Source organism: Pseudomonas sp. OA65 (genome assembly GCF_017498305.1).
Lineage (GTDB): Bacteria > Pseudomonadota > Gammaproteobacteria > Pseudomonadales > Pseudomonadaceae > Aquipseudomonas > Aquipseudomonas zanjanensis.
This window is the reverse complement of sequence record NZ_JAGDEZ010000002.1, coordinates 145,952-199,810: the sequence shown is the minus strand read 5'-3', so window position 1 is coordinate 199,810 and position 53,859 is coordinate 145,952. Positions and strand designations below refer to the sequence as shown.

At 59.3% G+C, this 53,859-nt stretch carries 38 protein-coding genes and 1 pseudogene; 18 read left to right on the top strand and 21 right to left on the bottom strand.

Features of this window, described 5'->3' with window-relative positions; all coding sequences use genetic code 11:
• The 5 genes from J3361_RS02535 to J3361_RS02515 all read right to left on the bottom strand — a co-directional run.
• The coding region (locus J3361_RS02535; protein ID WP_279382038.1) for a calcium-binding protein at positions 1-5,194 on the bottom strand (5,194 nt) is incomplete at its 3' end.
• An 8-nt stretch (positions 5,195-5,202) separates the two neighbouring features.
• Positions 5,203-5,628: a DUF5625 family protein gene (locus tag J3361_RS02530; protein ID WP_207962158.1), complete on the bottom strand. Its 426-nt coding sequence runs from the start codon at positions 5,626-5,628 to the stop codon at positions 5,203-5,205.
• 279 nt (positions 5,629-5,907) lie between these two features.
• Entirely contained in the window at positions 5,908-7,329 is a 1,422-nt protein-coding gene (locus J3361_RS02525) for an HlyD family type I secretion periplasmic adaptor subunit (protein WP_207962156.1), read from the bottom strand.
• Positions 7,322-9,484 (bottom strand): type I secretion system permease/ATPase, encoded by a 2,163-nt coding sequence (locus J3361_RS02520; RefSeq protein WP_207962154.1) that lies wholly within the window; start codon positions 9,482-9,484, stop codon positions 7,322-7,324. Before J3361_RS02520 ends, J3361_RS02525 begins: the two co-directional genes overlap by 8 nt.
• A 132-nt stretch (positions 9,485-9,616) precedes the next feature.
• Entirely contained in the window at positions 9,617-11,026 is a 1,410-nt protein-coding gene (locus J3361_RS02515; protein ID WP_207962152.1) for a TolC family outer membrane protein, read from the bottom strand.
• Between the two features lie 1,049 nt (positions 11,027-12,075).
• On the opposite strand from J3361_RS02515, the gene J3361_RS02510 reads away from it, so the two are divergent.
• Complete coding sequence (locus J3361_RS02510) at positions 12,076-12,294, top strand: 4-oxalocrotonate tautomerase family protein (RefSeq protein WP_207962150.1); 219 nt, start codon at positions 12,076-12,078, stop codon at positions 12,292-12,294.
• A 197-nt stretch (positions 12,295-12,491) separates the two neighbouring features.
• Here J3361_RS02510 and J3361_RS02505 read toward each other — a convergent pair whose 3' ends face one another.
• The gene (locus J3361_RS02505; protein WP_207962148.1) at positions 12,492-14,696 is read right to left on the bottom strand and encodes a TonB-dependent siderophore receptor; all 2,205 of its coding nucleotides are present in this window, start codon (positions 14,694-14,696) and stop codon (positions 12,492-12,494) included.
• A 244-nt stretch (positions 14,697-14,940) separates the two neighbouring features.
• Between J3361_RS02505 and J3361_RS02500 the strand changes: the two genes are divergently transcribed.
• The 7 genes from J3361_RS02500 to J3361_RS02470 all read left to right on the top strand — a co-directional run bounded on the left by J3361_RS02500 (position 14,941) and on the right by J3361_RS02470 (position 23,308).
• Positions 14,941-16,167 (top strand): MFS transporter, encoded by a 1,227-nt coding sequence (locus tag J3361_RS02500; RefSeq protein ID WP_207962146.1) that lies wholly within the window; start codon positions 14,941-14,943, stop codon positions 16,165-16,167.
• Between the two features lie 86 nt (positions 16,168-16,253).
• Complete coding sequence (locus tag J3361_RS02495; protein ID WP_186705849.1) at positions 16,254-16,769, top strand: sigma-70 family RNA polymerase sigma factor; 516 nt, start codon at positions 16,254-16,256, stop codon at positions 16,767-16,769.
• Positions 16,770-17,747: a FecR domain-containing protein gene (locus tag J3361_RS02490; protein ID WP_207962144.1), complete on the top strand. Its 978-nt coding sequence runs from the start codon at positions 16,770-16,772 to the stop codon at positions 17,745-17,747.
• 99 nt (positions 17,748-17,846) lie between these two features.
• On the top strand, positions 17,847-20,252 hold the full coding sequence (locus J3361_RS02485; RefSeq protein WP_207962142.1) for a TonB-dependent receptor: 2,406 nt from the start codon (positions 17,847-17,849) through the stop codon (positions 20,250-20,252).
• 64 nt (positions 20,253-20,316) lie between these two features.
• On the top strand, positions 20,317-21,501 hold the full coding sequence (locus tag J3361_RS02480; RefSeq protein ID WP_207962140.1) for an ABC transporter substrate-binding protein: 1,185 nt from the start codon (positions 20,317-20,319) through the stop codon (positions 21,499-21,501).
• Positions 21,498-22,559, top strand: coding sequence for an iron ABC transporter permease (locus J3361_RS02475; RefSeq protein ID WP_186705845.1), 1,062 nt, complete (start codon positions 21,498-21,500; stop codon positions 22,557-22,559). The genes J3361_RS02480 and J3361_RS02475 overlap by 4 nt, the downstream gene beginning before the upstream one ends.
• Positions 22,553-23,308 carry an ABC transporter ATP-binding protein gene (locus tag J3361_RS02470; RefSeq protein ID WP_207962138.1) on the top strand — a complete coding sequence of 252 codons (756 nt, stop codon included), beginning with the start codon at positions 22,553-22,555 and terminating at the stop codon, positions 23,306-23,308. The genes J3361_RS02475 and J3361_RS02470 overlap by 7 nt, the downstream gene beginning before the upstream one ends.
• A gap of 43 nt (positions 23,309-23,351) precedes the next feature.
• Here the strand turns inward: J3361_RS02470 and J3361_RS02465 are convergent, their stop codons facing one another.
• The 4 genes from J3361_RS02465 to J3361_RS02450 form a co-directional block, all read right to left on the bottom strand.
• Positions 23,352-25,313, bottom strand: a complete 1,962-nt coding sequence (locus J3361_RS02465) for a methyl-accepting chemotaxis protein (RefSeq protein ID WP_207962136.1) — start codon at positions 25,311-25,313, stop codon at positions 23,352-23,354.
• A gap of 275 nt (positions 25,314-25,588) precedes the next feature.
• On the bottom strand, positions 25,589-26,074 hold the full coding sequence (locus J3361_RS02460; RefSeq protein WP_243458710.1) for an ester cyclase: 486 nt from the start codon (positions 26,072-26,074) through the stop codon (positions 25,589-25,591).
• Positions 26,075-26,137: 63 nt separating this feature from the next.
• Positions 26,138-27,616 (bottom strand): amino acid permease, encoded by a 1,479-nt coding sequence (locus J3361_RS02455; protein WP_207962134.1) that lies wholly within the window; start codon positions 27,614-27,616, stop codon positions 26,138-26,140.
• Between the two features lie 87 nt (positions 27,617-27,703).
• Complete coding sequence (locus J3361_RS02450; protein ID WP_207962132.1) at positions 27,704-29,197, bottom strand: aldehyde dehydrogenase; 1,494 nt, start codon at positions 29,195-29,197, stop codon at positions 27,704-27,706.
• Positions 29,198-29,432: 235 nt separating this feature from the next.
• Here J3361_RS02450 and J3361_RS02445 point away from each other — a divergent pair, with 235 nt between their 5' ends.
• Both J3361_RS02445 and J3361_RS02440 read left to right on the top strand, forming a co-directional pair.
• Positions 29,433-30,164: an FCD domain-containing protein gene (locus J3361_RS02445; protein ID WP_207962130.1), complete on the top strand. Its 732-nt coding sequence runs from the start codon at positions 29,433-29,435 to the stop codon at positions 30,162-30,164.
• Positions 30,165-30,271: 107 nt separating this feature from the next.
• Positions 30,272-31,015 (top strand): cache domain-containing protein, encoded by a 744-nt coding sequence (locus J3361_RS02440; RefSeq protein ID WP_207962129.1) that lies wholly within the window; start codon positions 30,272-30,274, stop codon positions 31,013-31,015.
• 133 nt (positions 31,016-31,148) lie between these two features.
• Here the strand turns inward: J3361_RS02440 and J3361_RS02435 are convergent, their stop codons facing one another.
• The 4 genes from J3361_RS02435 to J3361_RS02420 all read right to left on the bottom strand — a co-directional run bounded on the left by J3361_RS02435 (position 31,149) and on the right by J3361_RS02420 (position 36,523).
• Complete coding sequence (locus J3361_RS02435) at positions 31,149-32,405, bottom strand: MFS transporter (protein ID WP_207962127.1); 1,257 nt, start codon at positions 32,403-32,405, stop codon at positions 31,149-31,151.
• A 325-nt stretch (positions 32,406-32,730) separates the two neighbouring features.
• A complete protein-coding gene (locus tag J3361_RS02430; protein WP_207962125.1) occupies positions 32,731-33,984 on the bottom strand; it encodes an OprD family porin in 1,254 nt (417 codons plus the stop codon).
• A gap of 96 nt (positions 33,985-34,080) precedes the next feature.
• Entirely contained in the window at positions 34,081-35,385 is a 1,305-nt protein-coding gene (locus J3361_RS02425; protein ID WP_018600453.1) for a citrate:proton symporter, read from the bottom strand.
• 55 nt (positions 35,386-35,440) lie between these two features.
• Complete coding sequence (locus J3361_RS02420; RefSeq protein ID WP_207962123.1) at positions 35,441-36,523, bottom strand: 4-oxalomesaconate tautomerase; 1,083 nt, start codon at positions 36,521-36,523, stop codon at positions 35,441-35,443.
• Positions 36,524-36,690: 167 nt separating this feature from the next.
• On the opposite strand from J3361_RS02420, the gene J3361_RS02415 reads away from it, so the two are divergent.
• On the top strand, positions 36,691-37,581 hold the full coding sequence (locus J3361_RS02415) for a LysR family transcriptional regulator (protein ID WP_003200706.1): 891 nt from the start codon (positions 36,691-36,693) through the stop codon (positions 37,579-37,581).
• Here J3361_RS02415 and J3361_RS02410 read toward each other — a convergent pair.
• Positions 37,506-38,745: pseudogene (locus J3361_RS02410) on the bottom strand (MFS transporter). The gene J3361_RS02415 and the pseudogene J3361_RS02410 overlap by 76 nt on opposite strands.
• A 310-nt stretch (positions 38,746-39,055) precedes the next feature.
• Between J3361_RS02410 and J3361_RS02405 the strand changes: the two are divergent.
• Positions 39,056-39,514 (top strand): helix-turn-helix domain-containing protein, encoded by a 459-nt coding sequence (locus J3361_RS02405; RefSeq protein ID WP_207962121.1) that lies wholly within the window; start codon positions 39,056-39,058, stop codon positions 39,512-39,514.
• 564 nt (positions 39,515-40,078) lie between these two features.
• Here J3361_RS02405 and J3361_RS02400 read toward each other — a convergent pair.
• Positions 40,079-40,423 carry a carboxymuconolactone decarboxylase family protein gene (locus J3361_RS02400; protein ID WP_207962119.1) on the bottom strand — a complete coding sequence of 115 codons (345 nt, stop codon included), beginning with the start codon at positions 40,421-40,423 and terminating at the stop codon, positions 40,079-40,081.
• Between the two features lie 109 nt (positions 40,424-40,532).
• Here J3361_RS02400 and J3361_RS02395 point away from each other — a divergent pair, with 109 nt between their 5' ends.
• Positions 40,533-41,438, top strand: a complete 906-nt coding sequence (locus tag J3361_RS02395) for an AraC family transcriptional regulator (protein WP_207962117.1) — start codon at positions 40,533-40,535, stop codon at positions 41,436-41,438.
• Here the strand turns inward: J3361_RS02395 and J3361_RS02390 are convergent.
• Together J3361_RS02390 and J3361_RS02385 are read right to left on the bottom strand one after the other, a co-directional pair.
• Positions 41,435-43,489: a pyridoxamine 5'-phosphate oxidase family protein gene (locus tag J3361_RS02390; RefSeq protein WP_207962115.1), complete on the bottom strand. Its 2,055-nt coding sequence runs from the start codon at positions 43,487-43,489 to the stop codon at positions 41,435-41,437. The two genes, J3361_RS02395 and J3361_RS02390, sit on opposite strands and share 4 nt — an antisense overlap.
• A 174-nt stretch (positions 43,490-43,663) precedes the next feature.
• Entirely contained in the window at positions 43,664-45,271 is a 1,608-nt protein-coding gene (locus J3361_RS02385) for a hybrid sensor histidine kinase/response regulator (protein WP_207962391.1), read from the bottom strand.
• Between the two features lie 101 nt (positions 45,272-45,372).
• Here J3361_RS02385 and J3361_RS02380 point away from each other — a divergent pair, with 101 nt between their 5' ends.
• The 3 genes from J3361_RS02380 (at position 45,373) to J3361_RS02370 (ending at position 48,571) form a co-directional block, all read left to right on the top strand.
• Complete coding sequence (locus tag J3361_RS02380; protein WP_207962109.1) at positions 45,373-46,011, top strand: response regulator transcription factor; 639 nt, start codon at positions 45,373-45,375, stop codon at positions 46,009-46,011.
• Positions 46,012-46,330: 319 nt separating this feature from the next.
• Positions 46,331-46,828 (top strand): hypothetical protein, encoded by a 498-nt coding sequence (locus tag J3361_RS02375; RefSeq protein WP_207962100.1) that lies wholly within the window; start codon positions 46,331-46,333, stop codon positions 46,826-46,828.
• A 93-nt stretch (positions 46,829-46,921) separates the two neighbouring features.
• On the top strand, positions 46,922-48,571 hold the full coding sequence (locus J3361_RS02370; protein ID WP_207962098.1) for a hybrid sensor histidine kinase/response regulator: 1,650 nt from the start codon (positions 46,922-46,924) through the stop codon (positions 48,569-48,571).
• Here J3361_RS02370 and J3361_RS02365 read toward each other — a convergent pair.
• Both J3361_RS02365 and J3361_RS02360 read right to left on the bottom strand, forming a co-directional pair.
• A complete protein-coding gene (locus J3361_RS02365; protein ID WP_207962096.1) occupies positions 48,552-49,907 on the bottom strand; it encodes a PAS domain-containing methyl-accepting chemotaxis protein in 1,356 nt (451 codons plus the stop codon). The genes J3361_RS02370 and J3361_RS02365 overlap by 20 nt on opposite strands.
• A gap of 84 nt (positions 49,908-49,991) precedes the next feature.
• Positions 49,992-50,897: a transcriptional regulator GcvA gene (locus J3361_RS02360; RefSeq protein ID WP_207962389.1), complete on the bottom strand. Its 906-nt coding sequence runs from the start codon at positions 50,895-50,897 to the stop codon at positions 49,992-49,994.
• Between the two features lie 113 nt (positions 50,898-51,010).
• Here J3361_RS02360 and gstA point away from each other — a divergent pair, with 113 nt between their 5' ends.
• Positions 51,011-51,610 (top strand): glutathione transferase GstA, encoded by a 600-nt coding sequence (gstA, locus tag J3361_RS02355; protein WP_207962094.1) that lies wholly within the window; start codon positions 51,011-51,013, stop codon positions 51,608-51,610.
• A gap of 231 nt (positions 51,611-51,841) precedes the next feature.
• Here gstA and J3361_RS02350 read toward each other — a convergent pair whose 3' ends face one another.
• Positions 51,842-52,798, bottom strand: a complete 957-nt coding sequence (locus tag J3361_RS02350; RefSeq protein WP_207962092.1) for a threonine dehydratase — start codon at positions 52,796-52,798, stop codon at positions 51,842-51,844.
• Between the two features lie 93 nt (positions 52,799-52,891).
• Between J3361_RS02350 and J3361_RS02345 the strand changes: the two genes are divergently transcribed.
• The gene (locus J3361_RS02345; protein WP_207962090.1) at positions 52,892-53,695 is read left to right on the top strand and encodes an AraC family transcriptional regulator; all 804 of its coding nucleotides are present in this window, start codon (positions 52,892-52,894) and stop codon (positions 53,693-53,695) included.
• The last annotated feature ends 164 nt before the right edge of the window (positions 53,696-53,859 follow it).

Below are 53,859 nucleotides of genomic sequence, written 5' to 3'. Positions count from 1 at the left end.
CCATGCCATTGCTATGCAGGAACACCAGGTCAGAGCTGACCCTGCGGGTCGTGATGTCGCTGGCGAGGATGCCCGCACCGAAACGCAAGGTATCGGTCGCCACGAAGCCACCGTCGTAGTCTGTGATGACGTCTTTACCGTCCCCCAGGTTGAACACATAGGTGTCGGCGTAGTTACCACCGGTCAAGGTGTCATTACCGGTACCGCCAACCAAGGTGTTTCCCTTCGAGCCGGTAGCGACCACGATCGTGTCATCTCCAGCATCACCGTAGAGTTGGTTGGCACCTGCGCCGCCTGACAGGGTGTCGTTACCAACCCCACCCCGAATAACATCGTCACCATCTTCACCGTAGAGAAGATCATTACCCTCTTGTCCATGGATTACGTCATTACCGGCACCGCCATTTAGTGTGTCAGCCCCCGCCCCCCCCATGATGACATCCACTCCCGTCGAACCGGTGAGTTGGTCATCGCCCGTTGTACCTAGAAGAGGGACGCTGGACCTGATCCGATCAAGATCCCAAATCGAGCCGTCAGCAAACTTGATTTCTTTGACGGTACTGGCCGTAGCCGAGTCCGCAAAAAAATAGTCGATGGTCAATTTATCGGTGCCGTTATCCGTGCTAAGGACAAGACTGTCCCCTACACGGAGGAATGTAACGTCTGCTGATTGGATGTCGAACATTTCGACGGCGTCCAGCCGGTTGACTAGAGCACCGGAGCTACCGATAAGATCAAGACCGTAGCCCTTTCCAAACCGGAAGGTGTCAGCACCGGCACCGCCAAAAAGTCTGTCATTGCCAGCGCCGCCGTCGATGACATCGTCGCCCTCATCGCCGTAGAGCAGGTCGTCACCCTCCTGCCCGAGGACTTGGTCATTACCAGCACCGCCATTTAGAGTGTCAGCCCCCGCGCCGCCCATGATGACATCCGCCCCCGTCGAACCAGTAAGCTGATCATTACCGGCGGTGCCTTGGAAGATTACGCTCGATTTGATCCGATCGATGTTCCAGATCGAACCATCAGCAAATCTGATCTCCTTGACGGTACTGGCAGCAGACGAGTCGGCAAAGAAATAATCGATGGTCAACTTGTCGGTACCGTTACCCACGCTAAGGACCAGGCTGTCCCCTACACGGAGGAATGTTACGTCTGCTGATTGGATGTCGAACATTTCGACGGCGTCCAGCTGGTAGACCAGAGCACCGGAGCTACCGATAAGATCAATACCGTAGCCCTTGCCAAACCGGAAGGTGTCAGCACCGGCACCGCCAAAAAGTCTGTCATTGCCAGCGCCGCCGTCGATGACATCGTCGCCCTCATCGCCGTAGAGCAGGTCGTCACCCTCCTGCCCGAGGACTTGGTCATTACCAGCACCGCCATTTAGAGTGTCAGCCCCCGCGCCGCCCATGATGACATCCGCCCCCGTCGAACCAGTAAGCTGATCATTACCGGCGGTGCCTTGGAAGATTACGCTCGATTTGATCCGATCGATGTTCCAGATCGAACCATCAGCAAATCTGATCTCCTTGACGGTACTGGCAGCAGACGAGTCGGCAAAGAAATAATCGATGGTCAACTTGTCGGTACCGTTACCCACGCTAAGGACCAGGCTGTCCCCTACACGGAGGAATGTTACGTCTGCTGATTGGATGTCGAACATTTCGACGGCGTCCAGCTGGTAGACCAGAGCACCGGAGCTACCGATAAGATCAATACCGTAGCCCTTGCCAAACCGGAAGGTGTCAGCACCGGCACCGCCAAAAAGTCTGTCATTGCCAGCGCCGCCGTCGATGACATCGTCACCCTCATCGCCGTAGAGCAGGTCGTCACCCTCCTGCCCGAGGACTTGGTCATTACCGGCGCCGCCATACAGAGCGTCAGCCCCCGCGCCGCCCATGATGACATCCGCCCCCGTCGAGCCAGTAAGCTGATCATTACCGGCGGTGCCTTGGAAGATTACGCTCGATTTGATCCGATCAATGTTCCAGATCGAGCCATCAGCAAATCTGATCTCCTTCACGGTACTGGCTGCAGACGAGTCGGCAAAGAAATAGTCGATGGTCAACTTGTCGGTACCGTTACCCACGCTAAGGACCAGGCTGTCCCCTACACGGAGGAATGTTACGTCTGCTGATTGGATGTCGAACATTTCGACAATATCCAGTCGACTGACCAAAGCATCGGAGCTACTGATAATGTCGATCCCGTAGCCCTTGCCAAACCGGAAGGTGTCAGCACCTGCACCGCCAAAGAGTGTGTCGTTGCCAGCGCCGCCATCAATAATGTCATTGCCGGTATCTCCGTAGAGGGTATCGTTACCTGTGTTGCCATCTAAGCGGTCATCGCCACCATTGCCATACAAAACATCGTTACCGGAGCCACCCGCTAAATTATCATTAACGAGAGTACCTAAAAGTTGATCATCACCATTTAGCCCATTGAGAGCCATCGTTCGAATTTCATCGATGGACCAAATGGTACCGTCAGCGAAAATAATTTGTTCAAGCTTATAAGAAGAAGTTATCTCGGCGTTAAAATAACTCGTTATCGTTACGCGATCCGTGCTGCCTCGCAATGCAAGCACCAGATCAAAGCCTATTCGGCTTAGCAATATATCGTCATGAGCGATGCCATCAGTGAACACTACTGAGTCGCCTTTGAAGATGACAGCGTCATCATTATTAATTATATCTTGGCCCCAGCCTCGACCAAAACTATAAATATCATTGCCATCACGACCACTAAGATAATCATTACCAGACCCACCGACGAGAGTATCGTTGCCGTCCTCGCCAAAAAGCGAATCATTTCCATCACCACCAAATATAGTATCGGAGCCTTCTTCACCGAACAGAGTATCATTGCCTCCGGCACCCTCTAAAGTATCATCGCCGGTTTGCCCCCAAAGATAGTCGTCGCCTAAACCACCCGATATTACATCATTAACTGAACTACCCCAAAGCTTGTCGTTCCCGGTGGTAGGCGTAGAAATAATTCTCAATACGTCTGGCCATTTCCATTCAGTTCCGTCTGCAAAAACAATACGATCAATAGAGTAACCGTGATTAGCCAGTGTATATTCATCAAAATAACTTTGAATTGTAACCGACCCAACAACCCCCGCCACCCTAATAACCAAATCATAATTACTTCGCACTAAATAAACATCACTCACACTGACATGTTCACCAAAACGCAAAGTATCTAAAGATGTATTTGCCGCATCCAAATCGGCATTTAAAATAACATCAAAACCCTCCCCCCTATCATATCTATAAGTGTCCGCGCCATTGCCTCCTACTAGATAATCATTGCCTTGCCCGCCTACCAACTCGTCGTTGCCGCCGCCCCCATACAATCGATCATCACCACCAACGCCATAGAGGAAGTCGTCAGTGATAGCCCCGGTCAAAACATCGGAACCGACCGTTCCTATTGAGTTGGCGAGGCCCAGTTTCGACAGTAACAAATAAAAGCCATCGCCATTAACATCACCAGCAGCTCTAAGACTCGAGAGCAATTCCACTCCAAACTCGCCGCTGTCGCGAAGAGCTGTCGCAAACTCCATCATCAGCGCAGTACCTGACTGCGCATCCAAAGCATACGAGGCCTGAAGTTCCTCTACAATTTTTTCTGCATTGAGCGAAACTCCACTTTCACTAATACTAAGATCGGCTCGACTCCACAAGCTATAAAAGTGGGTTTGCATCATTAGCTGACCATAAACCACTCCTGCCAAATTATCGAAGGCTTGCAATAATATCGCGGCTGCTGGGCCATGAGGGTTAGGATCTCGCTGTCCCCAACACCAAATTCCCGAATAATTTTCCCCGAGAAACGTTTCAAGTGTCGCCAGTTTGCGAGCATCTCCGATCACGTTGCCATATATTTGCGTCGCTGCACGGCTAGCAGGGTCAATATCTTCAACCCCTGCCCAATGATATATGATATCAATAATCAGATTCTGGCGTGTCGCTCGGTCTGTGGTGGCAATAAATTGTTCAAGTAGTACTTTCAGCTCTCCCGATGAGTCAAGGGCCATCGCGATGTGCAAGCTATGTACGTTACCAAACCCTTCCAAGTCAGGAAGTGATTTTATAGAGTCAGAAATAGCGACTTTTGAAAGATCTACAGTATCGGCCCCATCCGCTAAAAACCAAACATCCTCTGCAATACCGATACTTCCATCCGCTCGTATAAAAGATCCTACTTGCCGATGCTCATTGCCGTTATTGTCCACAACCGAGGACGGCACATCGCCATTCGCGTCGACAGTTCCGGGCTCAGAGTAGCCTGTGTTAATCGAGACAATACCAACGCTATTGAGAGAGCGGAGCTCATCGGATTGAGTTAATCCGTCTGAATTACTATCCACCCACACTTGGAGCTCTGAGAAGGCTGAGTCTCTGAAATCAAGCACGCCATCATTATTTTCATCTAGCGCGCCTAATGAGAGGAATCCGTTTTCCGCCTTGCTTCCATCTTTCGTGACAGAGTTATTGCCGAACAACTCGCTACCACTATCAATTGTCCCGTTTCCATTTCTATCTAAAACCAGTAAACCATCGTCTGATGAAACCCATCCTGAGGCCTCTGCAAAACCATTACCATCGTGATCGAAATGGACACCTGCCGAAAGCCCAACTGTCTCGACACCGTCCCCATCCAAATCTAAGATAATCGGGCTTGTTGTCGTTTCTGCTGTGCCAAACGCATCTTTAAGGTCGCCAACTAGTTTATCATTGAGCTTTCGAATCCACGGCATGGTGAGTTCAGCCCTTAATGCATCGATGTTATGAGTTGGCCATATCGCGCCCTCATACCCCTCTTCATTAAGACCTGCCACGTCCAGTGCCTTCCAGACGAAATCAATACAACTATTATCCCATCCCGCGTACCATAGACTAAAACCATATGCCTCCGGATTCTGAGCATAATCCAGCAACGTTTGGTACTGATAGTCGGTTATGTCAATTTGCTGACTGTACTCAGTTTCTAAATAATGTTCATTGTCGTGACGTTTTACCTCGCCCTGTCCATAAGGACTACCGTCCTCTATAGGAGCGAAGCCGAAACTAAGGACGCTTCCATCATCGGATATTAATTCATACCATAGGTGACCAGTCGCCGAAGCGCCCCCCTCCGACAATGGTGTTCCGCGATCAGAGACGCTGACCCTTAATTTAGGCATATATTCCTCTACTTACCGTAAAAAGCTTTGATAAAAGTGATTGTCGTGCGAGATGACTTGATATTTGCTACGGCCCCCTCCCGCCGTACAAGCAAACGATAGCGACCTGACTTTAAAAACAAATCCGCGATTTCGGCATGCAAGACCCCCTCCCCCCATGAAGATAGCTTGGGAGTTTTTGAGATACTTTCATGCACCACTTTGCCTGATGAAGTTTCCTTAATAAGTATGGATACATCAAATGGCGCGCCTATCTCTACAGCTTTCCCAGAAGAAACCAGCTGCAAACCGCCCACTTCCCTCCACAACGTCTGACGAGCACTTTTATCTGCAGCATTGTAATGATAGTCCAGACGAATTGAGTATCGATCATCATTCGACACATCGACAACCATCTCCGAAAGGCCATTTTGGCCATCTAAGCTAAAGTCCATGCTTTGTTCCCTTGAATCACTACATCCTGAACCCAGCAAAGATGAAACTAAAAACAAAAATGTTAAAGCAGTTCTAATCAATCTCTCGCCTCCCACTTTACCACCCCCTCGCACCTTACCGATATCGCCACCAAACTACCCGAACAGCTTTGTAACTCATACAAAAGCAATACAAAGCATTTTCATTTCAACAAACCCGCAATACTTTAGTATCTTGTTCAGAGGTTTACACCAGAACCAATCCCTCTTCCGTGATCTCCATAAAGAAACCATATCTAGTTACCGCTCCCTAATACTTTCCTTGAAATGCGCTTGCAATGGGCTCAGGAAATATTCGATCACTCGGCGTTTGTCGGTCTTCACTTCAGCAGTGACCCCCATTCCCGGCTCTAAATTAAGGCGTGTTCCGCCGACTGAAAGGGAGTTGCTCGCGAGCCGAATTTTCACGTTATAGATCAATCCTCGCTTCTCATCCTCGATTGCATCCGATGAAATGCTCACTACTTCTCCATCAATTACCCCGTACTTAGTAAAGGTATACGTCTCCACCTTCACCGTAACTGCCTGCCCTTTGTGAACAAACCCGACATCCTTGTTTTCCAGAGTAGCCTCAACCTCGACCGGCTGCCCCGACGGCACAATCGTCAGTAACGGCTGCGCCGGTGTAATTACCCCGCCCACCGTATGCACATTCAATTGCTGCACCGTTCCATCTACCGGCGCTTCCAGTGTAGTCAGGCCGTCTTGGTACTCAGCCTTGGCATAATCCTGCTTCAACGACGCCACCTTCTGATCCGCCTGCTGCAACAGATCCAGCATTGCCCTCCGTGTCTGCGCTACCACGCCTGCCCGTCGCCGCTCTGCCTCCTGACGGGCCGCAGAAGACTGAAGCATGCTGGCTTGCTGCACGCTCAACTGTCGCTCGACGTCCAACCGCGCCTGTTCCTTTTCCAGGTAGGCATGGCGAGCGATGTACTGCTTATCCAGCAGATGTTGATAGTCATCCGCCAGCTTCGCGACGATGGGCAGCGTTTTCTGCAGACTCGCGACCTGGCCTCGTGCCGACTGAATGTCGGCTTGTCGCTGAGCAATCTCAGCGTCAACAGTGTCCAGACTGCTGCGATACTCTTGGTATTGGCCTTGCACCCAACGCTCAGCAGCGAGCACGTGCTCAGGGTCGGCACCCTGAATAGCTCCAGCTAACGTTCTTGGTGCTCGTTGATGGTCTATTGCATCGATCATCGCCGCGGCCCGCGCGCTATCGATCCGCGCGGCCAATAGATCGCTTTGCACGCGACCCACATCAGCCTGGGCCGAAGTGGAATCCAACTCCAACAGCAACTCACCAGCTTTGACGGTCTGGCCGTCATGCACATGGATGGCCTTTACAACTGCCGTTTCGCTGGACTGAATGACCTTGCTCTTACCACTGGGGATGATCTTGCCCGTAGCTGTCGCCACGACATCGATCTTGCCGACACAGGCCCAAACCAGTGCAATAGCGGCAAAAGCCATAATCGCCCACATGAAGACGCGAGGAGCCGGGTGAGTCGGCCGCTCCTGCAATTCAAGGGAAGCTGGCAGAAACTGAATTTCGTGGGCCAGACGCCTCGGAGCATCCATCTCCCGACGAGCTTTCCAGGATTGGCGCCAGGCGTGTCGATAACGTTGCAGTAAGCCTGCCGACTCTGCGTTAGACATCGCTGACTCCTTGCTGCAAACGATGCAGGCGCGAGTAATGCCCGGCCTGGTGAGTCAATAGTTCAGCGTGAGTACCCTGCTCGACAATCTGGCCACGCTCCACCACCACGATGCGGTTGGCGTCACGTACAGCGGAAAGTCTGTGGGCGATGATGATGACCGTACGGCCTTTGCAGATGTCCTTCATGTTCTGCTGCACTACGCGCTCCGACTCGTAATCGAGCGCACTGGTGGCTTCATCGAAAATCAAGATCCGGGGATTGCCCATCAAGGCACGGGCAATGGCGACACGCTGGCGCTGCCCGCCGGAGAGCGACGCACCGTGTTCCCCCACTACGGTGTCATAGCCTTCGGGAAGCTCCAGAATGAACTCGTGGGCGCCAGCAAGCTTGGCTACCTGGATGACCTTCTCCAGTGGCACGCCGGGATCGGTCAAGGCAATGTTTTCGCGGATGCTGCGGGCGAACAGCATGTTGTCCTGCAGTACAACACCTATCTGCCGGCGCAGCGAGGATACGTCCGCCAGCGCCAGGTCCATTCCATCTACCAGCACACGTCCGCGTTCCGGTACGTAGAGCCGCTGGAGCAGACGAGTCAGGGTACTCTTGCCGGACCCCGAGCGCCCGACCACACCAATCACTTCCCCCGCTTTAATACTGAGGCTGACGCCACGCAAGATCTCCGCCCCATCGGGACGGTAGCGAAAATGTACTTGGTCAAACTCGATGCGGCCGCGGATTGGCGGTAACGAACTTCGCGTTGCCTGAGCGATCTCGGTGCGTGTGTTGAGGATGTCACCCAGACGCTGCACCGAGACGCCGGTCTGTTGAAAGTTAGTCCATAGCTGCGCCAGACGCATGATCGGCTGCGCGACGCGGCCGGCGAGCATGTTAAATGCTATCAATTGCCCCACTGACAACTGCCCTTCGATCACCAGGCGAGCCCCGACCCACAAAGTCGCCACGGTGACCAGCTTCCCAATCAGCGATACGCTCTCGTTGGCGATGGTGGACAGGGTCTGAGTTTTAAAGCCGGCCGCTACATATCCGGCCAACTGGTTGTCCCACTTGCGAATGGCCTGAGGCTCAACAGCCATCGACTTGAGGGTATCGATACCATTGACGGTCTCAACCAAGAAGGCCTGGTTTTCTGCGCCCCGGGCGAAGCTATCATTCAACCGTGCGCGCAGGACCGGCGTGATCAATACCGACACCAATATGTACAGGGGTAGCGATATCACGACGATCAACGTCAGCCAGCCGCTGTAATAAAACATCACAGCAATGAACACGACGGAAAAAAGCACGTCGAGTATCAAGGTAATCGCATTACCTGTCAGGAAGCTGCGGATATTCTCCAGCTCGCGAACCCGAGCCACTGAGTCCCCCACTCGCCGCGCTTGGAAATAAGCCAGCGGCAGAGTGATCAAGTGCCGAAATAACTTGGAACCCAGCTCTACATCGATACGGCTTGCCGTATGCGCGAATACGTAACTGCGCAACCCCGTCAGCGCGGACTCAAAAAGCATCACCACGACCAAGCCTACCGCAATGACGTCCAAGGTCGTCAGCCCTCGGTGCACCAGCACCTTGTCCATAACCACTTGGAAGAACAATGGGGTGACCAGAGAGAAGATCTGCAGAACAAACGACACCAACATGATCTCGCCGAGCAGTTTTCGGTATTTGACAATCGCTGGGATGAACCACGTAAAGTCAAACCGAGAGGATTCTCCTGGCGTGTTTGCTTCGGAACGGATCAGCAAAAGCTGCCCTGTCCAACGTGATTGGAGCGCTTCGAAAGTGATGACCTCCGGTCGCTGCACTGCCGGGTCATGGATCAATACATTGCCTTGGTCCAAGCGGGCGATAATAAAAAACTTTCCATTCACGTCGCTGGCAATGGCAGGCAGCGGTGTGCGGTGCAAGCGGTCAACGGAGGTGGAGGCAGCTTTGGCTTTGAGGCCGAGCTTACGCGCAGCCAACAGCATGTCCGCCTGACCAAATGGACCATCAACGCTTCCGAACTCATGAGCGAGTTGATCTGCGGAGGCAGCAACCTGATGAAACCGAGCAAGCATGACAAGAGAAGCCAGGCCGGTGTCAAATAGGGGGGCGCTTTCAGGCGTAGTAGCGCCCGCTTCGGTTTCAGTCATTTCCAATGCTCATCCCTGCAGACAATATTCCGCAGCCAAAATATATCCAAAGGCCATGTTTTCATAAGACCACACTCTGGAGAGTTAAAGGCGCAACCCTGACGACGGTTTCGCGATTAAGCAAACGCCAAATTAAACTCCCGGAGGAAGAAAATCTCGAGAAGGGACATAGTCCTGTTTCAAGTAAAAAGAAAGCAACTTCAGATCATCTATACTTAAGGTACCCGCCGCCTGCTTCAACTTGAGGTTATCGATGATATAGTCGTAGCGTGCATTGTTATAATCGCGCACGACTGTATACAGTTGTTTTTGCGCATTGAGCACGTCAGCAATATTGCGTGACCCTATATCTACCCCCACTTGGTTAGCCTCTACCGATTTCCGAGCAGAAGTGATGCCTTGGCGCCGAGCCTTAATTTGCGCAATATCAGCATTTATCCCCCGAAATGCGTTGCGAGTGTTCAACACCACCTCGCGACGTCGATCTTCCTTTTCATCTTGACTTTGTAAGAGTCGCTCGACAGATTCTTTTACTTTGGAATTCGTCATACCGCCGGAATAAATCGGAATATTTAACTCAATCCCAATGCTGCTCTGGGCAACGTTGTCGCGATAGCCGTCTCGTCCAAAATCCGTCGGGTTGCTATAACCGAAGCTGTCGTTGTCACCCTTGCGATACGAGGCCACCGCGTCGATCGTTGGTAAGTGACCGGCCTTTTGCTGCTTGAGCGTTTGCTCTGCGGCTTGCTCAGCTTGTTCATCGGCTTGGAGTTGCAGGTTTTGACGTACAGCCGTGTCTACCCACGACTGAGCCTCGTTGGGCACTGGTGGCTCAACCGGTAGCTGATGTCCCATACCGGCGATAGACCTGTAGGACTGGTTGGTCAACCGACTCAATGCTTCATACGCATCGTCGACTTTTCGCTGCACCAACTGCCGGTTCGCCTGCACATTGTCATAAGCTGCCTGGGCGTCATACACGTCAGTAATACTAGAGGCACCGTCTTCCAGCCGACCTTGAGCCTGATCACGCTGATACAACAGAGCAGCTTCTTCAGCCTCGACCGCTGCTAATGCATCAAGCTGGCGCAACGTCTCAAAGTAAGCCTCAGCCGCTGTTAGCGCCAACGTCTGAACCTTCGCTGAAAGCTCCAGCTCCGCCTGAGCGACACTGGACTGAGCCGCCTTCAATTGGAACCAGCGGTCTATACGAAAAAGCGGTTGGCTGAGATTTGCACGAAAGGTCGTCCCGCTACGGATGCGACTGAGGGAAGGTTCATCGCGCTCTAGCCGCGTGGCTTCCGAAGTTGCACCTGCCGTGAGATTGGGTAACAGTCCGGATCGAGCTTGAGGAACCGCTTCGCGTTGGGCCAAAAAGGCGTGGCGAGCAGCAGACAGTTGCGCATCGTGTTTAAAAGCAGACTGGTACACACCAAGGAGGTCGGCATGCTCCGAGGAAGTGTCTTCAAAAGAAAAAGCAAACTGGCTGAATACACCGATAGCAAAAAATATACACCGGCGAGAAAAGGAATAATGATTCATCGTTTTTTTCCAGAAACTGCTCAGCCTGAGTCGCAGCTCGACAAATGCCGCATTTGATAAAACCATTATTTTTCTTCTGAGCAGGCAAACGAACCCGTTCTATATCCAGAACACGCCCGTTTCTAACATTTAAATGACGCAGTACCGTGCCTGTCGAATGGCGACAGTAAAAAATTTTGCTACACGTGATTCTCTTTCAGCTCACTGGACAACGTTGAGCTGCCCAGCAGCGCTGATGTATCGGGTAAGTCACCGAACCGGCCGTACTATCACCCAGTCATTACAGTAAGGGCCTGGTAGGGGCATGCCATTGCCACCGTTCTCACACACTCAATGGAGTGCTGCTCTCATGCAACTTAATGTGATCAAAACATCGATATGCACACTCTGGGTAATATCACCACATGGATAAGTTCATTCACGAGATGGCATTCGAATTAACCCGTAACCTGTAAAAATGCTATCAAAACGACATCACTCAGTCCATGACCCTTTATCGGTGGCCCTTTGCCCCAAAGCGACGAGAAATTCCACATCCGGAACCATCATCCGATCAAAATCAACTTATAACAAATTGATTATTAAGGATTTTTATCCTTAGTGTTTCCCCGTTCTCTCTCACGCGGTGGCCCTCCATCGCCTCTGCATAAGGAGTGTTTTTCGACCAACGGCTATTTTGCCTCGAATGTCGCTGCTCGCTGAAAAAGCCCAACAAACGCGTCTGTACGGGAACTGCGCCACAGTCAGCGCCAGGCCCGTCGGCGAAATTATCAGCAGACTGACCAACATCACCGATGTGCTCCAGCCATTGATACTCCGCGTAAGCCAAAGCTCCGCGAACGTTGGCTCCCCTTCCATGCGTTGCCCCAGCTCCGCGTCTTTCATTTCTATGCGGGCAGGAAAGCCTGACTGGCCGCCAACGACGATTGTTCACGCACGTTGAATGCAGATGCCAACCCAGAGGGATTTATTCCACGGACCTAAAGGAGAAAGATGCGCGCCAGAGGCCCTCGCCCCTGCCGAATCGTTCACACCCACGGAGTCGATCCATGCCATTTGCCAACTACAAATTTCCCGAAGGAATCCTGGACCACGCGCGCAAGGAAGAGATCATCCACCGCACCACGGAGATGTTCGTCGAATACTTCGGCGAGGGGGTGCGTCCGTTCACCATGGTCTTGGTGGAAGAGGTGGCAGACGGTGGCTGGGGGCGCGCCGATGAAACGCTGACGCTGGAAAAGATGGGGCTGCCGGCCAAAGGGCGATAGCGCTGTTCATTCAAGACTTGCCTAAATCCTTGTGGCGAGGGAGCTTGCTCCCGCTGGGCTGCGTAGCACCCCCTTTTTGCGAGCGCTTCGCACTCGAGCGGGAGCAAGCTCCCTCGCCACAGGTTCATCGTTTTTCTTGAGTGAATAGCACCCTCCTAATAAAGGATTGGTCCTGTGCTTGAGCCCCTCGCCCTGCCTCAGAAATCCACCGTGGCCGACAACTGCAAGGTACGCGGAGAGCCTGGCGAGAAAGCACCATACGAGGCGACGCCCGACCAGTATTCACGGTCAAAGACGTTCTGGACCGTGGCCCTGAACGTCGTCGGTCGACCCTCGATCCTGGTGGCGTAGCGAGCACCCGCGTCAAAGCGGGTCCAGGCATCCAGTTCCTGGGTGTTGGCCTGGTTCACGTATTGGCTGCTGGTGTAGATCGCACCGCTGGTGAGGGTAAAGCCTTCCACCCACGGGGTGTCCCATTCCGCCCACAGGTTGGCTTGGACGTCTGGCACGCCGACCGGTTTATTGCCACGGTTTGCCACCGTGGCGGAATCCGTCAGTTCGCCGTCGAGCAGTGTCACGCCACCCATCAAGCGGGTTCCGGGGGCCACTTCGCCGAACACGCTCAACTCCACACCGCGGTTGCGTTGTTCGGCCTGCACCGAGAAGACATCGTTCGCATCGAGCTCGCCACTGGGTTTCTCGATCTGGAACAGTGCCAGGGTGGTCATGAACGTGCCGTGCTCATACTTGACGCCCATCTCGTGTTGCCTGGATTCATAAGGTGCGAACATTTGGTTGGAATTGATCGCGTTGGCGGGCGCGGTGTCACCTTTACTCAGGCCCTCGACATAGTTGTAGTAGAGCGACACGTCTTCCCAGGGCTTGACGACGACACCGAACATTGGCGTGGTTTTGCTTTTGTCGTAGGACGGAGTGATCACGGTGGTGTTGTAGTTTTCCGACTTGACGTTTTGCCGGCGCAACCCCAGGGTCAGTTGGACACGGTCATCCAATGCCGACAAGGTGTCGGTCAAGGCGAAGCCGGACAGCTGCGTCTCGGAAACACGCAACACCTTGGGCGCGTTGATGGCGGGCTTGGGCCTGTCCACTGGGTGATAGATGTTCGAGGGGACATCCGACCCGTTGGTGATGCCCCGGGACAGCTCATCCTGATAAGTGCTCGCCATCAGCGTCGTCGTGTGAGTGACGGGGCCGGTGTCGAATACACCACGTACCCCCACGTCGGCTGTCGAACGATCCACGTTGAATTTGTAGTACCCCGGCCTGTTGCTGATATCACCGGCACTGTTAAGAATTCTCGGCACCTGGTCCGACATCCGCTTGACGTCCGACCGGCCGCCACCGGCATGGGCGAACACCGTGACCGCGTCCGTCAGGTCATATTCGCCACCCAGCAATGCCGACTGCTCCTTGGTGTCCGACCAGCCCCATGTCTGCGACGCGTTGGTGCGGCCGTTGGGGGCCGATGGAATCTCCACGCCAGGCGCGACGGTGAAGGGCCGAGAAGCGCCTTCGAAGCTTTCTTTCTGGCTGATGAAGTCGAGGTTCAAGCGCAGGCGCTCGCCGCGATAATCGAAGGCGATGGCGCCGATGTCGAGCTCGCGCTCCTGATCATCGACGGCCGTGTCGCCCCCCTGGAGGCTGCCGTTGAAGCGCACGCCGAACTGGTTTTCCGAGCCGAATCGGCGGCTGACGTCCAGGTGCCCGCCCACGTAGGAATCAGACGCATAGCTGCCGGTAAAGCGCGTCAGGTCTTCGTCCAGCGGCCGCTTGGGGACGATATTGATCACCCCGCCCACCCCGCTGTTGGGCGACATGCCGTACATCAGCGCACCCGGTCCCTTGAGCACTTCGATCCGTTCGGCATAGTCGGTGAACACTCGGTAGTTGGGCGCCACGCCGTAGACACCGTCGTAGGCCAGTTCGCCAAGGTTGCCCTCGCCGATGGGAAAACCACGGATGAAAAACGAATCGACGATGCCGCCCACCTGGCCCGTCGAGCGCACCGAAGGGTCGCGTTGCAAGGCATCGGCCGCGGTCACGGTTTGCAGGTCGGCCAAGGTCTTGGCGGTGTAGCTGGTCACGCTGAATGGCGTGTCCATCACGTCCTTGTTGCCCATCATCCCCAGGCGCGCGCCACGCGCCACTTGACCACCGGCCAGCTCGGCCGGCAAGGCGCTCGGGTTGTCGTGGGTGCCGGTGATGTTGGTGGCGTCAAGGGTCAAGCCTGGGCCGTTGTCGACCGCAGGGACGTCCGAGGTTTGCCCGGGGGTTGCCGCCCAGGCGGTGGCGCTTCCTGCGACCAGCATGAAACTCAGGGTGGCGGTACGAATCGCGAGGGATAACGCAGACTCACCACAAGGTCGACGTGCAACAGACATGGCTTAAGGATCCTTTCCGACGAGAGAAAATGGTAATCACTCCTATTGCCAGTCGACCTGCGGAAAAGTATCACCCCCCGGCGGTTATTTTTTCAGGCGGCCCCCCAACGCTCGGGCACACAGCCGCTGCTGCGCTATCGACCTTGCAACCTTTCGTGCAGCCGGGCATCTTGCCGACCGAGTCATCGCCCGCAGCACACGCACACCCACCCGCTTGCCAGCGATCAACCACCGAGGTCGAGTCATGTCCCACGCAGGTGCCCTCCAGGGTTCGAACGTCAGAATCCTGGTTTCCCTTCTGTTCGCGATCCAGCTCGTCTCCATGGGCGCGATGGAAATGAGCGGGCCGTTCTGGCCGGTGCACCTGCGCGGGCTGACGTCGTCGGAGTCGGTTTTCAGCTTCGCCAGCATCGCCGTGTATGTCGGGCCAATGCTGGGCATCATTTTGACCAGTGCGTTCTGGGGCCGTATCGGCGATCGCTACGGTCATAAGCTGATGATGATCCGCGCCCTGGCGGGCTTGTCGCTGACCCAGCTCGGGCTGGCGCTGAGCAGTGACATCTGGGTCATCCTGATCCTGCGTTTCCTGCAAGGCGCCTTTGCTGGTTACATCGCCCCGGCGCAGGCCTACGGCGTCAGCATCGAAGCCCCGTCACGTCGAGCGCGGCTGTTTGCGATCCTGCAGATATCCACCAATGTCGGCTCATTGCTCGGTGCGGTGGTCGGGGGGTTGATCCTCGACTACGCCACGTTCTTCTGGATCAACATCATCGCCTCGGCCTTGTGCGCGGTGTGCACGGTGGTCGCCGCCATGACCTTGCCGGACGTGCCACCGGTGACGAAATCCGCGACCGGCCAAGCCCCGGCAGCGACCCGTCGTACCGACAGCGTCTGGCAAGGCACACCGTTGCTGTCGTTGCTGTGCGTCATGGGCATTCTGCTGTTGGCGCGGATGCTGCCGCAGACGTCATTCTCCTTGTACGTAAGCTCGGTATTCGACGTCAGCCACTCGGTGGTCGGCCTCTGCTACGGCTTGCTGGCGCTGGGTTTCATTCTCTCGGCCACGGCCTGGTCGCGCTATTTCGAGCACCGTACCCAGCAGGACACCTTGCATCGCCTCCTCTACGTCGTGCTCGGGTGCATCGCCCTGACCGCCCTGGCAGGGACTACGCGCAACGCCATCGTTTTTATCGTCGCCTACTTCATCTGGGGGGTGCTGCTGGGCGCCACCACGCCGGTGCTGATGGCGCTAATCTCGAAATCCGCCGACAGCTCGCGACAAGGCCACGTGCTGGGCATTGCCCAGGGCACCGCCCAATTTGCGTCGATCGCGGGCATTTCCGCCGGTGGGTTGCTCAGCCAGGTCTACGGCTTGCAGTACACCTACCTGTTCGTTTGCCTGGCTTATGGGTTGGCACTGATTCCCGTCGTCGCGTTGCGATACTGGCCGATAAACCCGTCGCCTACCTGAAGCAGGGTTGTCGAATGCCGCTTGCGTCCCGGACAAGTTGTCCTTTAGCATTGGGAATACTTCTCAATTGCAAAAAAAACGCAGCCATGAGCGAAACCCTGCCCGCGAACAACGACCATCATCTGCGCGTGATCGAAGCGCTGTACGCCGGCCATCATGGCTGGCTGTACGCCACGTTGAAGAAGAAATTGGGCAACGCCATGGATGCAGCAGACCTGGCCCAAGACACCTTCACGCGCATTCTCGCCTCCCAAGTCACCGTCATTGACCAGCCCCGGGCCTACCTGAGCTGCGTCGCCAAGGGCATTCTCATCAACTGGTATCAGCGCAAGGCCCTGGAACGCGCCTACCTGGAAGCGCTCGCGCATTTGCCGGCCCAGGAAGTACCGTCTCCTGAATTGCGCTTCCTGGTGCTGGAAACCCTGCACGAAATCGACGCCATGCTCGACACGCTGCCGGCGCCGGTCAAACGGGCCTTCCTGCTGTCGCAGATCGGCGGCCTGAAATACGACGACATCGCCCAACAGCTGGACGTCTCGCTGATCACGGTCAAGCGCTACATGAAGCAGGCGTTCGTGCAGTGCCTGATGCTGGTGGAATGAATGCTCACCCGACGTCATGAGCCGCCGCTCGATCCCAAGGTCCTCGAAGAAGCCGCTGAGTGGCTGATGCGCTTGAGTGAGCGCGACCTCAGCGACAGCGAGCGCGCCGAGTGGGAATGCTGGAGAGCCAGCAGCCCCGAGCGCGGCCGGGCCTGGTCCCGTGCGCAAGTGCTGCAAGGCAAGCTCGGCGGTTTGCCACGCTCGCTGGCGATGTCGGCACTGGATCGCCCGAGCAGCCCCGAACGGCGCACGGCCCTTGGCAAACTGGCGTTGCTGCTGGCCGTGGTGCCTGCCGGTTGGGGCAGTTGGAAACTGGCGCAATCGCAGCAATGGTCCGCCGACTATCGCACCGCCGTGGGCGAGCGTCGCGAGCTGACCCTGGCCGACGGTTCCCACATCACCCTCAATACCGACACGGCCATCGACGTGCTGTTCGACACCCGGCAGCGGCTCATCCAGGTGCGCGAAGGGGAAATCCTGGTGCAGACCGCACCGGATGCTTCACCCCAGGCGCGACCGTTCCTGGTCAATACCCGTGAGGGGCGGATGCAGGCCCTGGGCACGCGGTTCACCGTGCGCCAACTGCCATCGACCACCCATCTGGCGGTACTCGAAGGCGCTGTGCGGATTGAATTGGCCGATGCTCGCCAGGCCGCGCCGCTCGTTGTCAACGCCGGGCAGCGCACTGACTTCTCGGCACAGGCCTTCGGCCCGTTGAGCCCGGCAGACCGCAACGTCGGCGCCTGGACCCAAGGCATGCTGATGGCCGACAAGATGCGCCTGGCGGACTTCGTCGCCGAGCTGACCCGCTATCGCCGGGGCTTCGTGCGTTGCGACCCGGCCATTGCCGAACTGCGGGTTTCCGGCGCCTTTCCCATCAGCGATACCCAGCGCACGCTCAATATGCTGGCGCAAACCTACCCGATCCTGGTCAGCGGCCATTTGAGCGGTTATTGGGTGACGCTCTCCCCTGCCTGACCCCGCCAAAAAATTTGCTGCCCTTGGTGATACTTTTTTTGATCTCAACTGGCAAAGAAAGGAATAACCATTTCATCTCGTCCATAGGGTCATCCATCCATGCTCGTTGCACGGCCCCTGCATTCGGATCGTCCGTCCAAGCTCGTCATGCGCAGTGTGCTGTTGAGCCTTGCCTTGGGCACGGTCACCGGGTCGTTCGCCTTGGCCGCCGTGCCCGCGCAACTGGAAGCCATTGCCCCCCGGGCCTATGACATCGCCCCCGGGCCGCTCGGCGCTGCCCTGTCGAGCTTTGCGATCACCGCTGGCATTGCCTTGTCGTTCCAGCCGTCGATCACCGAGGGGCTGCTCAGCCCGGGACTGTCCGGGACTTATCCGGCAGCGCAAGCGATCGCGCGCCTGCTGGGTGACAGCGGTGTGGAGATGATTGCCCGCGACGATGGCAGCTATACCCTGGTGCTGCGCCAAGTGTCCCTGCCGGAGATCAACGTCGGTGCCGCCGGCAGACCCAGCACCGACTTGCCACTCACCGACGCCAGCGGCCAGGTCGCCCGCGGCGCACGCCTCGGTCTGCTGGGCAACGCCGATGTGATGGATGCGCCGTTCAGCGTCAGCAGCTACACCTCGACGATGATCAACGATCAACAGGCGGTCACCGTGGGCGATTTGCTGGAGCGCGATGCTTCGGTGCGCGCCACTGGCCAGGCGGGCGGCATCGTCGACTCATTCTTCATCCGCGGTTTTCCGCTGGGGGAAGGCAATCTCGGGGAGTTGGCGTTCGACGGTGTGTATGGCGTGGCGTCCAACTACCGGGTGTTCACCGATTACGCCGAGCGTATCGAACTGGTCAAGGGGCCTGCCGCCCTGCTGTATGGCATGTCACCCAACAGCGCAGTGGGCGGCGTGATCAACGTGGTCCCCAAGCGCGCCCTCGACGAGGACCTGACCCGATTCACCAGCCGCTACGCCACGGATTCGCAACTGGGCGGCCACCTCGACGTCAGCCGGCGTTTTGGTGAAGAGCGCCGGTTCGGGATCAGGTTCAACGGCAGCCTGCAGCAGGGCGACACGGCCATCGACAAGCAGTCCCGAGAGGTCGGTACCGGCGCCATCTCCCTGGATTACCAAGGGGATCGCCTGCGCACGAGCCTGGACCTGATCAATCAAAAGGAAGCCTTCGACGCCGCATCACGGCCCTTCAGGATCGCCCCCGGCGTGCAGATTCCCTCGGCCGCCAACGGCCGGACCAGTGTCAGCCAGGATTGGGGCCGCTCCCAAGCCCGGGACAAGTCGGCGTTGCTGAGTGGCGAATATGACCTCAGCGACCAACTGACGCTGTTTGCCCACGCCGGTGGCGGAAAGTCCGAGGTCGAGCGCATGTCCGACCAGACCCCGACCATCATCAACGCGGCCGGCGACACGTCATCAGATCCCGGCTATTACCAATTCAAGGTCCGGCGCTACACCGTCGACGCCGGCGCGCGCCTGGGCTTCGACACCGGGCCGGTCAGCCACCGTGCGGTGCTGCAAGTCAGCCGTTATCGCGACGAGTTGTCCCGGGGCATTATTTCCGGCCCCGCCATCCTCTCGAACATCTATCACCCGATCGACCGGCCCCGGCCCAACCTCGCCGAACCCAACACCCCGAAAGTCTCCGAGAGCCAATTGTCCGGCGTCGCCCTGGCCGACACCCTGTCGGTGCTCGATGAACGCCTGCAGGTCACCCTCGGGCTGCGCAGGCAGAACGTCCAATCGGAAAACTTCAGCACCACCGTTGCGCCCTACGACAAAAGCAAAACCACGCCGCTGCTCGGTATCGTTGCCAAGCCCTGGGACCATGTCGCGCTGTACTACAACTACATCGAAGGCCTGAGCAAGGGCGACATTGCGCCGTCCGCTGCAACCAATGCGGATGAGGTTTTCTCACCCTACATCTCCCGCCAGCAGGAGATCGGCATCAAGCTCGACTACGACCGTTTCATGGCCACGCTGGCGCTGTTCCAGATCCAGAAACCCAGCGGTGAATTGTCGAACGGGGTGTTTTCGGTCCAGGCCCAGCAACGCAACCGTGGCATGGAACTGAACCTGTCCGGCGAGGTGGCCCGAGGCACCCGCCTGCTCGGTGGCGTGACGCTGCTCGATGGGGAGTTGACCCGCACTGCCGTGGCCGCCAATCGCGGCAACACACCGGTGGGCGTGCCCAAGGTCCAGGCCAATCTCTGGGCCGAATGGGACACCCCGGGCGTCGAAGGGCTGACATTGACCAGCGGCGCGATCTACACCGCCAGCCAGTACGTCGACCAGGCCAACACCCAGGCACTGGATGCCTGGACCCGCTTCGATGTCGGCGCCCGCTATGCCACGCGCATCGCCGAGCGGCCCACGATTTTTCGCGCCACGGTGCAGAACGTGTTTGATCGCGCCTACTGGTCGGGGGTCGCCTCCTATGGTGCGTTTTCCCAAGGCGCACCGCGCACGCTGCTGTTGTCCGCCACCGTTGATTTCTGAAACCCGCGGGCCGGGCTGGCGGTTTGCGCCGTTGTCCCGGTCGGCTTCTGTAAAGGCCTGAACCATGGTTACCGTTTTGCGTCATCACACGCTCGCCACCCTGCTGTTCGCCGGGTGGCTCGGCTTGTCGTTGTTTTCCCTGGCGCCACGCAACGCTGTCGCCGCCGAGACGGATCCGGCCCTGGGCAGCGTGACCGATCTGCTCGGGCGCCAGGTCAAGGTGCACCTCCCGGTCCGGCGGGTGATCCTCGGCGAAGGTCGCCAGTTGTACCTGGTGGCGGCGCTGGACACGCAAAACCCCATCGAACGCATCGTCGGTTGGCGCAAGGACCTGATCCAGTCCGATCCGGACACCTACGGCGCCTACCTGCGCAAATATCCCGACATCGCCAAGATCCCGACCTTCGGCGGATTCGAGGACGGCACCTTCGACATCGAGCAGGCGATTTCCCAGCGTCCGGATGTGATCATCCTCAATATCGAAGCCCAGCACGCCACCGAGGACGCGCGCTATATCGAAAAGCTCGACGCCTTGGGCATCCCGGTGGTCTATGTCGACTTTCGCAACAACCCGATGCAGAACACCGAGCCGACCATGCGCCTGTTCGGCCAATTGTTCGGCAAGCAAGCCCGGGCCGAGGCGTTCATCGGCTTTCGCAACCAGCAGATTCGACGCGTCACCGACGTCATCAAGGCGCGCCACCCTGCCCGGCCAAAGGTCTTCATCGAACGCATCGGCGGCTACACCGATGATTGCTGCCTGAGCTTCGGCAACGAGAACTTCGGCCTGTTCGTCGAAATGGCCGGTGGCGACAACATTGCCAAAGGCATCATCCCCACCACGTTCGGCCAGTTGAACGCCGAGCAAGTGGTGGTCGCCAACCCGGCGCAGGTGGTGGTCACCAGTGCCAACTGGGAAGCCTTTGCCCCTGGCGGCCATTGGGTCGGCGTCGGCCCGGGGGCGGACATGGCCCAAGCCAGGCAAAAACTGGCGTGGTACACCCAGCGGCCGGCCTATGCCGGCATCAAGGCTCAGGACGACCAGGCGTTCCACGCCATCTGGCACCAGTTCTATAACAGCCCCTATCAGTTCGTCGCCATCCAGCAATTGGCCAAATGGTTTCACCCGACGTTGTTTGCCGACCTGGACCCGGACGCCTCGTTCCGCCAATTGCACGAGCAGTTCCTGCCGGTCCCGTATGAACCGGGCTACGCCGTCAGCCTGCGCCAGGCCGAGGACAAGCCATGACCACGCTGAACGAAACCCTGGTGATGCAACGTGACACCTACCGACGCCTGGTGCTGCGCAAGCGGCTTATCCTCGCCGGGCTCGCGCTGTTGCTGATCTGCAGCGTGCTGCTCGACCTGGCCCTCGGGCCGGCGCGCTACAGCCTCGACGAAGTGCTCGGCGCGCTGTTTTCACCGGACAGCGCATCGCCCCAAGTCCGCGTGGTGATGTGGGATATCCGCCTGCCCGTGGCGCTGATGGCCGTTGCGGTCGGCGCGGCGTTGTCCCTGGCCGGCGCGCAGATGCAGACGATCCTCAACAACCCGCTGGCCAGTCCGTTCACCCTGGGCATTTCCGCCGCCGCCAGTTTCGGTGCGGCCATGGGCCTGGCGTTTGGCGTGGCCTTGTTCCCGTTGGCGGCGCAGTACATGGTGCCGCTGAACGCTTTCATCATGGCCATGCTGTCGGCCTTGCTGATCCACTTCCTGAGCCTGCGCCGCGGTGTCACCGCCGAGACCATCGTGCTGCTCGGCATCGCCCTGGTGTTCACCTTCAACGCGCTGCTGGCGCTGGTGCAATTTTTTGCCACCGAGCAAGCCGTGGCCGCCGTGGTGTTCTGGACAATGGGCAGCCTGACCAAAGCCACCTGGCCCAAGCTCGGGGTGATCTGCCTGGTGATCCTGGTCACCCTGCCGATTTTCGCCCGGCGTGCCTGGGCCTTGACCGCCCTGCGCCTGGGGGACGACAAGGCCGCGAGTTTTGGCATCAACGTGCGCAGCCTGCGTTTTCAGACACTGATCATGGTCAGCCTGCTTGCCTCGTTCCCGGTGGCCTTTGTCGGCACCATCGGCTTCATCGGCCTGGTCGGACCGCACATCGCACGAATGCTGATCGGTGAAGACCAGCGGTTCTTCCTGCCGGCGTCCCTGCTGACCGGCGCACTGATTCTGTCCGCCAGTTCGGTGATCAGCAAAACCCTGATCCCCGGGGCCATTTTCCCCATCGGCGTGGTGACGTCGCTGATCGGCGTGCCCTTCTTCATATCCTTGATTCTCGGTGGGAAGAAAAACTCATGGTAACGATCCGGCTGGAGAATCTCGGCGCACGCTACGGCCAGCGCACAGTCATTCACGGCGTGACCACGGCAGCCTTTGTCGGCGGCCAGGTGGTAGCGGTGGTCGGCCCCAACGCGGCGGGCAAATCCACTTTATTCAAGCGCATGGCCGGCTTGATCGACGGCCCCGGGCAAGTGGTTCTGGAAGACTCGAAAAAGGGGCCGCAGGGCATCAGCTACATGCCCCAGGGCTTGAACGCCAGCGCCCGGTTGACGGTGTACGAGTCGGTGCTGCTGGCGCGCAAGCAGCTCACGCCGGGCTGGGTCGTCCACGATGATGAGCTGAAGTTGGTGGATGACATTCTCGCCGCGCTGGGCATCACCGAACTGTCGTTCCGTAACCTCGGCGCGCTCAGCGGCGGACAGCAGCAACTGGTGTCGATCGCCCAGACCCTGGTGCGCGAACCGGAAATCCTGTTGATGGATGAACCCACCAGCGCCCTGGACATGCACCGGCAAGTCCAGGTGCTGAACTTCATGCGGGCCCTGGCGCGCAAACGCCAGGTCATTGTGTTCATCGCCATCCATGACCTGAACCAGGCCCTGCGCTTTGCCGACCAGGTGCTGGTCATCGCCGACGGCACCGCCCAGGGCAGCGGCCCAAGCGCCGAGGTGATCAGCGAATCGATGCTGCGCAAGGTCTACAAGATCGAGGCGCGGATCGAGCAATGCAGCCGCGGCGAGCGTCATATCCTGATCGACGATATCGTCTGAGCGCACACCCGGGCCTTGCGTCGAAGGCCCGAGGTTGCAAGACCTAGGCGACCTTGAAGCGATTGACCAACTGTTGCTGGTGCTCGGCCAGGCGCGCCAGTTCCTGGCTGGTGATGGCCGTCTGCTCGGCGCCGGCACTCACCTGGATCACCAGGTCGTTGATCTCGTTCACGTTGCGATTGATGTCTTCGGACACCGCGCTCTGCTCTTCGGCCGCGGAGGCGATCTGGATGTTACGGTCGCTGATCGTCGCCACCCCCTCGGCGATCTCCACCAGCAACTCCCCCGCGCGCTCGACTTTGCTCGCCCCGTCCTGGGCCTTGTCCAGGGTCTGCTGCATGGACAGCGCCGCGCGATCCGAACCGGCCTGCAGGTTGCTGATCATCTGTTGAATGTTGCCCGTGGACTCCTGGGTCTTTTGCGCCAGGGTGCGCACTTCGGAGGCGACCACCGCAAAACCGCGGCCATGGTCACCGGCCCGCGCCGCTTCAATCGCCGCATTGAGCGCCAACAGATTGGTCTGTTCGGCAATGCCGCGAATCACATCGAGCACCGAGGAAATGGCATCGCTTTCCAGCTTGAGATCACCAATGATTTGCGCGGTCTCCTCGGCCTGCCCGGACAATTGGCGGATCAGCCCGATGGTGCTTTCGATTTCCACGCGCCCTTGGGCCGTGCTGAGGTTGACCTGTTGCGACATGTGCGCCGCATCGTTGGTACTTTGCGCCACCTCGCGCACCGTGGCGCTCATCTGATTGATCGCCGTGGCCACCAGCTCGGTGCCTTGGCGCTGTTGCTCGACACTCATGCTGGTCTGGACCGTCACCGTGGAAGACTCTTGCGCGGCGGTGGCCACTTGCGCCGTGGCGTTGCCGATTTCCTGCACGATCTCGCTGATCTCCTGCGCCATGCGATTGAGGTTGCGCGAGATCTGGCCGAACTCATCGCGGCCTTCATAGGTGGCCCTGGCGGTGAGGTCACGCTGTGCCAGGCCGTTCAGGGCCTGGTTCACATCGCGCACCGCCAGATCGATCAGGCGGATGATCACATACGACAACACCGTCACCGCCAGCAGCGCCACGACGACCGCAGCGACGGTCAGCCACAACGCCCGACTTGCTTCATCGCGGCCGTGAATCGCCAGGCGGCTGATGCTTTGGCCGAGGGCGTCTTCCACCTGGCTCATCATGTCGATGCGCTGAGTGGAGAGTTCAAACCAGGCCTCTGGCTTGATGCCCAGGGACTGGCCCAATGGCACTTCGAAAGCCAGGCGCTGCAACTTACCGACTTCGACCGCAGCGGGCTTGAGCATCTGCTCGGTGAACTGTTGAAGCAAGACGGGTTGGGCCTGGCGACGGAACGCGTCGGAATACGCAGAGAACTCACCAAGATTGCGGCTAAAGCGCGACAACAAGGTCTCATCGAAACGATCCTGGCTGAATACCAGGCCCAGCACGACCCGTTCGCGTCCGGCCCGCTCTTTCATCTCGATAAACTGATTGAGGGCATTGAGCGCATGAACAATGGTGGCGTTGTTGATCGTCGCTTCCAAAGAGTGGGTATAGCCCATGAGCGCTTGAATGATCTCGGTATAACGAACACCGGATTCGGTGCTGCTGATACCCAACTTATCCACTTGCCCACGAATGACGGGCAACTGGTCCAGTGCCTGGAGAACATTGTCCAATTGCGTACTGTCCGACGCAGACAACCCACGCACCACCTTGGCCGAGGCATTGGAATCCTGGCGTGCCTGGGCCATCCGTTCGCCCATGGACTTGCCGCCGCTGCCCAGGAAAACCCCGCTGGCGCCGCGCTCGCGCTGCAATACCGTGATCAGTTGACTCAACTTCTGTGCCGTGGCGCTGGCCGCGACCGTGGCGTCCATATCGCGCAGGGTCTTGTAGTTGTCCACGACGAAGACGCCGGCCAAGGTCAAGAATCCCAACAGGGGAAGTAGCAGGATCAATAAAAGTTTCAGACGCAGCGGTGCATTCCTGAGCATTTCCGTTCAAGCCTCATTTCATATGAATTAGTGACGCGTGAACTTGTTGTAGGAAGGCTGTTATACACGCTGACTTGGCGCGATCTTAGCGCAATACCAAATAGCCATCACCCTGATATTGCACCGCTGGGCACTTATAACGGCCGTGACGCAGGCATCTCGATTTGCCTTGATCAGGGTCAAACTTTCGATAAATAACGGTAAGCATTCCGTAAGGGAAAGTGCTCGACGATAGGTGCGCATTTCGCTTCAATTGTCTCGACGGGAGCCTTGATCTACCAGCCGAGCTGCTTGTTGAAACCCAGGGCGTCATAGTAGTCATGCTGCGTGAAAATCTTGCCCTCCTTGAGCCGGATGAAACTCACCCCCTTGAAGCTGAGCGGGCGCTGGGTGGCCGGCGTCTCGGTGCTCCAAGGCCCGGTATTGTGCCCCTTGAACTCCCATTCGAAGGCAATGCTTTCACCGTTGATGATCGGCTCGCCCAGCATCGTCCATTGCAGATCCGGTACTGCGTGCATGAACACTTCGATCACCTGGGTCTTGGCATTTTCCCGGCCGACCTGCGGTGTTCCCACCGAGGCGTCGAGAAACTCGCCGTCCTCGGCGAAGTACTTCGCCGCAGCCTCCGCATCACGAGCGTTCCAAGCCTTCATGTAGTCATTGATCACGCCCAGGGTATCGTTTTGACTGGCCGCCAGAACACCATGGCTGGCCAGCATCAGGAGCAACCCAAACAGCATCGAATGGATTCGAGTCGTCATAGCATTCACCTTTTCTCATCAGAGGAATTTGCCTGCCGCGCCCGGCGGCAGGCCGTCATGTTCCTAGGCTTTTTTCCAGGCATCGGACGCCGGCGCGGTACCCTTCTCGTAAGGACGAAATAGGACCATGTAGACGAGGCCGACGAGAATCACGATGGCACCGACCAACACGATGCCGTAGTTCACGTACCAAGGCGCATCTGGCGTACGCGGCCAGGACATATTGACGATGGCGAACAAGCCATAGCAGAGCGCAGCGATGTTCACCGGCCAGCCCCAACGTCCCAAGGTGAACTGGCCCTTGGGTGTCCAGCCCCGGAGACGGGCATACATCACTCCCCCGACGATCATCTGGAACGCCAGGTAGATACCGATGGCGGCAAAACTCACCACCAACGCGATGGCGTTCTGAAGATAAAAGCCGACACACACGATGATCGCCGGCAGCACCCCGCAGACCATCAGGGCGGCAGTCGGCACATGGGTCGTCGGGGAGAGTTTCTTCAGCACACCACTGCCCATGAGCATCTCGTCTCGGGCGTAGGCATACAACAAGCGGCTGGCGGATGCCTGCAAGCTCAGCACACAGGAAACGAATGAGACCGTGATCACCGCCATGACCACACGGGACATGACCGGACCGAACGCCGCGCCGAATATCGTGGCCATGGGATCCTTGTCCTGCCCGGAAACAACGGCGGCAATATCAGGCACGGCCAGGATCAAGGCCAGGGCGGCGAAGATCGAAGCAGCACCGCCGATCCAGATCGTCATTCGCATGGCCTTGGGGACCTGGCGGCTAGGATTGGGCGTTTCCTCGGCGACATCGCCGCAGGCTTCAAAACCATAGTAGAGGAACATCCCCGCCAGTGATGCGGCCAGGAAGGCCGGCCAGTACTCCCCATCGATGGAAATATCGAACGTGTCGAACAACACGCTCAAGGGCTGGTGGCGCTCGAAAATCAGCAAATAGCCGCCGATCAGCAAAGCCCCGACCAGCTCACACAGAAAACCGAACATCGCCACCCGCGCCAGCAGCTTGGTGCCGCTCAGGTTCAGGACCGTCGCGGCGGCGGTCAGGACCAGCGCAACCAAGGTATTAGTGACCGGCGACGACTCGAAACCCAGCAGGTTGGCAATGTAGGGACCAGCGCCCAGGGCTACGGCAGCAATGGTCACGCACAAAGAGATGGCGTAGATCCAGCCGACCATCCAGGCCCACTTTTTTCCCACCAGGCGACGAGCCCACGGATAGACACCGCCGGAAATGGGGTACTGGGACACCACTTCGCAAAAAATCAGGCACACCAGCATTTGCCCGAACCCCACCAGCAGGTAAGACCAGAACATCGGCGGCCCGCCCGCCGCCAGGCACAGGCCGAACAACGTGTAGACGCCGACCACCGGCGATAGGTAGGTGAACCCGAGGGCAAAGTTCTGCCACAGGCTCATGCTACGTTCGAAATTCGAGGTGTACCCCAGGGCACGGAGCTGCTCCGCGTCCTGGTCCACGGCTACCGTGGAGCTTATCGAGCTGTTCATTGCGCCATCCTTCAAAAAGGAATTCGTTTGAGTAAGCGTCAAGCAGGCAGAGCCATCCCGCCCGTAACGTGGTTCACCGGAAATGCCTCAGAGCTGAATCCAGGTGGCCTTGATCTCGGTGTATTTATCAAAAGCATGCAGGGATTTGTCGCGGCCATTGCCGGACTGTTTGTAGCCACCGAACGGCGCCATCATGTCGCCGCCGTCATACAGGTTGACCCAGACACTTCCGGCGCGAAGAGCCCGGGCCATGGTGTGGGCGCGCGACAGGTTGGCCGTCCAGACGGCTGCCGCCAGCCCGTAAGGCGTGTCGTTGGCGATGCGCACCGCATCCTCGGCTTCGTCGAACTCGATCACCGACAGCACCGGGCCAAAAATCTCTTCCCGGGCAATGTTCATCGAATTGCTGACGTTATCGAATAGCGTCGGCTCCACGTAGCTGCCACCGCTGTCCGCCAGCGCCACCTGTCCTCCCAGCAACAACTGGGCGCCTTGATCCTGTCCTTGCCGAATGTGGTGCAACACCCCTTCCAGGTGGCGCGCGTCCACCAGCGCACCGACATTGGTGTCGGGATCCAACGGATGGCCTGGCTTCCAGCCTTTCATGGCCTCGACCACCATCGGCACGAAACGCGCCTTGATGGAAGCCTGGACGAGCAAACGTGAACCGGCGGTGCACACCTCGCCCTGGTTGAAAGCAATGGCGGCCGCTGCCGCTTCCGCGGCTACCTGTAGATCAGGGGCATCGGCGAAAACAATGTTCGGACTCTTACCCCCCGCCTCCAGCCAGACCCGCTTCATGTTCGACTCGCCCGCATACACGAGAAGTTGCTTGGCCACTCGGGTGGAACCGGTAAACGCCAGCACATCAACGTCACCGTGCAAGGCCAGGGCCTTGCCCACCGTGTGCCCATAGCCTGGCAGCACATTGAGCACACCGGCCGGCAACCCTGCCTCCAGGGCAAGCTGTGCGATACGAATGGCCGTCAGCGGCGAACGCTCCGAAGGTTTGAGAATCACCGAATTACCGCTCGCCAATGCCGGCCCCAATTTCCAAGACGCCATCATCAATGGGAAATTCCACGGCACGATGGCAACGACCACCCCGACCGGCTCTCGCGTCACCAACCCGAGCTGATCCATAGCCGTCGCGGCCACTTCATCGTAGATCTTGTCGATGGCCTCACCGCACCAGCGAATGCTGTCGATGGCGCCGGGCAGGTCGACCGCCAGCGAGTCGGCGATCGGTTTGCCCATGTCCAGCGTTTCCAGCAGTGCCAGCTCTTCGACATGGGACTGCAAGAGGTCGGAAAAACGCAACATGACCGCCTTGCGCGCTGCCGGTGCCTGACGCGACCAAACGCCAGACTCGAATGCCGCCCGGGCGCTGGTCACGGCCAACTCGGCGTCCGCGGCATCGCAACTTGCAACCAGGCCCAACAATCGCCCATCCACAGGACTCACGCATTCGAAGGTAGCGCCTGAACTGGCAGGCCTGTACTGCCCGTCGATAAAGGCACGGCCCTCGATGTCCAGCGCCTTGGCTCTGGCTTCCCACTCTGCTCGGGTCAAGTGACTCATGATTGAAGTGCTCCTGGGTTCGGATGAATGCGATCTCGGCTCGCTTAAACATATGGAACCATATCTTTTAATCCATGAGAACCCCAGCAAAACCAAATTCAGCCAGGTTTTTTTGACTTCAACGCCTTTTCATCCCTAGAATTCCGCGCCAATGGCCCCTAAAAATGCCTTTGAACTATGAAATAGAATTTTTTGAGTCCAGGCGTCGACGGCGCCGCCAATGAATGAAACGACCATGAGTCCTACATCGAGCCTCATACGCCTCAATCAGGAAGGGAAAACGGAATCGGTCACCCGCCGCCTGGTTGAAATGATTGACCTGGGGTTGCTGGTCGAAGGTGAACAGCTCCCCAGCGAAAGTACCCTGGCCACCCAACTCGGCGTCGCCACGGTCACCCTGCGCGATGCGTTGGCTGCCTTGCGAGAACGCGGGGTCATCGAAACCCGCCGTGGGCGCAACGGCGGCAGCTTTATCTGCGCCGCCCCACAAACCACCGATCAAGCCTTGTTCGATCAATTGCGCGAAATGAGCACGCTTGAATTGCGTGACCTGGCCGACGAGCACGCAGCCATTTCCGGCGCTGCCGCCCGCTTGGCAGCCCAACGTGCCGGCCCTGAGCAACATGCGCGGCTGGGTGGCTACGTCGATGCGCTGGCCAAGGCACAAGAACGGCTGGAGCGCCGACGTGCCGACGCCAGGTTCCACATCGAAATTGCCGTGGCGTCGCAGTCGGTGCGGCTGACCCACAGCGAGGCCCGCTTGCAGGCGGAACTGGGGGAGTTGTTATGGTTGCCATTTGATGAGCAACCGGATCCCCAAGTGATCGAGCGGGAACACCGGGCGATTCTGGAGGCCATTATTGCGAACGATGCCAATCTGGCCGGGGCCCTGGCCGAAGCCCATGTCGCTCGCGGCGTCCGGCGCTTGACCGCCATACGCTTGCAGCAGATGGCGCAGGATGCCTGATGACTGGAACAGAACTTGCTGAACAACTGACTCCAAACACCGTCCGACAGCCTGTCCGTGTCGCCAGCAAACACCGCACTGTCCCTTCCGAGGCATGAGTTAGAGCCATGGATAACGAAATGTCAGCAAATGGGTTATCCCAATGCGCAACGTTGATCAACGCTTCCATTGGTAACGTCTTCAAGGGTCTCAACGACCTGGGCGCACAGGTATCGGGCATTTGGGAACGGCAACGGTGCAAGACCAGGCGACCCAATCAACGCGATCTCAAGCCATTGCTGGCTGGCGTCCGGCAGATTCTCGATTCCGAAAGCCTCAAGTTTCATGGCGCCGGCGTGGTCTTCGCCCCCGGTGAACTGGAAGATTGCGAGATGCACCTGCAGTGGTGGTGCCGGACCCAGAACGAACACATCCAGCCTTTGCAGCTGAACCTCGATAGCCGTAGCGATCGTTTCTACGATTACTTGCACATGCCGTGGTACACCCGTCCGCAGCAGACTCGCCAGCCTTCCATAGATGGTCCTTTTGTCGACTTGTACGGCACCGAGCAGTACATCGTCGCCTTTTCCGTGCCGATTTTTTTCGATGATCGCTTCATTGGTGTCGCCGCCGCCGACATCTCCCTGCACTCGTTGGAACCTTTGCTTGTTCGCAGTCTGATGAGAGTCAGCAATGAAGCACTGTTGCTCAATGCCGAGGGCCGAGTGCTGGCCGCCAATACGGCGAGTTGGTTGGCCGGCGATCTGACCAGGGGCGTGCTGAACCAGGACATGGAACAAGGGCGCGTTTTGAGCCTCATCGACACGTCGTCCTATTGGAGCGTGGTGGAGCGGCCGGTACCCAGGCTCTGATTGCCGGGCGTTTCGATTTCCCCTGTTGTAAGCAAGTCCTCCTGTGGGAGGGGGCTTGCTCGCGAAAGCGGTGGGTCAGCTTGCATGCACTTTGACTGGGCCAAGCTCACTCCCACAGCGGTGATACGCGGCCTCAGGCAATCCCGCCGTCAGGTACTGCAAGCGTGCCGGGCTGTGGAGCGCGGCTTGGCCGGAACGTCTCGGGCATCATCAGCAACAGGCCGAACGCCAATGCGGCAATCGCTGCCAGGGTCAAAAATGCAGCGCTGTAGCCAGCCCCTTGCACCACGAAGCCGGCCAGACTATTGCTCAACGCAGCGCCGAGCCCGAACACCGTCGATAACACCCCGAGGCTGACATTGAAACGCCCGGTGCCCTGGGTCAGGTCCTTGACCACCAGGGGAAACAACGCGCCGAATAACCCAGCACCGATACCGTCCAGCAGTTGCACCGCCACCAACCAGTAGGGATCGTCCGAGAGCACGTACAGCACGCCGCGAATGGGAAGGATCAGGAAGCCGGCCAGCAACAACGGCTTGCGGCCCCAGGCATCGGCCTTGACCCCCACCAGCCACGCCATGGGGACCATGACCAGTTGCGCCGCAACGATACAGGCTGACGTCAGCGGCGTGGCCAGGTGCACGTTGGCCTGGGCGAGCTTCTGGCTGACCAGCGGGAGCATCGCCGCGTTCGCCAGGTGGAACAGCCCGCAGCACATGGCGAACAACAGCAGCGTGCGGTTATCCACCAATACCCGCAGCGCCGAGGGTGCCGGGCCGTGGACCACCTGCCCCGCCTCCAGGCCCCGGGCCACGTCGTGATCGATGGCCGCGGCGGACACGCAACTGACCGCCACGATGCTGGCCAAGGCCATGGCGGCCATCAGGTAGAACACCGCGATGGGACCGAACAGCCAGGCGAACCCACCCGCCAGCAGCGCTGCGCAGGCATTGCCGGCGTGGTTGAATGTTTCGTTGCGCCCGGTGCGCCGGGTAAAGGCCTTGGCGCCGGTAATGCCCAGGGAAATCGCCGCGATCGCCGGCGCGAAGGCCGACGCTGCCACCGCGCCGAGTGCCTGGGTCAGCGCCACCAGGCCAAAGGACGACGTGAACGGCAGCACCAGACACCCCAGCGTCACCATCAAGGCCGCCACGGCCACCACGGCACGTTTGCTGCGCACCCGGTCGATCAGCGCGCCGGCGGGCGCCTGGGCGACAAGCCCGGCCATCGCCGCCACCGTCATCACCACGCCGATGCTGGCCGGGTCCCAGCGATGCACCGCTAACAGGTAGATCGCCAGGTACGGGCCCAAACCATCGCGCACATCGGCGAGGAAAAAATTCAAGCCATCCAGGGAGAGGTTGTTGCGTCGGTCTTGGTTTCGATCCACAGCGGCCTCGACGAGAGCTTTGCCCAAAGATGATTGGCGCCAAGGTGTACGGTCACACGAGACGACGGTTTGCGCCCTGCGTCACCAACGCTGCGTGACGGGGCGCGCGAAGCATCCTACCAAAAGGTTGTACTGTTCACTTAAGAGCGCTGATAAATCCGTGGCGAGGGAGCTTGCTCCCGCTGGGTCGCGAAGCGGCCCCAAAACCTGCCGAACGCGTAACACGGACACACCTCAGCCGCCGGCTCACGACTGCTTCGCAGCCGAGCGGGAGCAAGCTCCCTCGCCACAGGTCCGTCGTTGTTTCTTAAATGAACTGCACGCCCTACCAAAGCGCGATGTCGTAGGTGAAGTAGATCCGATTGCTGTCACGCCCCCGTGAAAAGTCCGAGCGATAGACGTAATTTCGCACCTTCACCCCCAGCCCCTTGAACGTGCCCTGCTGCATCACATAGGCGATCTCTGCGTCACGTTCCCACTCTTTGACCGTGGTGTTGGACTTGCCGTCGTTACCGCTCAGGTAGCGGGTGGAGAACGTCAGGCCCGGCACACCGAGGCGCGCGAAGTCGTAGCCGTAACCGAGCATCCAGGTCTTTTCGTCTTCCTCGATGAACTTGCCGATTCCGACGTTGCTGAAGGAATACACCGTGGCGCCACTGATGTAAGGCAGGCCCGCCTCGCCGCTGAGGGTCTGGTAACCGGCACTCAACGTGTGGCCGACAACGGCGTAGGACAGCGATCCGCTGAGCATATCGTTGTCGATCTTGCCGCCGTAGGCCGAACCCGAATCGACGCTGTTGAAATAGCGCAGGTCGCTGGTCAGTACCCCGGCACCCAAGGGCAGATCATGCTGGATGCCAGCAAAATTCTGCCGATAGAAATTCTCCAGCTCGCCATAGAAGTAGCTCAGGCGGACGTTCTTGCCCAGCTTGTAGTCGGCGCCGGCATAGCTGAAGTCACCGGACTCATCGCCGCCGTAGCCATCAGGCACGATGGGCATGCTGTCGCTCGAATCCCGCAGTTTGAAACGCTCCAGACGCCCACCGGTCAGGGTGAGGTTATCGATGTCACTGCTGCTGACCTGGGTGCCTTGGTAGGTCTGGGGCAACAGCCGCGCATCGTTGTAGATCAACACTGGAGTCTTGGGCAGCAACGTGCCGTACCTGAGCGTGGTCTTGGCGAACCGGGCCTTGGCGGTCATGCCCGCGCTGGCGAACTCGTCGGCGGCGCGACCGTCGTCATGCACTGGCAGCAGGCCGGTGCCGCTGCGGCCACGCCCGGAGTCGAGCTTGACTCCGAGCAGGCCCAGGGCATCGACGCCGAAACCGATCGTGCCCGGCATAAAGCCTGACTGGTAATCCAGCAGAAAACCCTGGGCCCATTCGGTGCGCTCACTCTTGGCCGTCCTCGCCGCCCGTGCGCTCATGCCGTGCTCATCGCGGAAATTTTCGTTGAAATAGACGTTGCGCAATTGCAGCTTGAGCTTGCTGTCGCCGATGAAGCCTTCGGCGCTGGCCGTGGCCAGGGGCAACAGGCCAAGGATTGGAAACAAAGCCCCGCGGGTAAGCAAAGTGGTCATGTCGAGCTACTCGTTGTTGTTATTGAGCGTGCAGGCCGGCGCACACCCCCTTGCGGGGCGTGTCAGGCAGGCAGCTAAAAAAGTGCGGCGGGTGAATCAGGAGAACAGCGTCAGCGCCCCGGTCAGCAGGGCCAATGCAGTAATGACCAGGGAGGTGAGCACCGCCCATTTGACGGTGGCCTTCTGGAAGTCGCCCAGGTCGCGGTCGACCATGCCCACCAGCAACAGGGTCGAGGCCACCAGCGGACTCATCAGGTGCACCGGCTGGCCAAGAATGGACGCCCGGGCAATTTCCACCGGATCGATCCCGTAGGCCGCCGCGGCGTTAGCCAGGATCGGCACGACACCGAAGTAGTAGGCATCGTTGGACAAGACGAAGGTCAGCGGCATGCTGGTAATCGCCACCACCAGCGGGAACAGATGGCCCCAGGACGGCGGAATCCAGTCCACCAGGGTTTGTGCCAACGCATCGACCATCTTCGTCCCGGAGAAAATCCCGGCGAAGATGCCCGCGGCAAACACCAGCAGGACCACGGTCATGGCATTGCCCGAATGGGCGAGAATGCGTTCCTTCTGAATATCCAGCTGCGGGTAGTTGATCATCAGCGCCAGGACAAAACCGATCAGGAACAGGATCGCCGAGTGCATGAGCCCCATCACCAGCGCAACCATCACCGCGACCACCAACAGCAAGTTGACGTAGGCCAGTTTCGGACGCTTGTGTGGCGTGTCTTCCATGATCGCGTTGATGTAGCAGTTGCCGCCGCCGCTTTGCAGTTGGACGTTGCCGATGCGCTTGCGCTCGGCACGGCCCAACAGGAACGCCGTGAACACCACCCATGCGGCCCCACCGATCATGGTCGGCAGCAACGGCACGAAGTACTCACCGGCATCCAGGCCCAGCGCTGCGATGGCACGGGTCGCCGGGCCGCCCCAAGGGGTCATGCCGCTCATGATGCTCAAGGAGAGCATGGAAACGGTCGCCAGGATCATCGGGTTCATGCCGATGCGCTTATACAGCGGCAGCATCGCGGCACAGGTGATCATGTACGTGGTCGTGCCGTCACCGTCCAGCGCCACCAACAGCGACAGCAGCGCAGTGCCCACGGCGATTTTCATCGGGTCGCCATTGACCCGCTTGAGGATCTTGCGGATCAGCGGGTCGAACAGGCCGGCGTCGATCATCAAGCCGAAAAACAGGATCGCGAACAACAGCAGTGCCGCTGACGGAGCGACCATCTTCAGGCCATCCAGCATCATCTTGCCGGTGGTCCCGCCAAAGCCGCCAAGCACCGCAAAGACGATCGGCACCACCGTCAGGGCGACGATGGGCGACAGCCGTTTGGTCATTATCAGGAAGGTGAAGACCACCACCATGGCCAAGCCAAGTAAAGCGAGCATATGTCAGATCTCTTGTTGTTATTGAGTCGCTGATGCAATGACGAGGTCTGCCTGGCTATCCGGCCAGGCGCCGGGAAACCGTGGCGTATACAAAACCTGAAAAAAGTCGGCGGGCGGTGCGTACTACCGAGGCTCGAATGGTCTCACCCTTTTCGCCGGTGTAGGACAACACGACATCGATACCGCCGCTGGGGTGTTCGATGCGAACCTGCTGTAAACGCGGCTCGCCGCCGCCACCGATCAGGTTGGCCGCGACACTGCCGTGGGTCACGCAAGCCGTCGCCAGGCCGATGGAGCCGGTGATCGCCAAGGCGCGGTGACAGTTGTGGGGCATGAAGTAGCGCACTTGGAGGGTCCCGCCAGATTTGGCCGGCGACACCAGGACCGGCTTGGGGATCACCATGTCGCTGACGTCACCCAGGCCCATCGCCCGGCCGGCTTTGAGCCGCAGGGATTCCAGGCGCTGCATGAACGCCTTGTCGGTGTCCAGTTCAGCGGGGCTTTCGTCACCGCGCTTGCCCAGTTGGCTGGCCTCGACGATCAGCATCGGCATCGCCATGTCGATGCAGGTCACCGCAATGCCGTCGATCAGGTCCAGGGGTTGCCCGGTCGGGAAGAGCTTCCCCGTCTTGCTGCCCGCGGCATCGAGGAAGGTCAGTTGCACCGGAGCGGCCGTGCCGGGCACGCCGTCGATGGCGGTGTCGCCTTCATAGCTGACCTTGCCTCGTGGGGTTTGCACCTCGGAATTGACGAAAGTCCCGGTATTGAGGTTGCGAATGCGCACCCGGGTCAGGTCGCCGGTAGCCTTGACCAGCCCTTGCTCGATGGCGAACGGCCCGACGGCGCAAAGCATGTTGCCGCAGTTGGGCGCGGTGTCGACCCGACGCTGGGAAACCATGACTTGGACGAACAAGTAATCGACGTCGGCTTCCGGGTGCAACGATGGGCTGACGATCGCTACTTTGCTGGTCTGTGGGCTGCCGCCGCCGATGCCGTCGATTTCCAGTTCGTGACCGGAACCCATCAGGTTGATCAGCAACTCGTCACGTTCGGCGATGGCGACCGGCAGATCCCAGGCGAGAAACACCGGGCCTTTTGACGTACCGCCGCGCATCAGCACACAAGGAATTCGCTTCATGAACATTAACTCTTGTTGATCAATCTGGATAATTGATGTTCTGGACACAAGAGTGGCAGGGTTTAAAATGTGTTTCCAATGCAAAGATCGGAGCGATTATTGCGTTTCACAAATGAATTATCTTAGGATGTTTGGCACCGCGCAGTCCCTTTCCGCTGAGGTAAAAAATGGAATATGAACTTCAGGACATTCGATCTTTCGTGAAAATCGCCGAACTGGGCAGTTTCCACGAGGCTGCCGATGCGCTGCATCTGTCGCAACCGGCCCTGAGCCGACGGATGAAAAAACTCGAGGAAGGCCTGGGAACCGCTTTGCTCGATCGCACCACCCGCAAGGTCAGCCTGACCAGTGTCGGCCGTGATTTCCTGCCCAAGGCGCGGCGCCTGCTGGATGATTTCGACGACTCGATTCTCAACATCCGCGAGCTGGCGGAGCGGCAGATCGGCCGGGTGACCTTGGCCTGCATCCCCACGGCGGCGTTCTACTTCCTGCCTTCGGTGATCCGCCTCTATAACGAGCGCTACCCGAAAATCCGCATCCGCCTGCTCGACCTCAGCGCCAACGAAGGGCTCGAGGCAGTGCTGCGCGGCGAAGCCGATTTCGGCATCAACATGATGAGTGGCCAACACCCGGACATCGAATTCGTGCCCCTGGTCAACGAACCCTTTGTGCTGGCCTGCCGGCGCGACCATGAGTTGGCCGAACGCAGCGCGGTCACCTGGTCGGAACTCAGCGATTACCGGTTGATCGGCGTCGGTCGCCTGAGCGGCAACCGCATGCTTCTGGACCATGCACTATCGGGCCTGAGTTGGCGCCCGCAGTGGTTTTACGAAGTGCAGCACTTGTCTACGTCGTTGGGACTGGTCGAGGCCGGCCTCGGCGTGTCGGCGATGCCCAGCCTGGCAATGCCGGCCGGGGATCATCCAACACTGGTCAGCGTGCCGCTGATCGAGCCGGTGGTAAACCGCTCGCTGGGCCTGGTCTACCGCCGGGGCGCATCGCTCTCCCCGGCCGCGGAGAAATTCGTCTCGATCCTGCTTGAGCAGTGGCCGCAATGAAGCGAGAGCCTCCACACCACCAGCGCGGCGAGGCTGATCGAGGCGCCCAGCAGGCTGACCGCCATCCAGCCCCATAGCGCATAGACCTGGGTCGCGGCAATCGCGCCCAGTGCGCTGCCCACCGAGTAGAAACACATGTAGGCACCGATCATGCGGCTTTGGGCGTCGGGCCGTGCGGGAAATCAGGCTCTGGTTGGTAACGTGTACGGCCTGTACCGCGAAGTCGAGCAACACCACACCGCAGACCAGCGCAATCAGGGAGGTCTCGGTCAACGCGATGGGCAGCCAGGAAAGCGTCAGGAGCCCCAGCGACCAGCCGGTAACCCGTTGTCCAAAACCTTTGTCTGCCCAACGTCCGGCGCTTCTGGCCGCCAGGGCTCCTGCGACGCCAGCCAGGCCAAACAGGCCGATGGTGGTGTGGGAAAGCGCCAGCGGCGCGGCGCTCAACGGCAGCACCATGGCCGTCCATAACACCGAAAAAGCGGCAAAGACCAGCAAGGCCAGCAGCCCCCTGGTCCGTAGCATCGGCTCGGTCACGAACAGCATGAACAGCGAGCGGATCAGCGCCAGATAGGGCTGCCGGTTGCGGGGCGATTCGGCGGCAGGCACGACGGCCCAGAATAATGCCGCGATGATCAGCATCAAGCCCGAGGAAACGAAATAAACCCCGCGCCAACCCGCCAGATCGGCGATCACTCCAGAGATGAACCGCGCCAGGAGAATCCCCAGCACGACGCCGCTGGTGACGGTTCCCACGGCCTGTCCCCGTTGGGAGGGCGAGGACAGCGCGGCGGCATAGGCCACCAGCACCTGGACGACCACCGCCAGCAGCCCCATCACAATCAGGGCGCCCAGCAACGCCAGCCAATGCTGGGCTGCGCCGACCATCGCCAGCACAATTGCGGACAGCATCAATTGGAACAGGATCAGTCGTTTACGATTGACCCTGTCCCCCAGCGGGACGATGAACAGCAACCCCAGCGCGTAACCCACCTGGGTGGCTGTCACCACCACTCCGATCAATCCCGAAGCGACACCCAGACTCTCGGCCATCGAGGCGAGCAAGGGCTGGGCAAAGTAGACGTTGGCGACGGCCAGCGCGCAGGTCATGGAGAACAATAATGTGAGCGACGGCGAAAGGCCTGGGCACTGCTGCGCACTCAAGGAACCCGATGCCCTCCTGTAGGAGCTGCCGAAGGCTGCGATCTTCTGATCTTTCGCTTGAGATTCAAGCGCCTGAGGAAATATCGCAGCCTCGCTTCGCGAGGCAGCTCCTACACGGGAGCAAGCTCCCTCACCACCCTGGTTTTCCGAAGACTGCGAGGTGAAACCATCGGCCTCTGCTGTCATGCATGTCTCCTTGGCGCTAAACTAGTTTCAATTAAAAACCTGATTGAATTGTTGCCCGATCAGGTTTTTATTTGCAACCACAAATGCCGGCCAACTTGGCATTGCTTTTCGAAAGGGCCAAAAAATGGAAACCGCTTCAACGCAAAACAACGAATGCCCGGTAGCCAGGACACTGGACGTGATCGGCGATCGCTGGTCGCTGATGATCATCCGCGACGCCTTCGACGACATCCGCCGCTTCAGTGAATTCCAAAAAAGCCTGGGCGTGGCCAAGAACATCCTGGCATCGAGGCTCAAAGCCTTGGTCGAGGTCGGCGTGTTCGACGTTCGGCCCGCCTCGGATGGAAGCGCATACAAGGAGTATGTCCTGACGGAAAAAGGCCGGGAGATCTTTCCGGTGGTGGTCAGCTTGCGGCAGTGGGGCGAACGCTTTCTGTTCGAGCCAGGGGAAACGCGTTCCGTGCTGTTGGACAACGCTTCCGGCCAGGCGCTCATGCCGATGGAGGTTCGTTCCTCAAGTGGCCAGAAACTCGGGCCGACCGACTGCCACAGGGTGAGGCTCATGGCCGACAACCCAACGTGAACCGCGTCTACCCTTTCAATACCAGAGACATGGCCGGGTACTTGGCAAGGCTTGCCCGCGATGGCGGCGGCACATTCAATATCGCTGCAAGCTGACCCACCGCCATCGCGAGCACGCTTTGCTCCCACAGGGGATTTGTGGTGTTGCCGGGCGCTGCGACCGCCGCCGATTCTTGTGGGAGCAAGGCTTGCCCGCGATGGCGGCGGCACATTCATATCGCTGCAAGCTGACCCACCGCCATCGCGAGCAAGCTTTGCTCCCACAGGGGATTTGTGGTGTTGCCAGATACTGCGACCGCCGCCGATTCTTGTGGGAGCAAGGCTTGCCCGCGATGGCGGCGGCACATTCAATATCGCTGCAAGCTGACCCACCGCCATCGCGAGCACGCTTTGCTCCCACAATGCCTTCGTTCAGGCATGCAGAGCCTAAGCGAGGCACCGAGTGGGGCAAAAGCGTTTTGCTTACTTGACTGGGCCGGCTTCCGGGTTCTTCAAAAGTGAGCCGCCCTAGGGGCGGAACCATAGGTAGCCGTTACCGCAGCAACGGATATGCCCCCTCCACAAATCACACCGGCTTCAGCGTGTCATACGCCTCAAGCGACCGCAGCGAGTAAATATAGGCCGCCCCCGCATTCAACGAAATCGCCGTAGCCAGGGCCGCCGCGACTTCCTCACGGCTCGCTCCCGCCTTGATCGCCGCGTCCGTATGGGCGGCGATACAGCCATCGCAACGGGTGGTAACAGCGATGGCAATCGAGATCAGCTCGCGGGTCTTGGCATCGAGCACATTGTTTTCGCTCGCAGCTTCCCCGAGCGCCATATAGGCCTTGACCATTTTCGGGTTGCTGCGGCCCAGCGCGCCAAAGGCTTTCTGGAGGGTGGGCAATAATTCGGACCAGTTATTGAACATGGCATTAACTCCTGAGTGGGTTGGGTGTACTGTTTTGACGCCCTTAGTTTTTCACCCTGGCACCACTCGGTTTTGCTCTATCCGCTCAGTTTTTTTAGCGAAACGCTCAATGAATGCGATCGATACACTCATCAACCTGGCCAACATACGCGGTAGCTTGGACCTGCGTTGTCAGTTCCAAGGCGATTGGGCCTTGGAGCATGAAGAACAAGCGTTGGGCACGGCGCCCTATCACATCGTCCTGGCCGGCGAATGCCGCGTCGAACTGGCCGATGGACAGCGCTTGCCCATGCGCGCCGGTGACATCCTTCTGCTGCCGCGGGGCGCCGCGCACCTCATGCACAGCTCCGGGAAAACGGTAACGCCAAGCTCGCCCCAGATCGTGACCGGCGGCACCTTGCCGATTCATCGCATTGGCGGTGCCAGCGTGGAGCTGGACATGCTGTGCGGCGGCTTTCATTTCAACCGGGCTTCGTTGCTGTTCAGCGCCTTGCCCGAATATTTGGTGATTCCCAGCGGCGCATTACCGGCCAACGGACCGTTGCCGGCGTTGGTGAAGGTCATGCGCGGGGAAGCGGATGGGAACCAGCCCGGCGCTCGCTTCCTGCTCGATGCCTTGTCCCAGGCCCTGTTCACCCTGATTCTGCGTGCGCATCTGGCCAGCCAGGGCCAGGGCAGCGGCTCGCTGGCGCTGCTCGGCGACAAGCGCCTGGGCCGGGCCTGGCAGGCGATGCTGGCGGACCCTGCGCATGAGTGGACCATTCAAGGCCTGGCGGACATCGCCAGCATGTCGAGAGCCAACTTCATGCGCGCCTTCGTCAAGGTGGCCGGCATCTCGCCGTGGGTGCTGTTGACGCAAGTGCGAATGGAGTTGGCCTTCAGTCTGCTCAGCCACTCGCACCTGGGACTGAGCGATATTGCCGTCCAGGTCGGCTACCAATCCCAAGCGGCGTTCAGCAAGAAATTCAAGGACATCTATGGTGAAGCGCCAGGGCGCGTGCGGCGAGGGATCTAGACCTCAAGCACCAACGGCTCGCTCCCTTGGGCCGGCACGGCGCAGCAGATCAGCACTTCACCTTCGCCCACCGGCTCGGCCGGCTGGCTCAGGTAATGCACCTGGCCGCGGCTCAAGCGGGTTTTGCAGGTGCCGCAGGAACCGCCGCGGCAACTGAATTCCGGAGTCAGGCCGCGCGCTTCGGCCAGCTCCAGCAGCGTTCCACTGCCCGGCTCCCAGCGAGCTTCCTTGCCGGAACTGGCGAACAAGACCTTCACCGCCTCGCTCGCGGCCGGTACTTGCTGGGGCGCCGGGACACTGACTTCGATATCCCGCACAAGGGTGGACGGCCCGAAGGTTTCCGCATGGATGCGGTCGTCAGGGATGCGCAATTTACGCAGCCCGTCATACAGCGCCTGGGTAAAGCTGCCCGGCCCGCACAGATAGAAGTCGTAGTCGTTGAGCGGCAACAGCCGCTTGAGCAGTTCCACATCGATCCGCCCCGCCAGGTCGTAGCCATCACCTGCCCCCGCCTCGGTGGGCGGTTGGCTGACCATGCGCAGCACTTGCAGCTTGTCGCCGGCACGGGTGGCCAGCTCGTCGATCTCTTCACGAAACGCCAGGTCGGCCACCGAGCGGGCGCTTTGCACCAGCCAGACCGGGCGCATGCGGCTGATGCGTTGCCCCTGGTAAACCACCTCGCGCAACATCGACAACAACGGCGTGATGCCCACCCCCGCCGCCAGCAACACCAACGGACGGCGCTCGGTGGGCTGGACCGTGAAGTGGCCCTGGGGCGCCCGCGCTTCGATCTCGTGCAGCGCCCGCACCTGCTCATGCAGATGGGACGACACCGATCCATCGCGCTTGACGCTGATGCGCAGGAAGTCATCCGACGGCGCGCTGGAGACGCTATAGGTCCGGATCGACGGGGCTTGCTGCCCCTCTAACAGAATCCGCACCGGCACATGTTGCCCGGCTTCAAACCGGGGCAAACCCAAGCCATCGTTCGCCTGTAGGTAGAACGAGCGAATGTCGGGGCTCTCGTCCGCCACCCGCACGACTTGCAACGAACGCCAACGGCTGCGCAGCGCCTCGGCCTGCAAGCGCTCGGCGACCTGCTCCCAACTGCCGGTCATCAATGAATTGGGCGAGTCGCCCTCGTCCTGGTCCTTCCAACGCAGCGCGATGGCGGCCGGGCGATGGACGATGCGCTGCGGCGTGAAGCGCAGCAGCCGCTCGGCGCCCTGGAAGGCACTGATCTCGGGATCGTCCAGCAGCACTTGTGCCGCGCCGCTCATTTGCAGCAGATCGCCGCTCTGGAAATCGACGAACACCAGCCCGGCCCGTGGGTTGAGCAGGATATTGCCCAGGGTGTTGAAAAACAGGTTGCCGGAAAAATCCGGAATGGTCAGCGATCCGTCTTCGTCCATGCGCACGAACCCCGGCTTGCCGCCGCGATGAGAGGCATCGACCTGCCGCTCGCCGTCACGCACCACATAGGTGGCGATATAAAACGAATCGGCCGCCGTCACCAGGCGCCGCACCAGCGGGTCCGAGACGGTCAATTGACGCGGCGCGACAGCCTGCGCATCGACCAATTGATACTGGCGCAGATTGATGTAGCGAGGGCAGTTGCCATAGGCCTGGCTCACGGCAATCTCCAGCCCTGGGGCAAGCTGACGGCGCACCACGCCGTTCATGCGATTACGTCGCCGGGTGTGCAATTCGATCCCCAGCATGCCGATGGCATCGCCCTCGCCCATGCCTTCCTGGGCCGGGTCGTTCGGCTCGGGCTCGAGGTTGATGTGCAGGGTCTGCGGATCGGGCGAGTTCATGAAGCCCGGTTGTCCTGCGCGCAGGGTCGCCCAGACATCGCCCTGGCGATCCACCGCACCCAGCACCACGAAAGGCAACTGGGCGTAGAACGCCCGGTGCTGGTCCGGCATCCACATGCGGGCCAGTTGCCGTTGACCGACACTGGCCATCATGTCGACGGCCCCGACGGAGCGCTGCAAGGTCAGCTCGCCTTCGTGCCAGGGCGAGGTTTTGGCTTTCACGACTTCGTCCATCTGCGACTCCTCGCACTCGCAGGATGAATGCCTGCGCCAGTGCCCTAGGGTTAGGGATTCTCCGCCACCTTCTGCACAGGCGTGCAAGTGGCTGGAGCCATCTTCTGCCCAAAGCGGCTGCGCAGGAATACGCACAAACTGCAATCCACCGTTTCATAAAATGGAAGGGTGGGCTCAGGTCCCGACAGTGGCGAAATGCTTGGTCAATTCGAGCAGGGTCACCCGCAACTCCGGAGGTCGCACGGGCTTGGCCAGGATTGAAATGTTCATGTGGTGCAACGAATGACGAATTCTTTCGATTTCATGGCCGGTCATGATCATGGCGGGGACTTCCCAGCCCCGTTGTTCGCGAATCGCGGCGATGCATTCGGAGCCGGAGACCTTCGTACCCAGGTCGAAGTCGGCAATGATGATGTCGCAGTCACTGGTCACGCCGACCCCGTCGCTGTGGGTTTCCACTTCGCAGCCCCATTTTTCCAATAGCGCGGACGTCGCCATCAGCACGTTGGCGTCATCCTCTACCAGGCACACCCGCAAACCTTGCAAACGGCCTTGCGTGGGCACCGGCCTGTGCGCCACAACCCTTGGCGCGACCGTTTCCAGCCCCTGGATCATCGCGCGTGTCCCCTTGCCCAGCCGGGAGTCCAACCGGATCTCCAGGTTGATCAACTGGCTGATGCGCTTGACGATGGACAACCCCAGGCCCAGCCCTTCGACGTCCTTGTCCCGGACGTGGCGTACCCGATAAAACTCCTTGAACACCTCGGGCAGATGCTCGGCGGCAATGCCCCGGCCCTTGTCGTAAATGACAATGGCGACGCCACGGCCTCTGGGACGCACGCCGATCAACACCGGCTGGCCGGGGGCGTATTTGAGCGTATTGGAGACCAGATTCTGCACCATGGTCGCCAACAGCCCGGCATTGACGTTGACCCAGTAACGGCAAGGCCGCAGGCGCAACTCGACACCGGCCCAGCGGGCAGCTTCGGTGTTCTGCTTGACCACGTCCTGGAGCAACGTGCCCAGGTGCACGGGTTCGGCCTGCGGCTCAAGCTGGCCGTTATCGAGGGTGTAGATGTCCAGGATCGAACGAAACAGCTGCGACACGATGTGCAACGAGCGGTCGATATTGTCTACCAGTCGCAACTCTTCCTGGCCCAGCCGGGCATCGCGCAGGCAAGCGGTAAACAAACCGATCGAGTGAATCGGCTGGCGCAAGTCATGGCTGGCCTGGGCCAGGAAGCGGGATTTTTCCTGGTTCGCGGCAATCGCCTCTTCCGAAGCGATACGGGTACGGGTCAGCAGGATATGCGCGTAGGCAGGCACCACGATGGTGGTGACGATCAGCATCAGGAACAGGTAGGGCTGGCCACGCCAGAACGGCGTGAGCAGGAAAATCACCACCAGGGTCGACAGCGCGATAGCGGTTGCCAGCGCCAGGTAGCGCGAGCCGAAACGCATGCCATTGCCCAACGTGACCCAGAGCAATGCAGCGTACACCGGTAGCAGGCCCTCCCCACCCACGATCAAGGCGAAGGCGAGACTTGCGTAATCCAGGGTCATCGCAAAAAGACGACGCAGGAAAAAGTGCCCGGGCCAACGCTTGATCGCCATCCGCAGCGGGACCGCGGCACCAAAGAAAAAGGCCATGTACCACAGGATCGGTACATAGGTTTCGAAATCACTGGCCAGACAGGCCACCACAATGATGTAGAGCGCGGTGCAGGCACCCACCGTCAACCTCAACGTCGCCTGATCAAGCTCGCTATTCTTTTCCGTCATATTCAAAGGATTATTCCAACATGAAAGTTGTTTCAAACTTGAAACCCAAGGGGGCAGTTTAGGTTACGATGCGCGAACTTGAAGTCAGAAGGATCTGAAGCATGACCTGCCGAGTTATTGTGGCCGATGACCATCCTTTGTTTCGTGAAGGTATGTTGAGAACCATCGAACGGCTTCTGCCGACGGCCACCATAGAACAAGCTGGTAATCTGGACGAAGTGCTGGCTCTGGCGCGGTCCGGCGTGGAAGTGGACTCCTTGGTGCTGGATTTGCGCTTCCCCGGTATTAAATCGCTGCAGGTCATAAGCCAGTTGCGGCATGAGTTCAAACGCACCTCGATCATTGTGGTTTCGATGGTGGATGACAGGGATGTTATTTCCCAGGTAATGGCGCTGGGTGCCGACGGTTTCATCGGCAAGAATATCGACCCCGCCGATATCGCCGACGCCATCATGGCGATTCGCGAAGGCGAAGTAGTGGTCAAGTATCAGGCGGAAAATGCCATCCTCGATGATGCACTTTCGCAACTGACCGCTCGTCAGCGACAAGTGCTTGGGTTGATCGCCGCCGGCAAGACCAACAAGGAAATAGCCCGGGAGCTGGGCATTTCCCCCTTCACGGTACGCATCCATGTCTCAAGCCTGCTCAAATCCCTGGGTGTTCCCACACGTGCCGCGGCTGCTGCGCAATTTCCCAACGTTCCAGGCGATGGCGGATGGTTGGGCAAGCCAGAGACATGAACGTGTGACGTCGCGAATAATCATTAAGCGTTATCCTCTCCGCCCGCCGCCAAGGCCATAGCACACTTGTACTATAGCTTCGCCCCGTACTCCCCCCCTAAGCTGAAGACGCTCCGAAAAAAGCGGCTCGAACAGCCAAACATAAAACAAAACCAACGCGCCATACCTACGCCGTGCCGTATCACTGTGCCTATTGAAAAGTTACGGCGTGCCAAGCCTGTGGATTAAATAAATCGATCGGCGGCGCAGTGCTGGATCAACTTCACCGTCTACCCGGTTGAAGTGGAAGGGTCCTGACATCAACTCAAGGAAAGTCATCATGTCCTTTGTATATGGAAAAACACTTAGAAATGGATTGGCACTGTGCGTGCTGGCGGGCGTACTCAACGGCTGTGCAAACACCGGCGACTTGGGTAAGTTGATGAATACCCTGAATCAGGGAAGCCAAAAATACGACGTCACCTACCTCAAGCAAACGATCATCCCGGGCAAGACGACCAAAGGCCAGATCACGCAGATGTTCGGTGCGCCGACCAACGAAGAACTCAATTCGACCAGTACCAGCAACGAGTCGAACTGGACCTATGAAAAGAATGATGAGGGCCTCGATAAGTATATGAAGCTGGCCCATAAGTACGTGTCGACCGAAACGAGCCTGAAGATGTATGAAACCTCGGCACAACTGGCGAAGGCACAAACCGTGGCCAACGACGTCAGCAGCGTGACCGGCACGAAAACAGGCCAAAGCCAGACCCAGGGTTCGGTATTGACCATCTATTTCGTCGACGACGTCGTGAAGTACTACAGGGTCTACTGACGCAATGGCTCCATCCGTTGGGGACAGCGTCCAGCCTGTCCCCAACTTTCATCCAGGCTAGCGGCTACGCTTGGAGGCATCAGAAGTCATGAGATGCCAAAGCCGGTGGAAAAGAACAGCGAACTCGACCAAGCCACGTTACGCCTGACTGTCAGCGCCTGTGCGCTCTTGTACATCGTCATCCTGGCCGGCCTGTATCCAGAAGACGCCGCCAGCTACGTGCCCATCATTATTTACATCGGCACGTTCATTTTCGTCTCGGTGTTCCTGCGCATGATCATCAAGCGCTGGCCGGGACACTTCTTCTGGCGACGCCTGTTCACGATGCTGCATGACTACACAGGCATCGCGTTCGCCATGGTGCTGGGAGGTGAAACTGCACTGCCGATCTACGCCGCACTGCTCTGGGTAACCTTGGGCAATGGCATGCGCTTCGGCTCGCGCTACCTGGCGCTGGCAACCGCTATCGCCCTGGCGACCCTGGTGCTGATTTTCTGCCTTCAGCCCTTCTGGCGTACCCAGCCCTACATGTTCCTCATGCTGATCGTCACCACCATCGTGGTGCCTGCCTATGCGCATATCCTGCTGACCCGCACCCGTATCGCTTCGGAAGAGGCGATTGCCGCGAACCAGGAGAAGTCGCGCTTCCTCGCCCAGGCCAGCCACGACCTGCGCCAACCGATCCACTCCATCGGCCTGTTCACCGCCTGCCTGCGTGACGCCAGGCTGGGCATGGAAGAACTGCGGCTAGTGGACAATATCGACCGCTCGCTGCACACCGTCTCGCAGTTGTTCCGCTCGATCCTCGATATCTACACCCTGGACCACGGCAAGCTCGTACCGCAGGCCGACACCATTCACTTAGGGACTCTATTGCAGGAAGTGGTCAAGCAGAACACCGAGGCGGCTCGCTGGGCCGGGGTCGAACTGCGCCTGCGCGCCAGCCCTTTTTGGGTCAATGTCAATCCAGGCATGCTGACCACAATGGTCCAGAACCTGCTGTCCAACGCCCTCAAATACGCGCCTGGCCAGCCGGTGTTGATTGGCGTACGGCGCCGGGGCAAGCGCCTGGCCGTGGTGATCTACGACAAGGGCCGTGGCATCGCCGCCGAACATTTGCCCGAAGTGTTCAAGGAGTTCTACCGCGTGCGCCATGTCCGCGACAAGGATGTCGAGGGCCTTGGCCTGGGCCTGTCCATCGTCAAGCGCATCAGCCAGATACTCGACGTCGATATACACATCCGCTCCAAGGTCGGCCAAGGCACCCAGGTGGCGATCAGCGGCCTGGAGCTGGCGGCGCCAAGGGCCATGGAGCCCAAGGTGGCGCCCGTCCAGAATCGCCTGGACGGATTACGGGTGTGCTTGGTAGAGGACGACGCCAACGTTCTGATGGCGACGTCGGCACTTCTGGAAAAATGGGGTTGCGAGGTTGAAACCCACAGCGACGGCGAGGGGCTGACCAGCGATGGCGACATTGTCATCGCCGATTTCGACCTGGGCACGAAAGTCTCGGGCGCCGAGTGCATTGCCGCGATACGCGAGCAGCGCGGCTGGCAAGTCCCGGCGTTGGTCATCACCGGGCATGAGATCGAGCGGATACGCCAATCGCTGCACAGCCTGAACATCTCGGTGCTGGCCAAGCCCGTGCGACCGCCGGAGCTGCGAGCGGTATTGCTCGAGCTCGTCAAGCGCATGGATCGCAGGGGCGCGGACTCAGCTCACCTCAACCCACCCAGCCGATAGCCGTCTTGGGAATCACCTCGGACTCGTCGAGCTTGGACGCAAACATACTCACCGCATCGAGGGCATCGGTGGTTCCGTTCCTGATCTGCACGATGACCGATCCGGCCTGGTCTGCCAGGGTGACGCCACGCAAGGCGCCCTCATGGGTGACGTTCATGCTCGCGACGGCATCGCGGGTTTCGGAGAGGATCATACCGATCATTTCGGCAATCTCCGACGTGGAGCGACTGGTGCGCCCGGCCAGTTGCCGGACCTCATCGGCCACCACCGCGAAGCCCCTCCCCTGATCGCCGGCTCGTGCCGCCTCGATGGCCGCGTTGAGGGCCAGCAGGTTGGTCTGGTCGGCAATGCCGCGAATGGTGTTGACGATGGCCGTGATCTCTTCCGAACGCGCCCCCAGCTGCCCAACCAGGCGCGCGGAGGCGCCGATGTTGTCGGCGATTTCGCGCATTTCCTTGGCGGTCTGATGGATCACCAGAGCGCCCTGTTCAGCCACGCGCTCGGTCTCGGCGGAGATGTGGTAAGCCCGGGACGCGCCGCGCGAATCCTCTTCGAATTTTTCCACCCGCTCGGTGATGTCACTGGCGAACTTCACGATCTTGCACAGCTTGCCTTCGGCGTCGTAGACCGGGTTGTAGCTGGCTTCCAGCCAGACGACTTTGCCGTTCTTGCCGATACGCTTGAATTGACCGCTGAAAAACTCACCGGCGTTGAGACGACGCCAGAAATCACTGTACTCCGAGCTGCCCACCAGGCTCGGTTCACAAAACATCCGGTGGTGCTTGCCCTTGAGCTCAGCCAGTGAGTAATTCATCACATTCATGAAGTTGTCGTTGGCGGTCAGGATATTGCCGCCCAGGTCGAATTCGATCACTGCCATGGCCCGGTCGAGGGCCGCCAGCCGGCCACGGGTTTCGGCCTCAGTGGCCACTTTGACAGTCACATCGAGTGCGTACTTGACCACTTTCGCGACGCGGCCTTGTTCATCGAGTACCGGGTTATAGCTGGCTTCCAGCCACACGTTCTGGCCTGACGCGCTGCGGCGTTGAAACGTGCCGGAAACGAATTGACCGGCGCGCAACTGGTTCCAGAATTCACGGTATTCGGCGCTGCCCGCCAGCGCCGGGGTGCAGAAGTCCCGATGGGACAGGCTGGTCAGTTGCTCCGCACGATAGCCCATGGTTTTCAGAAAATTCTCGTTCGCCCGCAGCACCTTGCCATCGGGACTGAATTCGATAACCGCCATCGACCGTTCAAGGGCGCCGACCAGTCCTTTGTAGGTTGTCAATTCGGCCGTCCTAGCCGTCAGTTCGTTTTTTAGTGTTTTATTAAACATGACGTACCCTCGGTGAACCCAGAAAGTAACCGGACCTTCTATTCATATCGGCGGGTTGGCTGGGGGCTGAACGGTACGGCGTAATTATGTTTCGGCGCCAAAACCCACCGAATCCATCAACCAACTTCTAAAGGCCTGCACTTTTGGCGAATCGGCCAGTTCATGGGGGGTGACGAAATAGAAGCCCAGGTCGGACCTCAATCGCAGGTCAAAGGGTGCAACCAGTCGTCCAGCCCTCAGGTCATCCTCGACATAGGTTGAGCGACCGATGCACACGCCCAGGCCGTCCACCGCTGCCTGTACGGCCATCATGGCCAGGTCGAATGTCAGCCGGCTGCCTTCGGCCAGTTTTGTGGGTTGGCCGGCGGCGCTCAGCCACGCGCTCCAATCGCCGCTGGTCACCCCGCTGATTTGCAACAACGTGTGCTGGGCCAGGTCGTCCGGGGTCCGCAACGCGGTCGGACCGTGCAGCAACCTGGGGCTGCACACCGGGAAGATGTCATCGGCCATCAGCCAGTCGGCACGCACGCCCTTCCAGTCGCCGACACCGTAACGGATGGCCGCATCGATGCCGCCCTTGCGCAAATCCACCCGTTCAGTGGACGCCGTGACGCGCACATCGACAGTGGGACACGCCTGCTGGAACGACGCCAGCCGCGGCAGCAGCCATTTGGAGGCAAATGAAACCAGCGTACTGATCGTCAAGACACTGTTGTTGCGGCTCTCCAGCAACATCTCCGTGCAATAGCGCAACTCATGGAAGGCCGAACGAACGCCGGGGAAATAGGCCTGGCCTTCGTTTGTCAGGGCCAAACCGTCCTTGAGCCGCAAGAACAAGCGCACACCCAGCTCCTCTTCGAGCCGGCGAATTTGATGACTGATCGCTGTCTGGGTGACGTTCAGCTCATCGGCAGCCTTGGTAAAGCTCATGTGTCGAGCTGCCGATTCGAAGGCTTTCAGGCCGTTCAAGGATGGGATTCTGTCGGCCATGATGGGGGGCATGCTCATGAGATTTTGTCATAAGCTAGCACTGAAGATGTCCTTTGAAAATGTTCCGGCCTTCACGGATTCTGCCGGCATGTCCCCCCATCCTTGAGGAAATCATGAAACTGTACTTCGCACCCCTGACCTGCTCGTTGTCCCCGCACATCGTGTTGCGGGAATTGGGCTTGCCCTTTGAATTGATCCGGGTCGACAACAAGACCAAGCGCACCGCCGACGGACGCGACTTCCTTGGCATCAACCCCAAGGGTTACGTGGCCGCCTTGGTGCTGGATAACGGTGAGGTCCTGACCGAGGGGCCCGCCATCGTCCAGTATCTGGCCGATCGGGTCCCTGGGAATACACTTGCGCCGGCCAATGGCACTTGGGAGCGAGTTCGTCTGCAGGAATGGTTGAACTTCATCAGCACCGAGATCCATAGCGGCTGTGCCCCGCTGTTCAATGCCGATATCGCCGAGTCAACCAAGGCGATCTTCAAGGCAAAGCTGTTCAAGCGCCTGGACTACCTCAGCCAGGCCCTTGAGCAACAGGATTACCTGATGGGCCGCTTCGGCCTGGCCGACGCGTACCTGTTCACCGTTTTGACTTGGTTGCCGTTGTTCAATATCGCGATCGACGACTGGCCGGTACTGGCGTCGTTCATGGCCCGAATCGCGGCACGGCCCAGCGTCCGGGCGGCGATGGCGGCAGAAGCGGCATAATCCATCCCAGTGCAAACTGACCCGCCGCTATCGCGAGCAGGCTCGCTCCCACAAAGATCGGCGGTGGATTCCGATTTCTTCAACGCCTCGGAACCACTGTGGGAGCGAGCTTGCTCGCGAAGATGGCGGCACAGTCACCATCCCCGCAAGCTGACCCGCCGCTATCGCGAGCAGGCTCGCTCTCACAGGGGATTGTGATGCATGCAACGCATACAGCCGCTCTGATCCTGTTCAACCAATCAACTTGGCATACACCGGCCGATCGATATTCCCTCCGGTCAGAATCACCCCCACTTTTTTCCCCGACATCGCTTCACGCTCCTGCATGAGCGCTGCCAGGGCCGCGGCGCCTGCACCTTCGGCGAGGTTGTGGGTGTCGGTGTAATACACCCGCATGGCCTCGGCAATTTCAGCGTCGCTGACTGCTACGATCCGCGCCGCAGCGGCTCCGTAGAGAGCAAAGGCCTCGGGAATGGGTTTGCGCACGGCCAGTCCGTCGGCAAAGGTATTGGCCGAAGGGGTTTCGCAAAGTCTTCCCGTTTCAAAGGACGACTTCGCCGCGTCGGCTTCGGTGGACACGACGCCCACCACTTGGGTTTTCAGGCCCAAGGCATCGCGGGCGGCGATGACTGCGCAAATCCCCGATCCGCAGCCTATCGGCACGTAGACCGTATCCAGGTCCGGCACCGCCTTAAACAGCTCAAGCCCATAGGTCGCCACACCCTTGACCAATTCGGGATGAAACGGCGGCACCAGGTAAAGTCCCTGGGCGTGGGCCAGGCGTACGGCCTCTTCGCGGGCCTCATCGAAATCGCGGCCATACTCGACCACCTCGCCGCCAAAGCCACGCATGGCGTTGTTCTTCTCCAGCGAGTTGCCTTGCGGCACGACAATCAGCGCTTTCAAACCCAAGGCAGTGGCCGCCAGCGCCAGGCTCTGGCCGTGATTGCCGCGAGTCGCCGTGACGATGCCTTTTGCCTCCGGGTGTTCGCGCTTGAGCCAATGCATGAAAGTCAGCCCACCGCGCGCCTTGAAGGCCCCGGTCGGGGTGTGATTCTCGTGCTTGACCCACACGGTGCAACCCAACCGTTCAGCCAGCAACGGCCAAGCGTATTGGGCAGTGGCGGGCATGAATTGATAGAGATGGCGGGCAGCCTGTTCGATGTCGTCGCGGCTCAGTGTGTGCATGATGGGTCTCCAGGTTTTTGCCCAGTCTAATCAGCGCGCCATCGACGGGCTTTCAGAAAACTGACCTGACTTTCGGGCCCGCTCTTCACTACTATGCTGTTCATGAGCCCGCGAAACCGCCAACCGCTGCCCCCACCTGAACCGGTCCGTCGTATCGAGGCCGGCCCCTGGGCGATCGAGTTGCTGCCCGGCTGCGCCTACGCAACCCGCTATGTCGCGACCCAGTCGGCAATCGGCTTTGCCTTCGACAGCCAACGCGGCCTGCACGCCATCGGCAGCGACCGGGTCCGGCCGTTTGACGCGTTGCCCAACGGCCTGGCATTCGTTCCCGTCGGATGCGACGTGTTCTCCGAATCTCCTGCCGGCGGTGAATACCTGCGGGTCGTGCGCATCGACGGTATGGAGTTACCGGGGACGCATGCCTTCAACAATCGCATTGACCCGCAGGCCATCGCCCTTGCGTTGAGAATGCGCAGCGCGCTGTTGCGTGCCACCGCAGAGGACGATTGGGAAGCCTGGGCGCACGGTTTGGCTGAACGCGTGAAAGACCACAAAGCGTTTTCGTCACGCCCTCAAGGCTCCATCACGGACGGCCGGATGCGCCTGCTCGACGACTTCATCGACGCCAGTCTCGACAGCCCGGTGGGGGTCCAGGCCATGGCGGGGCTGCTTGGCTTGTCCGAGGGTTATTTCATCCGAGCCTTCAAGCAGGCGACGGGCAAAAGCCCGCACAGCTACCTGATCGACCGGCGCCTCGCCAAGGCACGAGCATTGATGCGTGACTCAACCGCCCGGCTGACCGACATCGCACACACCTGTGGCTTCAACTCCCAGGCGCACATGACCACGCTGTTCAAGCAACGCCTTGGCATCAGTCCGGCGCAGTTGCGCGGGTAGTTGTTCGGACCTGATACACCGTTATCGCGAGCAGGCTCGCTCCCACAAAGGTCGGCGGTGGATCCCGATCCCTGGAACGCCTCGAAACCACTGTGGGAGCGGGCTTGCTCGCGAAGACGGCGTTACATCCAACATCTTCACCAACTGACCCACCGCTTTCGCGA

Bases quoted from the DNA above. Each gene is read 5' to 3' on its own strand.
- J3361_RS02505 (WP_207962148.1), bottom strand. From the start codon at position 14,696: ATGTCTGTTGCACGTCGACCTTGTGGTGAGTCTGCGTTATCCCTCGCG.
- J3361_RS02520 (WP_207962154.1), bottom strand. From the start codon at position 9,484: ATGACTGAAACCGAAGCGGGCGCTACTACGCCTGAAAGCGCCCCCCTA.
- J3361_RS02515 (WP_207962152.1), bottom strand. From the start codon at position 11,026: ATGAATCATTATTCCTTTTCTCGCCGGTGTATATTTTTTGCTATCGGT.
- J3361_RS02380 (WP_207962109.1), top strand. From the start codon at position 45,373: ATGACCTGCCGAGTTATTGTGGCCGATGACCATCCTTTGTTTCGTGAA.
- J3361_RS02490 (WP_207962144.1), top strand. From the start codon at position 16,770: ATGCTCACCCGACGTCATGAGCCGCCGCTCGATCCCAAGGTCCTCGAA.
- J3361_RS02480 (WP_207962140.1), top strand. From the start codon at position 20,317: ATGGTTACCGTTTTGCGTCATCACACGCTCGCCACCCTGCTGTTCGCC.
- J3361_RS02530 (WP_207962158.1), bottom strand. From the start codon at position 5,628: ATGGACTTTAGCTTAGATGGCCAAAATGGCCTTTCGGAGATGGTTGTC.
- J3361_RS02425 (WP_018600453.1), bottom strand. From the start codon at position 35,385: ATGCTCGCTTTACTTGGCTTGGCCATGGTGGTGGTCTTCACCTTCCTG.
- J3361_RS02460 (WP_243458710.1), bottom strand. From the start codon at position 26,074: ATGACGACTCGAATCCATTCGATGCTGTTTGGGTTGCTCCTGATGCTG.
- J3361_RS02345 (WP_207962090.1), top strand. From the start codon at position 52,892: ATGCTGTTCATGAGCCCGCGAAACCGCCAACCGCTGCCCCCACCTGAA.
- J3361_RS02360 (WP_207962389.1), bottom strand. From the start codon at position 50,897: ATGGCCGACAGAATCCCATCCTTGAACGGCCTGAAAGCCTTCGAATCG.
- J3361_RS02375 (WP_207962100.1), top strand. From the start codon at position 46,331: ATGTCCTTTGTATATGGAAAAACACTTAGAAATGGATTGGCACTGTGC.
- J3361_RS02430 (WP_207962125.1), bottom strand. From the start codon at position 33,984: ATGACCACTTTGCTTACCCGCGGGGCTTTGTTTCCAATCCTTGGCCTG.
- J3361_RS02485 (WP_207962142.1), top strand. From the start codon at position 17,847: ATGCTCGTTGCACGGCCCCTGCATTCGGATCGTCCGTCCAAGCTCGTC.
- J3361_RS02495 (WP_186705849.1), top strand. From the start codon at position 16,254: ATGAGCGAAACCCTGCCCGCGAACAACGACCATCATCTGCGCGTGATC.
- J3361_RS02465 (WP_207962136.1), bottom strand. From the start codon at position 25,313: ATGCTCAGGAATGCACCGCTGCGTCTGAAACTTTTATTGATCCTGCTA.
- J3361_RS02365 (WP_207962096.1), bottom strand. From the start codon at position 49,907: ATGTTTAATAAAACACTAAAAAACGAACTGACGGCTAGGACGGCCGAA.
- J3361_RS02440 (WP_207962129.1), top strand. From the start codon at position 30,272: ATGGATAACGAAATGTCAGCAAATGGGTTATCCCAATGCGCAACGTTG.
- J3361_RS02450 (WP_207962132.1), bottom strand. From the start codon at position 29,197: ATGAGTCACTTGACCCGAGCAGAGTGGGAAGCCAGAGCCAAGGCGCTG.
- J3361_RS02400 (WP_207962119.1), bottom strand. From the start codon at position 40,423: ATGTTCAATAACTGGTCCGAATTATTGCCCACCCTCCAGAAAGCCTTT.
- J3361_RS02420 (WP_207962123.1), bottom strand. From the start codon at position 36,523: ATGAAGCGAATTCCTTGTGTGCTGATGCGCGGCGGTACGTCAAAAGGC.
- J3361_RS02510 (WP_207962150.1), top strand. From the start codon at position 12,076: ATGCCATTTGCCAACTACAAATTTCCCGAAGGAATCCTGGACCACGCG.
- J3361_RS02390 (WP_207962115.1), bottom strand. From the start codon at position 43,489: ATGGACGAAGTCGTGAAAGCCAAAACCTCGCCCTGGCACGAAGGCGAG.
- J3361_RS02395 (WP_207962117.1), top strand. From the start codon at position 40,533: ATGAATGCGATCGATACACTCATCAACCTGGCCAACATACGCGGTAGC.
- J3361_RS02415 (WP_003200706.1), top strand. From the start codon at position 36,691: ATGGAATATGAACTTCAGGACATTCGATCTTTCGTGAAAATCGCCGAA.
- J3361_RS02475 (WP_186705845.1), top strand. From the start codon at position 21,498: ATGACCACGCTGAACGAAACCCTGGTGATGCAACGTGACACCTACCGA.
- J3361_RS02370 (WP_207962098.1), top strand. From the start codon at position 46,922: ATGCCAAAGCCGGTGGAAAAGAACAGCGAACTCGACCAAGCCACGTTA.
- J3361_RS02470 (WP_207962138.1), top strand. From the start codon at position 22,553: ATGGTAACGATCCGGCTGGAGAATCTCGGCGCACGCTACGGCCAGCGC.
- J3361_RS02445 (WP_207962130.1), top strand. From the start codon at position 29,433: ATGAGTCCTACATCGAGCCTCATACGCCTCAATCAGGAAGGGAAAACG.
- J3361_RS02500 (WP_207962146.1), top strand. From the start codon at position 14,941: ATGTCCCACGCAGGTGCCCTCCAGGGTTCGAACGTCAGAATCCTGGTT.
- J3361_RS02385 (WP_207962391.1), bottom strand. From the start codon at position 45,271: ATGACGGAAAAGAATAGCGAGCTTGATCAGGCGACGTTGAGGTTGACG.
- J3361_RS02525 (WP_207962156.1), bottom strand. From the start codon at position 7,329: ATGTCTAACGCAGAGTCGGCAGGCTTACTGCAACGTTATCGACACGCC.
- J3361_RS02455 (WP_207962134.1), bottom strand. From the start codon at position 27,616: ATGAACAGCTCGATAAGCTCCACGGTAGCCGTGGACCAGGACGCGGAG.
- J3361_RS02405 (WP_207962121.1), top strand. From the start codon at position 39,056: ATGGAAACCGCTTCAACGCAAAACAACGAATGCCCGGTAGCCAGGACA.
- J3361_RS02350 (WP_207962092.1), bottom strand. From the start codon at position 52,798: ATGCACACACTGAGCCGCGACGACATCGAACAGGCTGCCCGCCATCTC.
- gstA (WP_207962094.1), top strand. From the start codon at position 51,011: ATGAAACTGTACTTCGCACCCCTGACCTGCTCGTTGTCCCCGCACATC.